Source organism: Roseovarius salincola, assembly GCF_026891095.1.
GTDB lineage: Bacteria > Pseudomonadota > Alphaproteobacteria > Rhodobacterales > Rhodobacteraceae > Roseovarius > Roseovarius salincola.
In genome coordinates this window covers 1-54,732 of record NZ_JAPTNL010000007.1, presented here as the reverse complement: position 1 = coordinate 54,732, position 54,732 = coordinate 1, and the positions used below count along the sequence as shown (strand labels likewise).

Sequence of the window (54,732 nt, the reverse complement as noted above, 5' to 3'; positions counted from 1 at the left end):
GATACCGGTCATGACAGGCCGAACAGGTCTGCGTGACCATCATGAAGGCCCCGTCGGCGGGCATCTCGCCGATATGCTCGGCACTCATTCTTTCTGGAAAGGTGCCATCGCCCATCATCATGCCGCCACCCATCATGCCGGATTGTCCGCCCATCATGGACCCGCCCATCATATCCGACTGACCGCCCGTCATATGGTCCGCGCCATGCAGGCCGTTTCCCGCCGCCAGCGCAAGCCCCTCTGCCGCCGTCTCAAGCCGGGCAGCCAGCGAGGCGAACCGATCCCATTCTTCCCAGGTCCGCGGCAGGGTCTCCGAGGGGTGGTCGGTCGTGCCCTCCGGGAATTTTCTTGTCATCGCATCGCCGGATTCGGCGGCAATGGCCCGCGCCGCCTCGCGCACCGCCGCCGGGTCATACGCGACCTCGCCCGACATCATCGGCTTGATCCGCTTGATGGCTTCACCCATCTGTTTCATCGCATCCATGCGTTCCTTGACCACGCCGGTGGCGCCTGAATGCGCGAATGCCGCGGCGCCAAGCCCTGCGATGGCGGCCCCGCCAAGTACCAGTTGTCTCAGTATCATTTTCCGATCTCCCATGATCCGACAGAATTTGCCCCGGGGGGCAGGTTCGAATCGGTCATGGGCGTGGTGGGGGTGGGTCCGTCGCCGACGAGACAGAGGCATGCCATTCCGCCGCGAACCTGTGCGCCAGCGCGGTGGGCGCAGCGTCGAGCGATGTCACGGTCGGGCTGGCGGGCAGTAACTGCACGACACAGGTCCCGGTCATGTGACAGCAGGTGTCGGCGTTCTGGGCCTCTCCATGATCGCCGTTCGTCTCGGCGGACAGCCCGGTGTCATGCATCCCGCCCGCATGAGCCGACGCAGGCGGGGCCGTTGCCGCGAGAACCACGACACAGGCAACCGTCAAGCATGCGGCCAAAAGCGCCGTCCTGAACGCTGCGATTATCATGGCGGCAAGGATGAGTTGTGACGGGCCGGGTTGTCAACACGATCCGGGGTCCGATAGCGACTGCCCGCTGCTTGCGGCCCGATAACCGCTGAAGCTGGATCCGAAAGACCGGGTTTTGGGGCACATTCGCCTGAAATCGAAGCCTGGCCTGGTTCTGACATGGCACTCGCCGGCCAAGTCCAAGATCGGTCATTCGCCAGCCAGCGCCGGAACCGCCGCAAAGGGGTGCTGGTGAATGCATCCGAGATCGCGTTTCCAGATCTCACATGGTGGCGGTCGCGATGTCGGCAAACCCCGCGCCGGGGGGCGCCGCGGCTATGGCGTCGCCATCTCGCGGGGCAGGGCGATATCGGCCAGCGTGTGGCGGTTCAGTTCCTCCAGAAAGGCCGCTTCGGCGGCGCGCAGATGTCCCTTGAGCCGACAGCTCCCGTCGATGGTGCAGGCGCCGCCATCTGCCCCCATACATTCCACCAGCGGCTGCCCGATCTCCAGATTGCGTACGATATCCCCCAGCCGGATCTCCTGCGCGGGCTTTGCCAGAATCGCGCCGCCCCCACCGCCCCGGCGGGTTTCGACCAGCCCGGCGCGCGCCATTTGCTGCATGATCTTCGAAAGGTGGTGGCGCGACAGCCCGAATTCCCTGGCCAGATCGGCGGTCGAGAACGCCTGTTCGGGCGCGCTGGCCATCCGCATCAGCATCCGCAGGCCGAAATCGGTGAACGAGGTGAGACGCATGGTCGCTGCTATCCATCTTCAATCCATATTTACAATACTTATTAACAGCACTAGACCGATTCGCATAGGCGGGGGCTGAAGATCCCGCCGTTCCGGCGCGCCCCGGCGCGCTGACGAAAGGACCGATCCATGCCGGAAAGCGCCCCGATGCACGCCGCCGCGACACGCCAGTGCCGCGCCGGTCGCGTGGGGGCCGTTCCCCGGTCCTGCAACCAGATCGCAGACAGACCGGAGACCCCGACATGACCGATACCTCGGCGCATCGCACCCCGCGTGCGGCGCTTCCCGCCATGCTTCCCAGTGCGCCGCTGCGCGCGCTTTTGCAGCCCGTTCTTGCGCGCGTGGTGCGGCGCGTCGCGGCGCGCCATCCCGGCATGTTCGCGCGCATCGCGCCCTATCAGCAGGCCGATTTCCTGATCGTCGCCACTGAACTCCCTTTCGCGCTGCATCTTCGCCCTGATCCGCAGGCGCCGCTGTTTCGCGCCGTCCCCCGTGATCCGCTCCCGGCGCATGACGCCCGGATCGAAGCGCCGTTCATGCTGCTTCTCAACCTTGTGGATGGCGAGACCGATGGCGACGCGGCGTTCTTTTCGCGCGATCTCGTGATCTCGGGCAATACCGAGGCGGTGGTCAGCCTGCGCAACGCGCTTGACGATGTGGAGGGCTCGATCGCTCAGGATACGGCCGATCTCTTCGGCCCGCCGGGGCGCTTGGTGCTCGATGCGCTGCGCCGGAGGGCCGCGCCATGAACGCCGCAGCCGATTTCTCGCAGGCGGGCGAGCTGGTCTGCCCGGCAGGCACGCCAGCGGCGCTGCGCACGGCGGTCGATGCCGGGGCCGATACGGTCTATTGCGGCTTTCAGGACGCCACCAACGCGCGCAACTTTCCAGGGCTGAACTTCACGCTGCCCGAGCTCGAGGCGTCGGTCGCCTATGCTCATGCGCGCGGCGCCAGGGTGCTGTTGGCGCTCAATACCTATCCGCCGGCGGGCAAGTTCGATCTCTGGCGCGCGGCGGCGGCCAATGCGGCGCGGCTCAAGGTGGATGCCTGCATCGTCGCCGACATGGGCGTCGCCCGCCATATCGCTACCGAATACCCTGGCCTGCGGCTGCATCTCTCGGTGCAGGCGGCGGCCTCCAGCCCCGAGGCGATCCGCTATTACTGTCAGCATTTCGGCGTCAGGCGGGTGGTGCTGCCGCGCATCCTGACGATCCCGGAAATCCACGCCATCAAGCAGGAAACCCCCTGCGAGATCGAAACCTTCATCTTCGGCAATCACGGGCTGATGGTCGAAGGGCGCTGTTCGCTGACCAATTGGCTGACCGGCGAGTCGACCAATATGGACGGGGTCTGTTCGCCCGCCGGCAAGGTCACCTACGAAGAGGATGCCGATGGCGGGCTGCGCTCCTGTCTTGGCGGTTTCACCATCGACCGTTTTGCCCCCGACGAGACCGCCGGTTATCCCACCATCTGCAAGGGGCGCTACGCCGCGCCGCACCGCCCCGAAGGCTATTATGCCTTTGAAGAGCCGGTGAGCCTCAACCTCGCGCGGCTCTTGCCCGATCTGATGGGCGCGGGCGTCCATGCCTTCAAGATCGAGGGGCGCCAGCGCTCCAAGAGCTATGTGCGCAAGGTCGTCGGCGCGTTCCGTGCGGCGGTCGATGCGATCCGCGCCGGTGCCACGCCCGACCTTGCCGACCTGGTGGCCCTCACCGAGGGGCAAAAGGAAACTCAGGGCGCCTTCCAGACCAAGAAATGGAGATAGAGCGATGGAACTGACGCTGGGGCCGCTGGCCTATCACTGGACGCCGGAACGCCGGGCCGATTTCTACGCGCGCATCGCCGACGAGGCGCCCGTTTCCACGGTCTGTCTGGGCGAGGTGATCTGCTCCAAACGCGCGCCCTTCTTCGAGCGCGAGATCCCCCGGATGATCGAGCGCCTCACGCGCGCGGGCAAGCGGGTGGTGCTCTCGTCGCTGGCCGAGGTCATGCTCAAGCGCGAGCGTCAGGCCACCGCCGGGCTGATGGAGATCGACGACCCCGAGGTCGAGATCAACAACGCCGCCGGTCTTCTGGCGCGGGGCGGGCGGGCGCATCGGGTGGGGCCGTTCCTCAATGCCTATAACGAGGCCACGATAGACTGGTTGGCGGGGCAGGGGGCGACTCATGTCTGCCTGCCCGGCGAAATGCCCCGCAACGCGGTCGCCGCCGCCGCGCAGGCCGCCGCCGCGCTGGGCGTCGGGGTCGAGGTGCAGGTGTTCGGCCGCGCACCGCTGGCGGTTTCGGCGCGCTGCTATCATGCGCGCGCGCATGGCCGCACCAAGGACAATTGCAGGTTCATCTGCGAGGACGACCCCGACGGCATGCCCCTGACCACCGGCGACGGTCAGCCGATCTTGCGCGTGAACGGTATCCAGACCCAGTCGGAAAGCTATATCGAGCTGTCGGAGGAACTGCCCGCGATGGCCGCGCTTGGCGTCACCCATGCCCGCCTCATGCCGCAGGATGTGGACATGGTCGCCGTGGCGCATGTGTTTGATGACGTGCTGTGCGCCCGTACCGACCCCGAAGAGGGGCGCGCGCGGCTTTCGGCGATCTGCGCGAGCACGTCTTTCAGCAACGGGTTCTGGCACGGCGAGGCGGGCTATCGCCATATCAGCCGCCGCGCCAATGCGGTCTGAATCCCTGACGCGGTTCTAGTCCCGCCCGCCGACATCCTGCGGTGCGATCGCGACGCTCTTGATGATCGCGTGGCAGGGCATCCCCTCGGCCAGTCCAAGCGCCCTGGCCGAGCGCTGCGTGATGCGCGACAGGATGCGCCCGGCTGGCGTGGCCAGCGACACGATTGCCCCCGGCCCGTCGCCGGGGCGAATACGCTCGATGGTGCCCGGCACGATGTTGAGCGCCGACAGCCCCTCGGGCCGCGCGCGCGACAAGACAACCTCCTGCGCGGCAATACGCAGGCGTAGGGTTTGCCCTGTCGCTTGCGCAAGGCGCGGTACGAAAAGCGGCACGCCGCCGGCATCGAGCTCGCTCAGCCCGTCATCGTGATGCGCCACCACCCGCGCCGACAACACCGCGCCCACGGCCCGCGCCCCAAGCGGCGTCAGCATCGGGTCGCCCAGGACCTCGGCGGCAGGGCCTTGCCCGGCGATGCGGCCATTCTCCAGCGCGACCACGGTGGTCGCCAGCCGCGCCACCTCGGCCGCGGAATGGCTGACATAAAGGATCGGCACCGCCGCCTCGTCGCGCAGGCGCTCGAAATAGGGCAGGATCTCGGCCTTGCGCGCCTCGTCCAGCGCGGCCAGCGGCTCATCGGCCAGCAGGATCCCCGGATCGCCCAGCAGGGCGCGCCCGATGGCGACGCGCTGGCGCTCGCCCCCCGAAAGCGCACCGGGGCGGCGATCCAGCAGATCGCCGATCCCCAGCATCTCGACCACCTGCCCGAAATCGGCGCGCCTGCCCTTGCGGAACCAGCGGCTGAACCTGAGGTTCTGGCGCACGCTCATATGCGGAAACAGCCGCGCCTCCTGAAACACATAACCCAGACCCCGGCGATGGGGCGGCAGGTCCACGCAGCCCTTGCTGTCCAGCAGCGTCTGCCCATCCACCGCGATACGCCCCTCATCGGGTCTCAGCAGACCCGCCACCGCGTTGATGACCGTCGTCTTGCCCGACCCCGAACGCCCGAACAGCACCGTCAATCCCGGCGGTGCCTCGAAATCCACATCCAGCGTGAAATCTCCGAATGAATGCCTGATGCGCACCGCAAGCGTCATGTTCCCGAAACCCTTTTCGCCGCCCGCCGCGCCAGCCATTCCGACATGATCAGCGCCCCCATCGCCACCACGACCGAGACCACCACCAGCCGCATCGCCGAGGATTCGCCCCCAGGCACCTGCAAAAAGGCATAGATCGCCGTCGGCACCGTGCGGGTCTCGCCGGGGATGTTGGAAACGAAGGTGATCGTCGCGCCGAACTCGCCCATCGCCTTGGCGAAACCGAGGATGCTGCCCGCAATGATCCCCGGCAGGATCAATGGCAGCGTCACGGTCAGGAAAACCCATGTTCTTGACGCCCCTAAGACCGACGCCGCCTGCTCCAGCTTGGGATCGACCGCCTCGATCGAAAGGCGGATCGCGCGCACCATCAGGGGAAAGCCCATGACCGCCGCCGCCAATGCCGCGCCGGTCCAGCGAAACGCCAGCACGATTCCGAAATCCTGCAACAGGCTGCCGACCGGCCCCTTGGTGCCAAAGGTCAGCAGCAGCAGGTAGCCCGTCACCACCGGCGGCAGGATCAGCGGCAGATGCACCAGCCCGTTCAACAGCTGCTTGCCCGGAAAATGCCAGCGTGCCAGCGCATGGGCGATGAACACGCCAAGGGGCAACGCCACCAGCGTCGCCCAGAACGAGACCCTCAGCGACAGCGCCACGGCCTCCCATTCCTGCGGTTCAAGCCATCCCATGCGGTCGCGTTACTCCGTCACCACGATGAAACCCTGTCGCTCGAAGGCCGCGCGCGCCTCGGGGCCGCGCAGGAATTCAAGAAACGCCGCCTCGGCTTCGGTATCGCGCCCGACGACATCCGCCACGGGATAGATGATCGGCGGGTGGCTGTCGGCGGGAAAGGTGCCCACCACCGTCACCTTGTCGCTGGCCGCCGCGTCGGTGGCATAGACGATGCCGTAAGGCGCTTCTCCGGCCGCCACCAGCGCCAGCGCGGCGCGCACATTGTCGGCCTGCGCCACATCGGTTGCGACGTCATCCCACAACCCGAGTGACACCAGCGACGCCTTGCCATAAGTCCCGGCAGGCACAGCATCGGCCATCGCCATGGCCAAGCGGCCACCATCCAGCAATCCGGCCAAGTCCATGCCGGGGCCGATCCCGACCGGCGCCGCATCGCGCCCGTGGGCGATCAGCACGATGGCGTTGCTGAGCAGGTCAAAACGCGTGCCCTCCTCGATCAGCCCTTCGGATTCCAGCGCATCCATCCAGCCCGGATTGGCCGAGATGAACACATCCGCCGGGGCGCCCTGCTGGATCTGACGCGCCAGCGCCGAAGACCCGGCCAGCGACACCACAAGGTCGTGGCCGCTTGCGGCCTCGAAGCGGTCCTCGATCTCCTGCATGGCGTTGCTCATGCTGGCGGCGGCAAAGACGGTGACGCTCTCGGCCCGCGCCACGGTTGCTGGCAGCAGCGCAGCGGCCAGCATGGCGGCAATCGCGTGGCGCGCGGATGAGAGGCGCATGTGATTCTCCCCCTGAGAAGCGATATGTTTCATCGGGAATATTGAGAATGCAGCCCGCAAGGCAAGCGTTATTTTCCTTCGGGAATATCGCGCAGCATCCCGGTCAGCCGCGCGATATGCGCGGCGCCGGCGCGCTGGGCGGCCGCCTCAAGGCCCCGGAACTCGGCCAGAACGGCCTGCCCGGTCTCGGTCACCACCGCCCCGCCGCCGCGCGCCCCGCCGCGGGTGCTTTCGACCACGGGTGCGCGGAACATCGCGTTCATCGTCTCGACCAGTTGCCAGGCCCGCTTGTAGCTCATGCCCATCTCGCGGCCTGCCGCCGCGATCGAACCGGTCTCGGCGATCCGCTCCAGCAGCTCGGCCTTGCCCGGCCCCAGCATCTCGTTGGGGGCAAAGACAAGGCGCAGGCGAAAGCGGGGGGCACTTCTGGGTTCTGTCATGGCGCAATCCTGCGCCGAAACCGGAGGCGGGACAAGGCGGCTCAGGCACTCGCGCGCAGTTGCGATGGCGTCGCCCCGTAAAGGTGGCGCACCGCCCGCGTCATCGCGGCAGGGCTGTCATACCCCGAGCGCAGCGCGATTTCGGCGATGCCGAGGCTGGTGGTTTCCAGCATCCGCCGCGCCGCCGCAAGGCGCAGATGGCGATAGACCGCACCGGGCGGCGCGCCCAATGTCGCGCGAAACCGCCGGTCCAGCGTGCGCGGCTGGCATGACAGCCTGCGCGCCAGCACCGACAGCGGCAGCGGCCGTTCGGTGTTCTGGCGCATCAGGCTCAGCGCACGGTGCACCAGCGGATCGCTCACCGCCTGGCGCTCGCGCGGCATCGCCACCGGTGGATCGCCATGGATGAACAGCGATTCCACGTCCAGCCGCGCCGCCAGCCCCAGGTGATCCGCAATCAGCCCCAGCGTCAGATCAAGCGCCGACATCGCGCCCGCGCAGGTCCACCATGGCCCGTCGCGCAAGACCCTTGCGCGCTCGGCCTCGACATCCAGGAACCGCTCGGTAAAGGCGTCCAGCAAGTCCCAATGTACCGTCGCCCGCCGCCCCGCCAGCAGCCCCGCCGCCGCCAGCAGCCACGGCCCCGCATCCAGCGCCACCACCGTGCCCGCCTTGCGCGCCGCCACCCGCAGCGCCCGCCGTGTCGCGCCCGAATCATGCGCCTCGTGGTAATAGCTGGCCAGCACGAACAGGTAATCCGCGCCGCTCTGCATGTCGGGCAGGGCGGCGTGGGGCATCACCTGCATCCCGCTCGATGACAGCACCGGCGCGCCCGATGGCGTGACGATCTGCCAGTCGGATGCGCGCGCCCGCGTGATCGTGTTGGCCGCGCGCAACGGCTCCAGGCAATTGGCCAGACACAGGTTCGAGAACTCGTCAAAGAGCAGAAAGGTGATGCGCACCGGCGCGTCGGTGGTTTTTGTCCATTCAGGCATGATAATTGTCTGATACCGCATATGCGATCCGGTCACCAGCGCGTTACCCTTCGCGCAACTCATGCCATTGCATGACCCGCAGCAGATCAGGAGGATCCCATGCCGCTTGCCATGAACCGCGAGGTTTTCATCACCTGTGCCGTGACCGGCTCGGGCGCGACCCAGGACCGCAGCCCGCATGTGCCCCGCTCGCCCCGGCAGATCGCCGACAGCGCCATCGCCGCCGCCAAGGCCGGGGCCGCGGTGGTGCATTGCCATGTGCGCGACCCCGAAACCGGCGCGCCCTCGCGCGATCGCGGGCTGTTTCGCGAAGTCACCGACCGGATCCGCGACTCCGATACCGATGTGGTGCTGAATCTCACCGCCGGGATGGGCGGCGATATCACCTTCGGCGGCATCGACGCCCCGCTGCCTGTGGACGAGGCGGGCACCGACATGGCCGGCGCCACCGAGCGCGTCGCTCATGTCGCCGACTGCCTGCCGGAAATCTGCACCCTCGATTGCGGCACCATGAACTTCGCCGAGGCCGATTACGTCATGACCAACACCCCCGGCATGTTGCAGGCCATGGGCCGCATGATGACCGAACTCGGCGTCAAGCCCGAGATCGAGGCCTTCGACACCGGCCATCTCTGGTATGCCAAGCAACTGGTCAAGGACGGCATCCTCGAACCCGACGCGCTGGTGCAGCTCTGCATGGGTGTGCCCTGGGGCGCGCCGGATGATCTCAATACCTTCATGGCGATGGTCAACAACATCCCTTCCGAGTGGACCTTCTCGGCCTTCGCGCTTGGGCGCAACCAGATGCCCTATGTGGCGGCCAGCGTGCTGGCGGGCGGCAATGTGCGCGTCGGGCTCGAGGATAACCTGATGCTCGACAAGGGCGTGCTGGCCGAGAACTGGCAACTGGTCGAACGCGCCGCCGGGATCGTCGAAAACCTTGGCGCGCGGGTGATCGGCCCCGACGCGGTCCGCCAGAAGCTGAACCTGCGCAAACAAGCGCCCAGGGGCTGAGCGGCGATGGGCCAGCGTGTCGTCATCACCGGCGGGGCCTCGGGAATCGGCCTGACCCTCGCGCGCCGCTTTCACGCGCGCGGCGACCGTGTGGCGCTGTGCGATGCGGATGCATCCGCCGTCGCCGCGGCCGAGGCCGAACTGCCGGATGCCATAACCGCCCTGGCCGATGTCACGGATCCCGCGCAGATGGACGCCTTTCTTGACCGGGTCGAACGGGACTGGGGCGGCGCCGACGTCGTCTGCGCCAACGCGGGCACAGGCGGCCCGGCGGGGCGGATCGAGGCTCTCGATTTTGAGGCATGGCGCGCCTGCCTCGATGTCAACCTCAACGGCGCTTTCCTGACCTGCCGCTGGGCGGCGCGGGTAATGCGGGGGCAGGGCGCGGGGCTGATCCTCCTGACCAGCTCCACATCCGGCCTCCATGGCGTGCCCCACCGCAGCCCCTATGTCACCGCCAAATGGGGGCTGATTGGCCTCATGAAGACGCTGGCGATGGAGCTTGGCCCCGCGGGTGTGCGCGTCAACGCCATCGCCCCCGGCGCAGTCGAGGGCGCGCGCATGGATCGCGTCATAGCGATGGAAGCCGCCGCCAGCGGCCTTTCGCCCGACGAAGTGCGCCAGATCTACGTCAAGGGCTCCAGCCTGCGCACATGGGTCAGTGCCGACGACCTTGCCGACATGGCGCTGTTTCTGGCCTCTCCCGCCGCTGGCCGCGTCAGCGGGCAGGTGCTTGCGGTGGATGGGCATACCGAAAGCATGGTCCCATGATGCGCCGCCTCGGCCTCCTTTCGCTCCTGTTTCTCGCCGCCTGTGCCAGCGCGCCCACCGGGCCGGGGTATCGCGACACGGGTCAGCCGCTTTCGGTCACGACGCGCAGCGATCATGCGCGGCTTTCGGGCGACTGGGTGCTGCGCGCGACCACGCCGCCAACGCCCGAGATGGCGGGTCTGATCGCGGTTGGCTACAATCCGGGCGAGACCGATAGATTCACCTTCACGCGCAGGGTCTGCGATGCGGACGGCGCTTGTGAAACCCGGCGCGTCACACGGACCGCTACCGTTCTGGGGCCGAACCGCTGGCGGCTTTCCGGCCCCTCGGGCGCGCTGGAACTCTGGGTGGTCTGGGTCGATGAGGGCTATCGCACCGCCGCCATCGGCACGCCCGATGGCAGCTTCGGCTGGGTGCTCGACCGCGCGCCCTCGGGCGGTGCGGACCGTATCACCGCCGCACGCGAGATACTGGAATTCAACGGATATGCAGAGCGCGCGCTTGGGCCGCGGCAAGAAGGAGACGACACATGACACGAACCGCAGCGATCATCGGGGGCGGTGTCATCGGCGGCGGCTGGGCCGCGCGCTTCCTGCTCAATGGCTGGGACGTGCGCGTCTTCGACCCCGACCCGCAGGCAGAACGCAAGGTCGGCGAAGTGCTCGACAATGCCCGCCGCGCCCTGCCGATGCTTTACGATTGCGCAATGCCCGACGAGGGGGCGCTGACCTTCTGCGCCTCGATCGCCGAGGCGGTCAGCGGTGTCGATTGGGTTCAGGAAAGCGTGACCGAGCGGCTGGATCTCAAGCACCGGGTGTTTGCCGAAATCCAGGCCGCCGATCCGGGCGCGCTGATCGGCTCCTCGACCTCGGGCTTCAAACCCTCCGAGTTGCAGCAGGGCGCCGCCGACCCCTCGCGCATCATGGTGACGCACCCGTTCAACCCGGTCTATCTTCTGCCGCTGATCGAAGTGGTGCCTTCGCCCGCCACCGATCCGCACGCCGTGGAAACCTGCAAGGCGCTGCTCACCTCGGTCGGGCTTTACCCGCTGCATGTGCGCAAGGAAATCGACGCCCATATCGCCGATCGCCTGATGGAAGCGGTCTGGCGCGAGGGGCTGTGGCTCGTGAATGACGACATCGCCACGACCGAGGAAATCGACAACGCGATCCGCTATGCCTTTGGTCTCAGATGGGGGCAGATGGGGCTGTTCGAAACCTTCCGCATCGCCGGGGGCGAGGCGGGGATGCGCCATTTCATCGCCCAGTTCGGCCCGGCGCTGGCCTGGTCCTGGACCAAGCTCATGGACGTGCCCGAGATGAGCGACGAACTGGTGGAAAAGATCGCCAGCCAGTCCGACGCGCAATCGGGGCATCTTTCGATCCGCGATCTGGAACGCAAGCGCGATGGCAACCTCATCGCCATGATGCGCGCGCTCAGGCAGCAGGGCAATGCCGCCGGGCGGCTGATCAATGCCCATCAGTACAGCCTGCGCCAGCCGCTCGCCGAAGGTGATCCGCTGGTCTCGCAATCGCGGGTGATCCCGGTGGACTGGACCGATGCCAACGGCCACATGAACGAAGGCCGCTACGGGCAGATATTCTCGGACGCAGCGGATGTGGTCATGGCGCATGTGGGGGCGGATGCCGATTACATCGCCTCGGGGCTCAGCTATTTCACCGTCGAATCCACCATCCGTTTCCTCGCTGAAACCCATGCCGGCGAGCGGGTCGAGGTCCATAGCCGCGTCACCGAGGGGGCGGGCAAGAAACTGCGCTGCGCCCACCGGATGATCCGCGCGGGCGATGGCACGGTGCTGGCCAGCTCCGATCAGCTGATGATCCATGTCAGCCTCGAAACCCGTCGTTCCTGTGAACCCGCGCCTCAGGTCGCCCGCCGTGTCGCGGACCTGGCGGCGCTTCATGCCGATAAGGACTGAACCCATGCATTTCGGATTGAGTGACGAACAGGAGATGATCGTCTCGACCGTGCGCAGCTTCGTCGAGAACGAGATCTACCCCCACGAGGCCGCGGTCGAACGCAGCGGCCAGGTGCCCCCCGATCTCGCGCAAGAGATCAGGCGCAAGACGCTGGATCTGGGTTTCTATGCCTGCAACTTTCCCGAAGAGGTCGGCGGCGCGGGGCTGGGACATCTGGACTTCGCCCTGGTTGAGCGCGAGCTCGGGCGCGGCTCGATGGCGCTCACGCATTTCTTCGGACGCCCCCAGAATATCCTGATGGCCTGCACCGGCGAGCAGCGCGAACGCTACCTCCTGCCCGCCGTGCGCGGCGAGCGGATGGACGCGCTGGCGATGACCGAACCCGACGCCGGTTCCGATGTGCGCGGCATGAAATGCACCGCCCGGCGCGACGGCGGCGACTGGGTTCTCAATGGCACCAAGCATTTCATCTCGGGCGCGGATCACGCTGATTTCGTTATCGTCTTCGTGGCCACCGGCGAGGACATGACCGACCGTGGCCCCAAGAAGCGGATCACCACATTTCTCGTGGATCGCGGCACGCCCGGCTTCACCATCCGCGACGGCTACAACTCGGTCAGCCATCGCGGCTACAAGAACATGGTGCTCGAATTCGACGATTGCCGCCTGCCTGACGCGCAGGTGCTGGGCGAAGTCGATGGCGGTTTCGCGGTGATGAACGAATGGCTCTACGCCACCCGCATCACTGTCGCCACCATGAGCGTCGGGCGCGCCCGGCGCTGCTTTGAACATGCGCTCTCGCACGCCGCCGAACGGCGCCAGTTCGGCCAGCCCATCGGCAAGTTCCAGGGCGTGGGCTTCCAGATCGCGGACATGATCACCGAGATCGACGCCGCCGATTTCCTGACCCTGGCCGCCGCCTGGCGGCTTGATCAGGGCCTGCCCGCCAACCGCGAAATCGCCAGTGCCAAGCTTTACGCAAGCGAAATGCTGGCCCGCGTGACCGATGCGACCCTTCAGGTGCATGGCGGCATGGGGCTGATGGACGATCTGCCGATCGAGCGGTTCTGGCGCGATGCGCGGGTCGAGCGGATCTGGGACGGCACCAGCGAAATCCAGCGCCACATCATCAGCCGCGAATTGCTGCGACCGCTCGGCGCATGAACGACAGCGGTGCGCAGGAAATCGGGGCCATCGCATTGGGGGCGCTGCCCCCAAACCCCCGAGGTATTTCCCGCCAGATGAAAACAGGGGCCGGACACATGAAGGACCCCCCGTCCACAAGGAACGAGGGGCTTCACCTGGCGCGGCCATCGGCTCCTCAGCCTGTGCCGCGCGGCCAGTATGGCGGGGCGGGGTTAACAGCGGGTTACTTCATCTGGCTGCAAATACCTCGGGGTGAATTGGCCGAAGGCCAAGAGGGGCAGCGCCCCTCTGCTTCGCGAGGGGGTCATCCATGACACGCGATCTTTCCCGCCTTTTGCGCCCGCGCTCGATCGCCGTGATCGGCGGCGGGGCGTGGTGCGCCAATGTGGTCGAGCAATGCCGCAAGATGGGCTTTGCCGGCGATATCTGGCCCGTGCATCCGCGCCGCAGCGAACTGGGCGGCGTCGCGGCCCATGCCAGCCTTGCCGATCTGCCCGGCGCGCCCGATGCGGCATTCATCGGCGTCAACCGCCACGCCACCATCGAGGTGACGGGCGCGCTCGCCCTGATGGGGGCGGGCGGAGCGGTCTGTTTCGCCAGCGGCTTCAGCGAGGCGCAGGCCGAGACCGGCGACGGCGCCGATCTTCAGGCGCGATTGCTGCAGGCGGCGGGTGGGATGCCGGTGATCGGGCCGAATTGCTATGGTTTCGTCAATTATCTCGACGGGGCGCTTTTGTGGCCCGACCAGCATGGCGGGCAGCGTTGCGACTCGGGCGTTGCGATCCTGACCCAAAGCTCCAACATCGCGCTCAACCTCACCATGCAGGCGCGCGGCCTGCCGCTGGCCTATGTGCTGACCGCCGGCAACCAGGCGCAGACCGGCCTTGCCGATATGGGCCGCGCGCTTCTGGCGGATGATCGCGTGACCGCGCTGGGCCTGCATATCGAAGGGGTGGGCGATCTGCGCGCCTTCGAGGCGCTCGCCGCCGAGGCACATGCGCGCAACAAGCCGGTGATCGCCCTGAAGGCCGGGCGTTCGGCCCATGCGCAGGCGGCGGCGGTCTCGCATACCGCCTCGCTGGCGGGCAGCGATGCGGGAGGCCGGGCGCTCTTGCGGCGCCTGGGGTTTGCGCAGGTCTTCAGCCTGACCGCCTTTCTGGAAAGCCTGAAGCTTGTGCATCTGGCGGGTGCGCTGCCATCGAACCGGATCGCCTCGATGTCCTGCTCGGGGGGCGAGGCCAGTCTTGTGGCCGACAGCGCCGAGGGGCGCGATATAGTGTTTCCTCCGCTCGGTGAGGAGCAGAAAAGGGCGCTGCGCGACGCGCTCGGGCCGATGGTCTCGCTGGCCAACCCATTGGATTATCACACCTATATCTGGGATGATGTCCCGGCAATGGCGCGCACATTCACGGCGATGCTGTCGGGCGATCTGGCGCTTGGTTGCCTGGTTGCCGATTTCCCGCGCACGGATCGTTGCAGCATGGACGCCTGGGAATGCATCATCACGGCCAGCGTGATCGCGTCGCGCGAGAGCGGCAAGCCGCTTGCGCTGATCGCCACCTTGCCCGAGGCGCTGCCCGAGCCGCTCGCGCTGCGCTGCATCGAGGCGGGGCTCGTGCCGCTGCTCGGGCTGGATGACGCGCTGAGCGCGATCGAGGTTGCCGGTTTTCTCGGCCGGCCCCGCCCCGATCGCGCGCCGCTTCTGCTGCCCGGCGCGCCCGGGGCGCCCGGCACCCTCAGCGAAGCCGAGGCCAAGGCGGCGCTCGCGCGGCATGGTCTGAACGTGCCGCGTGCGCTGCGCGCCGAGAGCCACGCCGCGCTGGAAGATGCCGCGCAGCGGATCGGCGCGCCGCTGGTCATCAAGGCCGAAGGCCTTGCCCACAAGACCGAAGCGGGCGGCGTCGCGCTCGCCCCGCATGACCCCGCCGCCGCCATCGCCATCGCCCGCGCCATGCCATGCGAAAGCTGGCTGGTCGAGGAAATGATCACCGACGGGGTGGCGGAACTGCTGATCGGTGTCATCCGCGATCCGGCGCATGGCTTCGTGCTGACGCTTGGCGCGGGCGGCACCCTGACCGAGATCGTCGCGGACAGCGCGCAGCTTCTCCTGCCCGTGACCCGCGCCGATATCGACGCCGCCCTTGACGGCTTGCGCATCGCGCCGCTGCTGACGGGGTATCGGGGCGCGCCGCCGGTCGCGCGCGCCGCCATTGCCGATGCGGTGCTGGCGGTGCAGGATTACGTGACGCGCCACGCCGAACACCTTGAAGAGGTGGAAATCAACCCGCTCATCTGCACGCCCGGCCGCGCCGTGGCGGTGGATGCGCTTATCACCATCGCAACCATCGGAGAGATGCCATGACAGAGAGCCCCGTCAAGACAACCCGCTCGGGCCATGTGCTCGAGGTGACGCTGGACCGGCCCAAGGCCAACGCCATCGACATCGCCACCAGCCGCATCCTCGGTGAGGTGTTCCGCGATTTTCGCGACGATCCCGACATGCGCGTCGCCCTGATCACCGGCGCGGGCGAGAAATTCTTCTGCCCCGGCTGGGATCTCAAGGCCGCCGCCGATGGTGACGCGGTGGATGGCGATTACGGGCCGGGCGGATTTGGCGGCATTCAGGAAATGCGCGCGATGAACAAGCCGATCATCGCCGCCGTCAACGGCATCTGCTGTGGTGGCGGGCTGGAATGGGCGCTTTCGGCCGATATCATCCTGGCCGCCGATCACGCGCAATTCGCCCTGCCGGAAATCCGCTCGGGCACGGTGGCCGATGCCGCCAGTGTGAAACTGCCCAAGCGCATCCCCTATCATATCGCGATGGAAATGCTGCTGACCGGGCGCTGGATCGACGCCGAAGAGGCCGCCCGCTGGGGCCTCGTCAATCATATCCATCCCGCGGGCGACCTGATGGCGAAGGCGCGCGAAATGGCCGGGCATCTCGCATCCGGGCCGCCCCTCGTCTACGCCGCCCTCAAGGAGATCGTGCGCGAGGCCGAGGCGATGACCTTTCAGGACGCCATGAACCGGATCACCCGGCGCCAGTTCGAAACCGTCGATCTGCTCTATGCTTCCGAGGATCAGGCCGAAGGCGCCCGCGCCTTCGCCGAAAAACGCGATCCGGTCTGGAAGGGGAAATAGGCTTTGCCGTGATGCGCGCGTCTTTGGGATGCGCCGCCAGCCCAAACCCCGAACGAAAACGCGCCGCCCAACGGGGGGCGGCGCGCATCACTCGTTACCGCAAAGTCTAGTTGGTGATGATCTCCGGTCCCATGAAGGTGTTGGGCAGCACCGTCGATATCCACGGGATGTAGGTGATCAGGATCAGGAACACGAACAGCACCGCCAGGAAGGGCAGGGCGGCGCGCACGACGCTCATCATCGGCATTCCCGCCACGCCCGAGGTCACGAACAGGTTCAGACCCACAGGCGGCGTGATCATCCCGATTTCCATGTTGACCACCATGATGATGCCGAGGTGAATGGGGTCGATCCCCAGCTCCATCGCAATCGGAAAGACCAGCGGCGCCACGATCACCAGAAGCCCCGAGGGCTCCATGAACTGTCCGCCGATCAACAGGATCACGTTGACCACGATCAGGAACATCACCGGCCCGAAACCCGCATCCAGCATCGCTCCCGCGATCTGCTGCGGGATCTGCTCGTCGGTCAGCACATGCTTGAGGATCAGCGCGTTGGCGATCACGAACAGAAGCGTCACCGTCAGCTTGCCCGCCTCAAATAGCGTGTGGCGCGTATCGGCATGAAAGAACGCCGTGATCAGCGCCTGTGGCTTGCGCAACAGGCTGATGTTGCGTCCCTCGCCCTTGGTCGCGAGCGGTCCCATGTCCTTGTAGACGAAGCTGGCGATGAAGAACGAATAGACAGCGGCCACGGCGGCGGCTTCGGTCGGCGTGAAGATGCCGCCATAGATGCCGCCGAGGATGATCACGATCAGAAACAGCCCCCAGGCCGCATCGCGCCCCGAGGACAGGATCTCGCCCCAGCCCAGCCATTCGCCCTTGGGCATGTTGCGCAGCCGGGCCATGACATAGATCGCCGTCATCAGCATCCCGCCCGCCATCAGGCCGGGGATCACACCGGCCAGGAACATGCGCCCGACCGAGACCTCGACCGCGGCGGCATAGACCACCATCACGATCGAGGGCGGAATGAGAATGCCCAGCGTGCCCGCATTGGCGATCACGCCGGCGGCGAAATCGCGGGTATAGCCCACCTGCCGCATGCCCGCGATCACGATCGTGCCGATGGCGACCACCGTCGCCGGGCTCGACCCCGACAGCGCGGCAAAGAGCATGCAGGCGAAAACCCCGGCAATGGCCAGCCCGCCATGCAGATGCCCCACGCAGGCGATCGAAAAGCGGATGATCCGCTGCGCCACGCCGCCCGTCGTCATGAAGGACGAGGCCAGGATGAAGAACGGGATCGCCAGCAGGGTGAAATGTCCCTCGAAGGCCTCGAACAGGGTCTGCGCGATGGACGCCATCGAGCTTTCCGAGAACCACAACAGGAACAGGGTCGAACTCAAGCCCAATGAGACGGCAATCGGCACGCCCACCAGCATCAGGCCGATCACCATCACGAAAAGAAGAACAACTTCCATCACTCATGCTCCCCTTGCTGGGCGCGAATACTCTCAAGCTCTTCCTCGACCTCGTGGCTGGCGACCAGCCGGTCGCTCTCGCCCCGCCAGATCGCCACCGCGGCCTGGGCGAAACGCACCGTCAGCAGCAGCATCGAGACCGGCAGAACCAGATACGGGATCGCCTTGGGGATCTTCTCATAGCTCTCACCCTCGTTGATCAGCGTCTCGAGGAACTTCAGCGGCGCGATCATCGGGATGTCCTGCACCTCGTACCAGCCCTGGCCGCGCGTCGCGAAATTCAGCCCCGTGGGAAACCAGCGTCCCGTGGTCGGCGGCAGTTCCGCATAGGGCGCCCAGTAATCCCAGGCGCCCTTCAGCAGCATCAGCGCGAACACGAGGCAGCAGGCCACCGAAAACAGCGCCATTCCGCGGCGCAGCCCCGTTGGCATCATGTTGAGCAGCGCATCCACCCCCAGATGGGCGCGTTTCTTGACCGCATAGGAAGCGCCCAGCAAAACCAGCCAGCCGAACATGAACACGGTCAGTTCGAGCGCCCAAAGGATATTGGAATTGAACAGGTATCGCGCGAGGACGTTGGCGAAGGTCACCATCGTCATCAAACCGAGAAGCGCGGCGATCACGGTTTCCTCGATCCTGTCCGCCATGCCGTGACGGGTCTGCATCTTTCCCCCTCCCTCTCACCGGGTAAGAAAAAGGCGGGCCATGCGAAACGGCCCGCCCTGCCGGCTGCACCAATGGCGCAGCGCGGTATCACATGCTGGCGTTGATCGCCTGGGCCGCGTCGATGTTCTCCTGGCCGACATCGCCCTTGAACTGCTCCCAGACGGGCTTCATCGCCTCGACCCATTTCTCGCGCTGCTCGGGCGTCAGCTCGCGGACCTCGCCACCGGCGTCGATGATCGCCTGCTTGGCCTCCTGGTTGACCTGCGCGGACTCGCTGTTGCGCGTCTGCGTCACCTCACCCAGGATGGTGAGGAACTGCTCGCGCACGTTCTCGTCAAGCCCGTTGAGCCAATCGATATTGGTCACCACCAGATAGTCGATCACACCATGGTTGGTTTCGGTGACGCCATCCTGCACCTCGAAGAACTTCTTGCCGTAGATGTTGGACCAAGTGTTCTCCTGACCGTCCACGACACCCTGCTGCAACGCGCCGTAAACCTCGGAAAAGGCCATTTTCTGCGGGCTGCCGCCGATCGCTTCCATCTGCGCAACCAGCACATCCGAGGATTGCACGCGGAATTTCAGGCCCTCGGCGTCGCTCGGCTCGATCAAGGGAACATTGGCCGACATCTGCTTCATGCCGTTATGCCAGTAGGCCAGCCCCTGAAGGCCGCGGCGCTGCATCGAATCCAGCATGTCCTGCCCGGTCTCCGAGGCCTGGAACGCGTCCACGGCATCGATGTCCGTGAACATGAACGGCAGGTCGAACAGACGGAACTGCTTGGTGAACTTCTCGAATTTCGACAGCGACGGCGCGGCCAGCTGCACATCGCCCTGCAACATGGCTTCCAGAACCTTGTTGTCGTTGTAAAGCGTCGAGTTGGGATAGACTTCCATGCACATCGTGCCGTCCATCTCCTCGTTCACGCGCTTTTCAAGCAGCGAGGCGGCGATGCCCTTGGGGTGCTTGTCGGTATTGGTGACGTGGCTGAACTTGACCACGATCTCGCCATCGTCACAGGCCGCGGATGCGGCGCCGGCGGTGACGCTCAGGGCCATCGCGGTCGCGGTGGCTGTCAGGAATTTCATGTCAGTCTCCTCCCATTCATTGAGACATTGCAATCAGCGCCCTCAGGCGCGACGCAGGCATGTTTTCGCATGGCGGCCATGCACTCAAGACAAGACGCCGAAAAAATAACCTGTCTTGAAAGATACATTATAATCAGCATTTTGGACGGTAATTCCGGGGTGCGCCGCGATGCTGCACGACAGCATTGTGCGGCATCCCGCACAGGGTCTGACCATGTTGTGCGGATTTCCGCACAGGACTCTGCGCAGACCGGTCCCACGCCCGTCCCTTCATCTGGCCGCAAATACCTCGGGGGGTCCGGGGGGCTGGCCCCCCGGCGCCGGCCCCGAAAGCACAGGCGTGAAAAGCGCGCGGCCATCGGCAGGCAGGGCCGCTACTCGCGCCGGAACTCCTCGGGGCGTATGCCATAGCGCGCCAGCTTGTCGTAAAGCGTCTTGCGCGGCAGTTTCAGCATCTTCGCCGCTTGCGCGGCGCGCCCGTTCTGCCGGCTCAGCGCCGCGATCAGCAATGATCGCTCCACCCTCGCCATCTGCTCGGCCAGCCCCAGTTCGGCGGCCTCTTGGGTTTCTCCGGGCATGCCCAGCACGAAACGCATCGCCGCGCTCATCAGCGAGCGCGTATTGCCCGGCCATTCCTGCGCCATCAGCGCCGCCATGTGATCGGGCGAGACTTCCGGCACCGGCAGCCCCGCCTGCTCGGCCGCCAGCGCGACATAATGGCGAAACAGCACCGGGATGTCCTCGGGCCGCTCGGCCAGCGACGGGATGCGCACCGGCATCACGTCGAGGCGGTAATAAAGCTCGGCATGCATCCGCCCGGCCTCGACCTCGGCTCTCATGTCGACGCTTGCGCCCGCGATCACCCGCGCGCCCGTGCCCTGTTCGATCCGCTCCAACAGCGCGTATTGCGCCGGGTTCGGCATTGCCGCCACCTCATCGAGAAACAGGCTGCCCCCGGCGGCGGCGCTCAGCGCCTCCTCCAGCGCCCCGAGATCCAGCGAGGCCGCGGCGCGCTTGACGAACGGCCCGGTCGCGTCGGGCGACATCAGGTGGATCACCTCGGCCACCTTGGAAATACCCGCCCCCGGCGGGCCGGTGACCAGCACCTCGGCCCGCGTGGGCGCCACAGCGCGCACCCTTGCGCGCAGATCCTCGGCGATGCGCGAGGTGCCATGCAACATCCGCGCCGCCGGATCGCCGGTCTCAAGCTGCACCTTCAGGCGCCGGTTCTCCAGCACCAGCGCGCGTGTCTGCAATGCCCGGTTCAGCACCGCCAGAAGATCATCCTGCGCACAGGGCTTTTCCAGGAAGTCGAACGCGCCTTGCCCCATCGCCTCCACCGCCATGGGGATATCGCCCTCGCCGGTCAGCAGGATCACCGGCAGCTCCGCGTCGATCTGCTGGGCATGGGTCAGCAAATGGAATCCGTCGCGCCCCGGCATGCGGATATCCGACAGGATCACCCCGGTGAATCCCGGCACGATATGATCCTTCGCCTCGATGAAGGAGCCGGCCGCCAGCGCCCGCAGATCGGCCAGCTCCAGCGTCTGCGTCAACGCCTCGCGCACGGCGGCGTCGTCATCCACCACCAGGACCGTCTGCGGCTTCGGGCTCATGCGGCTTCCTCCCCGGTTTCGGGCCAGCGCTCCAGTTCCACCCGGAATACCGCGCCGCCCTGTGCGGCGTTGCGGCCGCGGATATCGCCGCCGAAACTCTGCACCAGCCCGTATGAGATCGACAGGCCCAGCCCCATCCCCTCCGATCCCCCGACCTCCTTGGTCGAATAGAACGGATCGAAGATCTTTTCGGGCTCGTCGATGCCGGGGCCGGTGTCGCTGACTTCGACCGCCACCACCGGATCGCCCGGCTCGACGGTGATCAGGATGCGCTTCTCGGCGCTCTCGGCCATGGCGTCGGCGGCATTGGTGATCAGGTTCAGAAGGACCTGACCCAGCCGCACCTCTCCGGCCTGCACCATGACGGCGCCGGCGGGGGGCGTCCATTCCACGCCGATGCCGTCGCGCTCAAGCCGGGTCTCGGCCAGTTCCAGCGCCTGGTTGATCACCGTCACCAGATCGACCCGCGCGACGGGTTCGCTTTCATGCCTGGCAAAGGCGCGCAGGTTGCTGATGATCCGCGCCATCCGTGCCGCCAGGTCCGAGATGCGCGACAGGTTCCGGCCCGCCATATCGGCCTTGCCCTTGCCCAGGAAGGTCGCGCCATTCTCGGCGAATTGCCGGATCGCCATCAATGGCTGGTTCAGCTCGTGGCTGATCCCCGCCGAGATCTGCCCCAGGGCGCTCAGCTTTCCGGCCTGCACCAGATCGCTCTGCGCCTGCCTCAGCGCGGCTTCGGCCTCCAGCCGCTCGCTCACCTCGCGGCGCAGCGCCTGGTTGGCACCCGAAAGCTCGGCGGTGCGCTCGGCGACCCGCTGTTCCAGCCGCTCATTGGCGCGCGCCAGGATGCGCCGCCGCTCCGCCGCCTGAAACAGCAGCCCGCCAAAGGCCAGGCAGATCACCGCAAAGACGCTGGCCTGAAGCCCCGCCACCCATTGCGCCTGCGCCACGTCCAGCAGCGCATGGCCGGTCATGCCGATCACCGGCAGATCCTGCGCCAGGTGCAGCGCCTGCGAGGGCAGGTAAACGCCCCAATCCATCCGCCACAGCTCATGCCCCGCGATGCGTTCGGCCTCGAAGGCGGGCGCGCGCACCTGACCGCCCGGCAACAGCCCGGCACCGCCCGCGCCGGTGCGCCAGAACATCAGCTCCGAGCGGTTCGAGACGAACACCCGCCCTAACACATCGGTAAAGAAGACCGCGGGCTGCCCGCCGATCCAGTCCCACTCCAGCTCCGCGATGTCGACCAGCACCACCAGCACCCCGCGCACCTCTCCCTCGGCGGGGCCAAAGGCGGGGGCGGCATAGATATAGGCGCGCTGCCCCGAATTCCCGTAATGCCCATAGCTCTGCCCAAGCGCTCCCTGTAGCGCGCGCTCGAAATAGCGCGCACCGGTCAGGCGGTCCGGGCTGTCCCCGGACCGCGCCAGAACCTGCCCCGCCGGGTCGGCATAAAGAAGGCCCATGGCCCCGGTCTTGTCGGCGGCCTGCTGCAACAGCGCGCGTGCCGCGCGGTTGTCCGCGCCCGGGCGCAGCGCCGCCAGCGCGGGATGCTCGGCCATCAGCACCGCGAGCTCCTGATAGCGGCGCAATTGCCCTGTGAACCGGTCGGCGGCCAGCGCCAGGTCGGATCTGGCCTGTTTCTCAAGCTGGTCCAGCGCCTGAACGTAGCCATAACGCCATATTCCGCCAGCCAGCACTCCGACCACCAGAACGAACAGCGCGACGACCGCAAGACGTTTTCCCGGCGCATGTGTCATGATCGCCTTTTTAGGGGGTGGCGCGCCCGCTGTCACGCCATCGCGACGGGGCGCCCCAGCGTGATCCCCTGCACATCTATACGCGTGTCATAGACCAGAAGCTCGACCCCGGCGCCGCGCGCCTTTTCGAATGCGGCGCTGTAGGCCGGATTGATATCGCCCGCCAGCGCGAAGGCCCGCGCATCGCCGCGCTGGATAAGATAGAACATCACCGCCCTGTGGCCGTCGCGCGCCATCTGCGCCAATTCGCCCAGATGCCTGGTGCCGCGCGCCGTCACGCTGTCGGGAAACTCGGCCAGCCCCGGCTGGCGCATCAACGTCACCGATTTCACCTCGACATATGCGGCGCGCCGCCCCGCGCCCTCGAGCAGGAAATCGACCCGGCTGCCCTGCCCGTATTTCACCTCGGCGCGCAGCCGCTCGTATCCGGCCAGTTCCGCCACCTCGCCCGCCTCCAGCGCCGCGCGCAGCGCGCGGTTGGGCAGCATCGTGTCGACCCCGGTGAATTGCCCCTCGCCATGTTCGACCAGCCGCCAGCCATATCTCAGCTTCTTGCGCGGATCGTCGTTGCGCTCCACCCAGATCCGCATCCCCGGCTCCGCCAGCCCGGTCATCGCGCCGGGATTGGCGCAATGGGCCACCACTTCGCGCCCGTCCTGCAACCTTATATCGGCCAGGAAACGCTTGTAGCGGCGGATCAGCACGGCAGGCTCAAGAGGGGTTTGAAAGCGCATGACGACGGGCCTATACCGATCCCCAAACCCCTGCAAGGAGCGTGTCATGCCCAACCCAACCGCCGCCATGCTGGTCATCGGAGACGAGATCCTCTCGGGCCGCACCCGCGATTCAAACATGTATCACCTCGCCGGGGAACTGACCCACATCGGCATCGACCTCTCTGAGGTCCGCGTCGTCAGCGATGATGCCGACGCCATCACGGGCGCGGTGCGTGCGCTCAGCGATGGTTTCGACATGGTCTTCACCTCGGGCGGCATCGGCCCAACCCATGATGACATCACCGCCGAGAACGTCGCGCGCGCCTTCGGCGTGCCCATTTCCGTGCGTGACGACGCCCGCGCCCTTCTCGAGGCGCATTACGCGCGCACGGGTTCCGAGCTGAACGAGTCCCGCCTGCGCATGGCCCGCATCCCCGAAGGCGCGACCCTGATCGACAACCCGATCAGCGCGGCGCCCGGCTTCACGCTCAGGAATGTGCATGTGATGGCCGGTGTCCCCGCGATCTTCGAGGCGATGCTCGCCTCGATCCTGCCGACGCTGGTGGGCGGCGCGCCGGTGCTGTCGCAATCGCTTCAGATCTTTCGCGGCGAGGGTGATATCGCCGGACCGCTCGGCGATCTGGCCGACCGCTACCCCGATCTTGGCATCGGCTGCTACCCGTTCCAGCGCGACGGCGTGTTTGGCGCGCAGGTCGTGATCCGTGGCCAGGACGGCGCGCGCGTCGATGCCGCCATCGCCGAGTTGAACGCGATGTTCCCCGCATGACGCCAGCGCAGCTTTACGCGGTGGTCGCGGCCACATGGCCCGCCGCCGAAACCCGCAGCTGCGGGGCCTGGACCATCCGCGACGGGCAAGGCGGCGGCAAACGGGTGTCGGCGGCCACCGCGCGCGCAGACATCATCAGCGCCGATGACCTGCCCGCAGCCGAATCCGCGATGCGTGCCCTCGGGCAAACTCCGCTCTTCATGATCCGCGCGGGCGACGAGGCGCTCGATGCCCTGCTGGCGGGCGCGGGCTACTCGGTGATCGACCCGGTCAATATCCATCTTGCGCCAGTGACCGACCTGAACGCGCCGCAACCCCATTCCACCAGCTTCGCCATATGGGAACCCCTGGCGATCCAGATCGACATGTGGGCGCAAGGCGGCATCGGGCCGGGCCGCCTCGCGGTGATGCGGCGCGCGCAATGCCCCAGGACCTCGATCCTGGCGCGCGACGGTCAGCGCCCCGCCGCCACGGCCTATGTCGGGCTGCATGACGGGATCGCCATGGTCCATGCTCTCGAAGTCGCGCCCCATTGCCGCCGCCGGGGCATGGGGCGGCGGGTCATGCTCCGGGCCGCCGCCTGGGCGCGCGAGAATGGCGCGACCCATATCGCCGCTGTCTGCACGCAAGAGAACGCCGCCGCGAATGCGCTCTACGCTTCCCTCGGGATGGCGCTTGTGGGACAGTATCACTACCGCATCAAGGAGGAGGCCGGACCCAAATGAGCAACACAGACAGCCCGACCGCGCTCGACCTGCCGATGGTCGACCCGCTGCCCGAGGCCACGCAGAAATATTTCGACATCTGCCAGGACAAGCTGGGCATGGTGCCCAATGTGCTCAGGGCGCATGCCTTCGACATCGACAAGCTCAACGCCTTTTCGGCGATCTATAACGACCTGATGCTGGCCGATAGCGGCCTCAGCAAGCTGGAACGCGAGATGATCGCGGTGGTGGTCAGCTCGATCAATCGCTGCTGGTATTGCCAGGTCGCCCACGGCGCGGCGGTGCGCGAACTTTCGGGCACGCCCGAACTGGGCGAGGCAATGGTGATGAACTGGCGTGTCGCCGATCTCGACGCGCGTCAGTGGGCCATGCTCGCCTTTACCGAAAAGGTCACGCGCGCCAGCGCGGAAATCACCGAAGACGACCGTCAGGCCCTGCGCGATGCCGGTTTCAGTGACCGCGACATCTGGGACATCGCCAATGTGGCCGGATTCTTCAACATGACCAACCGCGTCGCCAGCGCCACCGGGATGCAGCCCAACGCCGATTACCACGCGCAAGCCCGCTGAATGCGATGACGACACGACTCGTCCTTCTCATCCTTGCGATGGTCCTTGCGCCGCCGATGGCGCGGGCCGTCGATCTGACGATTCCGGGCAACGCTGCCATGACCCGCGAGATCACCGAGGAGGCGGGCAGCTACCGCCTGCCGGTCGGACCTTATTCCGACGGCTCGGTGTATGGTTTCCGGGTCGAGGGCGCGATCGCGCAACAGGCCTGGCGGATCGACGCGCAGGGCATGACCACGCTGCAAATCCTTGCGCCGATGCGCCAGCAGCTTGTTGATGCCGGGTTCGACATCCTTTTTGAATGCGCGGCCCAGACATGCGGTGGCTTCGATTTCCGGTTCAACACGCGGGTCATGGCCGCGCCCGACATGTTCGTCGACCTGCTCGATTTCCGTTTCCTGTCGGCGCGCCGCAACGGCCAGGACGATGGTGCCGATTACGTCACGCTGCTGGTCAGCCGCGCCAATGAATCCGGCTATGTCCAGATCATCCAGGCCGGTGGCGAACAGATCGAAGTCGTCGACAGGCCCGTTGCGCCCGATGTCGTGCCCGATGCGCCGCCGCTGGCGGATCAGTCCCTGACGCAGAGGCTTCTCGGGCAGGGGCATGTGATCCTGTCGGGCCTCGATTTCGAAACCGGCTCCGCCGCGCTCGGTGCGGGACCATATGCATCGCTGCGGGCGCTCGCGGATTTTCTCAATGCCGATACCAACCGCCGCGTGGCGCTGGTGGGGCATACCGATACGGTCGGCGGGCTTGATTCCAATATCACGCTTTCGCGCGAACGTGCCGCCTCGGTTCTTTCGCGCCTTGCGGAAGACTACCAGGTGTCCCGCGCGCAGATGGATGCCGAAGGCGCGGGCTACCTCGCGCCGATCGCCTCGAACCGCACCGCCCGCGGGCGCGAATCCAATCGCCGGGTCGAGGTGGTTTTGCTGCGCGGCGACTGACCCGAGCGAGGGCCGTTTTGCGGCCTGTTCGGGTTTTGTACGAAATATTCCGGCGCATGACCGATTTTGGTACAAAATCGCCGTACAAAACGGACGTTTTGTACGGTGTTCAGCCTTGCGGGCGTTGCGGAATCAGCTGCTGTGCGATGCCTGCGAAGAGCAGGTAGAGACTGGTCAGAACCAGCCCCCAATGCGCCCAGCTTTGCGGGTGGAAATCCACCCAGGCGGCCCATCCCGCAAAGAATACCCACGCAAACGCCACCGGCAACGACACCGCGCGCCAGCGCCGCGTGCGAACCGGATGAATGAATTTCAACGGCAGGAACATTGCCACCGAAAGCGCCGTGACCAGTATCAGGATCAACCAGACCGGCGGTTGCACGGCAAACATCACAAGCACCGTCATCTGCCAGCAGCCGGGAAAGCCGGAAAATGAATTATCCTTTGTTTTCATATCTGTGTCGGCGAAATAGAGCGCGCTGGCATAGGTAATGAGGATGATCACGACCCACCCCGTCCAGCCTGCCAGCAGGTCGGATTTGAACAGCGCGAAGGCCGGGATGAAGACATAGGTCAGGTAGTCGATGATCAGATCCAGCAGCACCCCGTCAAAGCGCGGCGCGTTCTGCCAGACCAGGTAGCGGCGCGCCAAGGGGCCGTCCAGACCGTCCACCGCGAAGGCCACGACCAGCCACAGGAACATGAGGTCCCATTTCCCGTCCGCCGCCGCCAACAGCGCCAGCATCGCGAAAACCGCCCCGGACGCCGTCAGGAAATGAACAAGTAATGCCTTTGAATTCAATAACATACATCTTTTCTCGCTCAATCAGGTCGTCAACGCAAGCGGCCTTTTGGGTGCGCCATGTTGTAAACTTCCATCAACCGGCTGCTATCGACCGCCGTGTATGCCTGCGTCGTCGAAAGCGACGCATGCCCCAGCAATTCCTGTATCGCGCGCAGGTCACCTCCGGCATTCAGAAGATGCGTCGCAAAACTGTGGCGCATCGCATGTGGCGTTGCGCTGGCGGGCAGGCCAAGCTGATTGCGCGTCGCCTCGGTCACCTTCTGCACAATGCGCGGGTTGAGCGCGCGCCCCCGCACCCCACGAAACAAGGGCTGTCCCGGCCCCATGTCGAAGGGGCAGAGCGCAACGTACCGCGTCACCGCATCGCGCGCCGGGGCGATCACCGGAACCACACGCTCCTTGCCGCCCTTGCCGATAATGCGCAGCGCGTCACCGATCGGAAGGATGTCGCAGGTCAGGCCAAGCGCCTCTGATATCCGCAACCCGCAGCCGTAAAGCAGCGTTACGACGGCCTGATCACGGGCCGCGACCCAAGGATTTTCCGATTGCATTTCAAGGGTTTCGATCATGTCCCGCGCGGCGTCTGGCGCGAGCGGCCGTGGTAATTTGCGCTGAAATTTCGGGGCACGCGCCGAAAGAACTGCGGTGGGGTCGAACCCTTCGCGCTCGGACAGCCAGCGGTAGAAGCTCTTGACTGCAGACAGTTTGCGCGCCAGCGAACGCGGCCCCACATCGCGCCCGCGCGTGAAGGCCATCCAACTGCGCATGTCACCGATCCCGATGGTGCTGAGAGCGCCAAGCCCCTGGGACTCGCCCTTGTGTTCGGTCACGAAAGACAGGAACGCGGCGACATCGCGCCCATAGGCGTCCAGCGTGTTCTCGGATGCGCCTTTCAGCGCCTTCTGGGCCTTCAGCCAACCCTCGAGCGCGTCGCGGGCGGCCGCGCTGATCATGACAACCAGCGGCGCATCGTGCGTTCGAATACGCCCGCGAAAAAGGTCAGCAGGTCAGTGCCCTGTTGCGGGCTGAACTGATGCGGATCCTCGGCGCCCATGGCCAGCATGCCGGGAAGGCGGCCATTGCCGAAGTCAAGAAGCAGGCATGCCTCAGAGCGCACATAGCCCGCGTCCTGCGCGTAAACCCGTGCATCGCCCTCGCTGATCTGGCGCAGCGTCACCGGACGCGGCAGGCTGCTGCGCCCGTCGCTCAGATACGAGGCGATGAAGCCCGGTTCGGCCACCGATAACACGCCCCCAAGCCGCCGCACGGTCGGGTCGGTCTCGTCCTGCACGGATTCAAGCACAAGCTTCATGCTGTCCACCCGCAGGATCTCGGCGACCTCGCCACCCAGATCGCGCAGGAAAACCTCGAACTCGACAGGGTCCAGCATCCGCAAGATCGCGCGATGAACCTGGTTGGTGCCGGCCAGATTGTCATAGGCGGCGGCGATAACCGATCGGTGCGTATCCTCGAGCCGGTCAAGACGCGCCTCGAGGCGTTCCATCGCGATGCCCCGAAGGTCGACGATATTGCCACCCATGGCGCGCTCGTTCGCGGCAATGAGTGCCCGCATAAGATATTGATCTTCAAGGATAACATCGGGCTGCGCGATAATACGCTCGCGAAGGTTGTCGTCCATCAGGGGCTTGCCGCTCATACTGGCCTCGGTCTTGTTTTGACGTTTTATAGCATGGTTTACAGAATTTTCTGCCCGGTTTTTTCCCAATCCTTCAGGAAGGTCTCAAGCCCCTTGTCGGTCAGCGGGTGCGCCGCCATCTTCTTGATCACATCGGGCGGCGCTGTCATCACGTCGGCCCCTATCTGCGCCGACTGGAACGCGTGGTTCACGGTACGGATCGACGCGGCCAGAATCTGCGTGTCAAACCCGTAATTGTCATAGATCTGCCGGATATCCGCGATCACTTCCATCCCGTCGAGGTTGATATCGTCCAGCCGGCCGATGAACGGGCTGATGAAGGTCGCACCCGCCTTGGCCGCCAGAAGCGCCTGATTGGCCGAAAAGCAAAGCGTGACATTGACCATCTGGCCCTCGTCCGAAAGCACCTTGCAGGCCTTGAGACCATCCCAGGTCAGCGGTACCTTGACGGCGATATTGTCGGCGATCTTGGCCAGCTTGCGCCCTTCGGCGATCATCGCGTCGGCCTCCAGTGCGACGACCTCGGCACTGACCGGACCGTCGACCATTTCGGCGATTTCCTTGGTTACCTCAAGGATGTCGCGTCCCGATTTCAGAATCAGTGACGGGTTGGTGGTGACGCCGTCGACCATGCCCAGTTCGTTCAGTTCGGCAATGGCGTCGACTTCGGCGGTATCTACGAAAAATTTCATGTGGGGAATCCCTTGGCGCGGGTTGGGGTTTTTCATCCCAGCGTTTACCCCATAGAGTGCGCTGCCGAAACCCCTGACATGGAGCCATGGGACGTGTCCTCATCCTGCAAGGATTTTTTCGTCGAGAATGAACTGGTGGCGGTGCTGACCACGCAGCCGCTGGACCGGCTGCTGGATTACCGCGCGCCCGAGGGTGGATGCCATGCCGGGGCCTTTGTCGAGGTACCGTTGGGGCCGCGCAAGGTGCTGGGGGTCGTCTGGGGCGCGGGGCGAGGGGATTTCGACATCGCCAAGATCCGTCAGGTGATCCGTGTGCTCGACGTGGCGCCGATGCGCGCCGAAATGCAGGACTTTCTTCGCCGCGCCGCCGATTACACCCTGACGCCGATGCCCGCCATGCTGCGCCTGGCCACCCGCGCGCCGGGCCTGTCCAACCCGCCCTCCATGCAGAAGGTCTATCGCCAAGGGCATGTTGCGCCTGCCCGGATGACGGATGCGCGCAAACGGGTGTTGGCGGTGCTTGAGGACTATGGCGGGCTGGCCTTCACGCTTGGGGAGCTGGCGGAGCAGGCGGGTGTCACGCCGTCGGTGATCAAGGGGCTGGTCGGGCAGGGCGCCTTGCTGGAAGAGGAATGCCCACGCGATCTTCCCTTTCCCTGGCTTGATCCGGACCGGGGCGGAAAAGCGCTGACCGATGAACAGGCCAATGCCGTGGAGGTGCTGCGCGATGCCATTCGCGGTGGCGATTATGGCACTACGCTGCTGCGCGGCGTGACCGGCTCGGGCAAGACCGAGGTTTATCTGGAGGCAGTGGCCGAATCCCTGAAGCGGCGACGTCAGGCGCTGGTTTTGTTGCCCGAGATCGCGCTCACATCGGAATTCATCACCCGTGTCGAGGCGCGGTTCGGCGCCAAGCCGGCGGAGTGGCATTCGGGTGTCACCATGACCGAACGGCGCCGCACCTGGAAGATGGTGGGCGAGGGCGGCGGCGCGCAAGTGGTCGTGGGCGCGCGCTCGGCATTGTTTCTGCCGTTCCAGAATCTTGGGCTGATCGTTGTTGATGAAGAACACGACAATTCCTACAAGCAGGAAGACGGGGTGCTTTACAACGCCCGCGACATGGCGGTGCTGCGGGCCTTGATTTGCGGGGCGCAGGTGGTGCTGGCTTCGGCGACGCCGTCGCTGGAAAGCTGGGCCAATGCCGAGGCGGGAAAGTATCGCCGCCTCGATCTGACAGCGCGGTTCGGGGCTGCCGTCATGCCCGAGATGCGCGCCATCGACATGCGCTGCGAGACGCTGCCCTCAAGCCGCTGGATTTCGCCCAGCCTTCAGGGCGCCGTGAATGCCCGGATCGCGCGCGGTCAACAGGCGCTCTTGTTCATCAACCGGCGCGGTTATGCGCCGGTGACGCTGTGCCGGGCCTGCGGACATCAGATCGGATGCGACCATTGCGATGCGCGCATGGTCGAGCACCGATTTCAAAAGCGCCTTGTGTGCCACCAATGCGGCGAGACCAAACCGGTGACGCAGACCTGCCCCTCCTGTGGGGCCGAGGACCGGCTGGCCGCCGTCGGTCCCGGTGTCGAGCGCCTGACTGAAGAGGCGCAGGCGCTGTTCCCCGACGCGCGGATTGCGACGCTCAGTTCGGATATGTTCGGTTCGGCCCGTGCGCTCAAGGAACAGATCAGGGAGATCGCCCAAGGTGACACGGATATCGTGATCGGCACGCAGCTTGTGGCCAAGGGGCATAATTTCCCGCGCCTGACGCTGGTAGGGGTGATCGACGCGGATCTGGGGCTTCAGGGATCGGATCTGCGGGCAGCCGAGCGCACCTTTCAACTGATGCGGCAGGTGGCCGGGCGCGCAGGGCGGGCCGAGGCGCGCGGCACGGCGTTGTTGCAAACATTCCAGCCGGAACATCCGGTCATCCGCGCGATCCTGTCGGGCAACGAGGAAGGGTTCTGGCGCGCGGAGGCGAACGAGCGCCGCCATGCGGGCGTGCCGCCCTTCGGGCGCATGGCTGGGATCATCCTGTCCTCGCCCGATGCGCAACAGGTCTTCGATTTCGCCACCGAGCTTGCGCGGCTCGATGCGCCGGTGCGCGCGATCGGGGCGCAGGTCTTTGGCCCCGCGCCGGCCCCGATCGCGCGCATCCGGGGCCGTCACCGGGTGCGTCTGCTGGTCAAGGCGCCCAAGGGCGTTGCGCTGCAGGGGGCGGTGGCGAAGTGGGTCGCTCAGTTGAGGATACCTGCGCAATTGCGTCTGAGCATCGATATTGACCCGCAGAGTTTCTATTGACCTGCGTCGGTCAGTAACCGGCCTGCCGGTCCACCAGATGCAGGAAGGGTTCACCGGCCTCTCCGCGCCGGATGTTCTCGGCGATGACGCGCGAGGCGGATGCGGGCCGCGTCTCGGACGCGATATGCGGCGTGACGGTCACCTTGTCATGCGCCCAGAAGGGGTGATCCGCGGGCAGCGGCTCCTCGCGGAACACATCCAGCGTGGCATGGCCGATCCGCCCCGTCTCAAGCGCCTTGAGCAATGCCGCGTCGTCGATGAGGGGGCCACGGCCGGGGTTGATGATGACCGCGCCTTGGGGAAGTCGAGCCAGTGCAGCGGCGTCGATCAGGTTCTCGGTCTCGGGCGTCAGGGGCAGCAGCAGAATAAGAATCTGCGCTGTTTCCAGTGCGGTTTGTAACCCGTCATCCCCCGAGAGACAGGTGATCGAGGCGATGGATTTGGATGTGCGGCTCCAGCCGGAAACAGGAAAGCCCAACCCTGCCAGAGCCTCGCCGCAGGCCTGGCCCAATGCACCAAGACCCAGGATCGTGACGGGGCGGTCGCAGGCCAGCGGCGGCACCTCCTTGCGCCATTTGCCGTCCTGATGGAGCACATGCAGATCGGTGTTGAGGTGATGGCGCAATGTGTGGCCCGCGACCCATTCCACCATGCCGCGCGTCAGCCCCTCATCGACCATCCGCGCCAGCGGCTGCGTCAATGTGGCGTTATCCACCACGTCTTCGACGCCGGCCCATAGGTTCAGCACCGCCTTGGTGCGGGTATAGGGCGTGAAGTCCTGCACATCGCCATTCGGGGCGTAGATGATGTAATCGACCTCTTCGGGCTGCATCTCGGTGGCCAGGGTCACATCGTTCAATCCGGCCTCGGCAAGGGCGGTTCTCAAGGGCTCTTCATATGTGGCCCACCGCTCGGGGCGGGCGGCGAAAAGGATATTTAGGGACATTCAGATCACCTTGGTTTGTGAATATGAGCGCTTTGAACGAGGCCGAAACCGATCATCAGGACCAGCATGGCCGAGCCGCCGTAACTGACCAGCGGAAGCGGCACGCCGACGACGGGAGCAAGCCCCATGACCATCGACATGTTGACGGCGAAAAACAGGAAGAAGGTCGAGGCGACGCCCAGTGTCAGCAACGACGAGAACCGGTCCCGGTTCTTGAGCGCGGATGCGATGCAAAAGACAAGAACAAGCGTGTAGAGCCCGAGCAACGATATTCCGCCGATGAATCCCAGCTCCTCGGCCAGGGTCGTGAAAATGAAATCGGTATGCTTTTCGGGCAGGAAGTTCAGGCGCGATTGCGTGCCCTGCATGTAGCCTCGCCCGGTCCAGCCGCCCGAGCCGAGCGCGATCTTGGACTGGGTGATATGATAGCCCGCGCCAAGCGGATCGGTCGAGGGATCCAGAAACGTGTCGATCCGGCGAAACTGATAGTCGGCCAGCAACTGCCAGTCGGTGCCCCGGCTTTGGAGAACCGCGGTGACCAGTCCGATCGACAGCGCGATCACGGCGACGAAATACGCCCAATGGACACCGGCCAGGAACATCATCAGGCCACCGGCGGCAATCAGCAGGATCGAGGTGCCAAGGTCGGGTTGTCGCAGCACCAGCCAGACGGGCATCAGGACCAACGTGACCGGCGCCAGCACCCATAGCGGACGCGAGACCCGGTTCATGGGCAGCCAATCGTAATAGGCGGCAAGCACGATCACCAGCGTGATCTTCATCAGCTCAGAGGGTTGAAGGCGCATGAAGCCAAGGTCGATCCAGCGCTGCGCACCCATGCCGACGGTGCCGAAGAACTCGACCAGCACCAGCATTGCCAGTGATACCGCATAGATCAGCATCGACATATTGCGCCAGAACCAGATCGGAATCATGGCAACGATCAACATCATGACAAAACCGAGCGCGTAACGTTTCATCTGGGGTTCGGCCCACGGTGAAAACGACCCGCCGGCGACCGAGTATAACATCAGGAACCCGACCCCCGCGACGGCCGTCAGCAAGATGGCCAAGGGCCAGTTCAGATAAAGCACCTTGCGAAGCCCCGTCGGCGTCGCCTTGACGCTGTACTCAAGATAACTCATGCGCGGTCGCTCCCGTCTGGAGCGCTTTGCGGGCGGGTGCGGCGAAGTTCTTCCTGCTGTGTGCCGATGCGCCCGCGATCCTTGGCCGGGTAGGCGCTCAGCGGTGGGTCGCCGTTATATAGCGCCTGAAGTGTGATGTCGCGGGCGATCGGGGCTGCCGCGGTCGATCCGCCGCCACCATGCTCGACCACGACGGCGACCGCATATTTCGGATTGTCGAAAGGCGCGAAATTGACGAACAATGCATGATCGCGCCGCTCCCAGGGCAGGTCGGCGTTGCTGGTGACACCCCGGGCGCGCTCGGCGGCGGTGATGTTGCGCACCTGGCTGGTGCCGGTCTTGCCTGCGAGGCGGAAAGAATCCTCGATGATACGGCTGGAATAGGCGGTGCCGCGCCGATGGTTCGATACCGCGAACATCGCCTTGCGCACTTCGCGCAGGGCGTTCTCATTCAGGCCCAGATCCTCGCCGCTTTCGGAGGGTTGTTCGACTCCCTCGATCGACTTGATCAGGCGGGGCGAGATGTTTCGGTTGGTGGCAAGCCGCGCGGTCATCACTGCCAGTTGCAGTGGTGACGACAGCACGAAGCCTTGGCCGATGGCCGCGTTGGCGCTGTCGCCGATCATCCAGTCCTCGCCCCGGTTGGCCCGTTTCCAGTCCTTCGTCGGTGTCAGCCCCGCCGCCACCGAGGTCAGCGGCAGGTCATGTTGCACGCCAAGACCCAGACGGCGGGCCATCTCGCTGATCTTCTCGATCCCGGTGCGCAGGGCCAGCTCGTAGAAATAAACATCGCAACTTTCACGCAGTGCAAGATGCAGGTCAACATTGCCGTGACCAGCGCGCTTCCAGCAATGGAAACGGCGCCCGCTGACTTCCAGATGACCGGGGCAATAGACGGTTTCGCCGAGATCCGCCTTCTCGTCTTCAAGCGCGGCGAGGGCGGTGACCATCTTGAACACCGAGCCGGGCGGATATAGCCCCTGCACGGCCTTGTTGGGAAGCGGGCGATATTTGTTATCAAGCAGCGCCTGATAATCGGCAACCGAAATGCCCCGCACGAAAAGATTGGGGTCGAAACTGGGCGTTGAGGCGCAGGCCAAAAGGTCGCCGGTTTCGCAGTCCATCACCACCGCAGCGGCGCTTTCTTCGGCCAGGCGGGCATGGACATAGGATTGCAGGGCGTTGTCGATCGTGATCTGGAGGTCGGCCCCGGCCTCGCCCTCGCGCCGGTCAAGCTCGCGCATGACGCGCCCGGCGGCGTTCACCTCGACACGCTTGCTGCCCGCCTTGCCCCTCAACAGGTCTTCGCGGCGCCCTTCCAGGCCGATCTTGCCGATTTGGAATCTGGGGATCAGAAGCAGCTGGTTGGGCCCGTCGATGCGTTCAAGGTCGCGGTCGCTGACCGGCCCGACATAGCCAACAAGATGCGCATAATCCGGTCCCTGCGGATAACGGCGCGACAGGCCGACTTCGGGCGTCACGCCCGGCAGTGCCGGCGTGTTCGCCGCGACGCGGCTGATATCGTCCCAGGTCACGCGGTCTGCAACGGTGACCGGGGTGTCGCCGCGCAGTTCGCGCAGATCGCGGCGTGCGCGCTCCAACTCGCCGGGATCAAGTTCGACGAGACGGGCAAGCCGCGCGATGATCTCGTCCACATCGCCCGCCTCTTCGCGCACCATGGTGATGCGATAGCTGGGCACGTTCTCGGCCACCACCTCTCCGTTGCGATCGAAGATGCGCCCGCGTGCAGGCGGGATCAGGCGGATGTTGATCCGGTTCTCGTCAGCGAGCAGGCGGAACTGATCGGCCTGTTCAACCTGCATGAAACGCATCCTCAAGGCCAGCAGTCCGACAAACGTCGCTTGCGCGCCACCGATGATCAATCCGCGCCGGGTGATACGCCGCTGGCTTTCGGCATTGTCGCGGGTTGGGCGTCTCATGTCCGGCTCCCCAATGCGTCGATGTCGCCCGGCGCGATCTTGCGCACACCGAAGACCGACTTCGAGACGAGTGCGACCAGCGGATAGACCAGTAGCGTCGCTATGACCTGCATCAGGCTGAGGCCAAGCGGCGCCTGATCGATCATCATCAAGGTCAGAATGATGCGGTAGCCAAGCATCATGGCCACCAGAGTGGTGACGACGCTCAGCCATTCAACCGCGAAGGTCAGGTCGCGCAGGCCGGGTTCTCGGGCGCGCAGTGCCTCGCTGCCCAGAAGCACCATCGCCGCCCAGAGGCCGGGCGGGCGCTGAAACAGCAGATCGGCCAACACAAAGATTGCCGCGATCAGCAACGGGGGAACGTAATCGGGCCGCCGCAACACCCAGGCGAAGGTCAGCGCCAGCATCACGTCCGGCCCCGCCCATCCCCGCGGCAGAGTCTCGAGGGGCAAGAGGTGCAGGAATATCAGCGCAAGGCACAGCACGACATAGAGAAGGCGCATGAGCCATCGGTTATGGCGCTTGCGTTCAGCCATTCCCAGCCTCCGGCATGTCGCTCGCTGCGGGAAGGTCGGGGGCGGATTCCGGGTCAGGCCCGCCTGACGTTTCGGGCAGCGTCGCAGGCGCGATCAGGTTGCCGGGATCATTGATGTCCTCGTGCTCGTAACTGCGCAGCACGCGAAGGAATTCGAGGCGCTCGTAATCGGCGGCAAGGCGCACGCGCATCCGCCCGCCGGGGTCCTGGGCCAGCTGGCCCACCAGCAGCCCGGCGGGAAAGACCCCGCCATCGCCAGAGGTCATGACCCTGTCGCCCGGGCGCACGCGGTCTGGCGCCTCGATGAAGTCGACATAAGGCACCGCGGAATTGTCGCCCATCAGCAGCGCGCGTTGACCCGAGGGCTGAATGGTCACCGGTATCCGGCTGGACGTGTCGGTCAACAGGACCACGCGCGACGTGGCCCGTCCGACGCCCGCGATCCGTCCCACCAGCCCGAGGCCGTCCATCGCGGCCCAGCCATCGACGATCCCGTCGCGGCTGCCGACATTGATCAGCACCGACTGGCGGAAGGGTGATCCGCTATCGGCCAGCACGACGCCCGTCACATAGGTCAGGCGCGGATCGAGCTGCACATTGTTGAGATCGAGCAGCCGGGCATTCTCCTGCTCAAGTTGCAGGGCGGCTTCCTTCCAGGCCTTCATCTGCTGCAACTCGCGGCGCAGTTCCTGGTTCTGCTGGTAGATGCGCTGATAGCTCTGGAAATCGCGCAGGATGTTCACGGTGGCGGTAACCGGCGCCATCGCCCAGTCGAAATTGGGCACCACCCGGTCCACGACCTGCGCGCGAAAGCGCTCGACCCGCGGGCTGTCGACCCGCCACAGCAGGAACAGCCCGAGCAGGCATAACAACAGAATGCCCAGCATCAAGCGCTTGAGCGGGCCGGTATAGTCCTCGGACTGTGGACGATCCTTTGCCAACGTTCTCCCCTTCAGGGCAAAGGGTGATCGGTTCAGCTGTCGTAGTCAATCGCGTGGCGGAGCTGTTTCTCGAACTCCAGCGCCTTGCCGGTGCCAAGTGCAACGCAGTTCAGGCTGTCATCGGCGATCGATACGGCCAGGCCCGTCTGTTCGCGCAGCGCCAGGTCGAGGTCACCCAGAAGAGCGCCGCCCCCGGTCAGCATCACGCCGCGATCCACGATATCGGCAGCCAGATCCGGCGGCGTCGCTTCGAGCGCGGTCATCACCGCCTCACAGATGGCCTGCACGGGTTCGGCCAGCGCCTCGGCCACCTGGGCCTGGCTGATCTCGGTTTCCTTGGGTACGCCGTTAAGTAGGTCGCGTCCACGGATCTGCATCGATGCGCCGCGCCCGTCATCGGGCATGCGGGCGGTACCGATCGAGGTCTTGATACGCTCGGCCGTGGATTCACCCACCAGCAGGTTCTGCTGGCGCCGCAGGTAGCTGATGATCGCCTCGTCCATGCGGTCGCCGCCGACCCGCACCGAGCGGGCATAGACGATATCGCCCAGCGACAGGACGGCCACCTCGGTCGTCCCGCCGCCGATATCGACCACCATCGAGCCGGTGGGATCGGTGATCGGCATGCCCGCGCCGATGGCGGCGGCAATGGGTTCGGCGACAAGGCCCGCGCGCCGCGCGCCCGCCGAAAGAACCGACTGGCGAATTGCCCGCTTCTCCACCGGGGTTGCACCGTGCGGAACGCAGACGATGATCTTCGGCTTGGAAAAGGTGGTGCGTTTGTGAACCTTGCGAATGAAGTGCTTGATCATCGCCTCGGCGGTGTCGAAATCGGCGATGACGCCTTCGCGCATCGGGCGGATCGCCTCGATGCTGCCGGGGGTGCGCCCGAGCATCAGTTTGGCGTCTTCGCCCACGGCAAGAACCTTTTTGACCCCGTCCTTGACGTGATAGGCCACCACGGAAGGCTCGGACAGGATGATGCCACGGCCCTTGACGTAAACCAGCGTATTCGCTGTGCCCAAATCGATTGCCATATCCGAAGAAAACAGGCCGGGGATGTTTTGAAAGATGGGCATTTGCGTCGGTTTCCAGTCATCCAATGAGTCACAGGGCCCTCGACTCGGATGGCCGGGGCCGGATGCCCTTATAGTTCGCCACCGCAAGCGGTGAAAGGGGGACTTTCACACGCATGAGCGCCATGTCGCCGTCGGTCGGGGTAATGGTGCTGCTGGGGAGGATTGAACTCCCGACCTCACCCTTACCAAGGGTGCGCTCTACCACTGAGCTACAGCAGCACATTGTGGCGCGCTGCTTAGACGCTAATTCTGATCGGCGCAAGCCGAATCTGGACGCTTTTCAAGCCCTGCTGTAGACAAGGATCATGAAGAGCAAAGACACCGAAAAGAAGGCCGGCAAAGCGGCGCAAACCCGCGAGGAGCGGCTCAAATCGGCCTTGAAGGCCAACATTGCGCGGCGTAAGGCGCAGATGCGCGCTTGGTCGCGCGATGAGACGGCAGGCAAGCCCGAGGACAAGGACTAGAGCAGATGGATTCCATTATCGTCACGGGCAACGGCCCCCTGAAAGGCCAGATCCCGATCGCCGGGGCCAAGAACGCCTGTCTTACGTTGATGCCAGCGACGCTTCTGAGCGACGAGCCGCTGACCCTGACGAACGCGCCGCGGCTGAGCGATATCAAGACAATGTCGGCACTGCTAGAATCGCTTGGCGCCGAGGTTTCGCAATTGCAGGACGGGCAGGTTCTCGTCATGTCCAGCCATGCGTTGTCGAGCCACGTGGCCGACTATGACATCGTGCGCAAGATGCGCGCATCGATCCTTGTGTTGGGGCCGATGCTGGCGCGTGATGGGCATGCCGTGGTGTCGCTGCCCGGCGGATGCGCCATCGGGGCGCGGCCGGTCGATCTACACCTGCGCGCCCTTGAAGCGATGGGGGCGGAACTTGAGCTGAAGGAAGGTTATGTCCACGCCAAGGCGCGGAACGGCCTCAAGGGCGGCACGGTCGAATTCCCGCTGGTGTCGGTTGGAGCGACCGAGAACGCGCTGATGGCCGCCACCCTGGCCAAGGGCACGACGGTCTTGAAGAATGCCGCGCGCGAACCCGAGATCGTCGACCTGGCCGATTGCCTGCGCCGCATGGGCGCACAGATCGAGGGCGACGGCACCGGCACGATCACAATCCAGGGCGTCGACCGTCTGGGCGGGGCCACCCACCCGGTCGTGCCCGACCGGATCGAGCTTGGCACCTATATGCTGGCCCCGGCCATTTGCGGCGGCGAAGTCGAATGCCTGGGCGGGCGGATCGACCTTGTCGGCGCATTCTGCGAGAAGCTGGACGCCGCAGGGATCGACGTTAGCGAGACCGAGAAAGGTATCAAGGTCAGTCGCAAGAACGGGCGCGTGAAATCCGTTGATGTCACGACCGAGCCTTTCCCCGGCTTCCCGACCGACCTTCAGGCACAGATGATGGCGCTGATGTGTACCGCCGAGGGGACCAGCGTTCTCGAGGAAAAGATTTTCGAGAACCGCTTCATGCATGCACCCGAACTGATGCGCATGGGCGCGAATATCGACGTGCATGGCGGCACCGCCACGGTCACCGGGGTGGAGAGGCTGAAAGGGGCGCCGGTGATGGCGACCGACCTGCGCGCCAGTGTCTCGCTGATCCTGGCGGGTCTGGCCGCCGAGGGCGAGACTATCGTGAACCGGGTCTATCACCTTGATCGAGGATATGAGAGTGTCGAGGAGAAACTGGGCAATGTGGGCGCAAGAATAGAACGGGTGTCGGGACAGTGAGCGAGGATGCAAGATTTGAGGATGGCGCGGAAAGCCCGCTGAATCTGGGTGCGCTGGATCCCGATGATCTTCAGGTGGTCGCGTCCCTCGTGCAGGACGCGGTATTTCCGATCACCGAGATGACATGGCGGCCCGGCGAACGGCGCTTTGCGCTGCTGCTCAACCGTTTCCGGTGGGAAGATCGCGGTGTCGACCGGCATGACCCCGAGCGGGTGCAATCGCTGCTGGTGGTCGACAACGTGCTGCGCGTGTCCAGCCTGGGGATCGACCGAAGCGACCGCGACACCGTCCTGTCCTTGCTGACGATCGGCTTCGAGCCGGGTGAAGAGGGCGCGGGTCAGGTGATCGTAACTCTTGCGGGCGATGGCGCGATCCGCCTTGAGGTCGAGGCGCTTGAACTCACACTGAAAGATGTCACGCGGCCCTATCGTGCGCCATCGCGCAGTATTCCGCGCCACGAACCCTAGTTCCCGCAGGGGCGACACGGCCTCGCGTCTTGTGGCGCGGCGCGGTTCGCTCTAAGCATCTGCCCTGCAAGGAGATGTGAGATGCCGGTTTATCTCGATGCCGCAAGCGCGGATTTCGAAACTCAGTTCAACGCGCTTCTGGGGGCCAAGCGTGAAGATTCGCCCGATGTCGACGCGACGGTGGCGGGGATCATCGCCGATGTGCGCGAGCGTGGCGATGCGGCCGTACTGGAGCTGACGGCACGGTTCGACCGGCTGGATCTGACGCCCGAAACGATGCGCTTTTCGGCGGCGGAGGTGGATGCGCTGATAGGCGAGGTGCCCGAGCATGAACGCGAGGCGCTTCAGATCGCAGCAGACCGCATTCGCGCCTATCACGCGCGCCAGATCCCCGAGAATGCCAGCTGGACGGACGAGGCGGGCGCAACGCTTGGCTGGCGTTGGACCCCGGTGGGTGCGGCGGGGCTTTATGTGCCCGGCGGGCTGGCCTCTTATCCGTCATCGGTTCTGATGAACGCCATTCCCGCCAAGGTCGCCGGTGTCGAGCGCCTTGCGATCACGGTGCCCACACCTGACGGGCAGGTCAATCCGCTGGTTCTGCTGGCGGCGCGGCTGGCGGGGGTCGACGAGATTTACCGCATTGGCGGCGCGCAGGCGATTGCCGCGCTGGCCTATGGCACGCAGAGCATCGCCCCGGTCGACAAGATCACCGGACCCGGCAACGCCTATGTCGCCGCTGCCAAGCGCCGAGTCTTCGGGCGCGTCGGAATCGACATGATTGCCGGCCCCTCCGAAATCCTCGTGATCGCGGATCGCGACAACAATCCTGACTGGATCGCGCTTGATATGCTGAGCCAAGCCGAACATGACGAAAGTGCGCAATCAATCCTGATCACCGATGACGCCGCGATGGCCAAGGCCGTCGAGGCGGCGATAGACCGCTACCTGCACACGCTGGAACGCCGCGAGATCGCTGGCGTAAGCTGGCGCGATTTCGGCGCGATCATCACCGTACCAGACATGGACCGCGCCGCGGAACTGGCCAATCGCATCGCCCCCGAGCATCTGGAACTCTGCGTCACGGATGCTGAGGCGCTGTCCGAGAAGATCAAGCATGCAGGCGCGATCTTCCTTGGGGCGTGGACGCCCGAGGCGATCGGCGATTACGTGGGGGGGCCGAACCACGTGCTGCCCACGGCGCGTTCGGCACGGTTCTCTTCGGGTCTGAGCGTGCTGGATTTTCTCAAGCGAACCACGCTTGCCCGAATGACGCCCGCGGCCCTGCGTGCCATCGGCCCCGCTGCTGAAACGCTGGCCAATTCCGAAAGCCTTGAGGCGCATGGCCTGTCGGTCACCGCGCGCCTCAATCACCTGAACGAGCATTAGAACGATGTCGCGTATCTGTCATATCGAGTTGGACGACGCCAACCTGCCGCCCCCCACGCCGGAAATCGAACAGGAGCGCAAGGTCGCCATGTTCGACCTGATCGAGGAAAACGCCTTTGCTCTGCCGGGACGGGGTGATCGTGCCGCGCCCGAGGGGCCTTACCGGGTGGGGTTGTCGATCCGCGACAAGCGGCTGGTGTTCGATATCCGCACCGAAGCCGAGCAGCCGGCGGCGGAATTCCATCTTTCGCTCAGCCCGTTCCGTCAGGTAGTCAAGGATTACTGGCAAATCTGCGAAAGCTATTTCGATGCCGTCAAGAACCTGCCGCCCGCCCAGATCGAGACCATCGACATGGCCCGCCGGGGCATCCACAACGAAGGGGCACGCATTCTCGAAGAGCGGCTCGAGGGCAAGGCGGATGTCGACAGCGATACAGCCCGCCGCTTGTTCACGCTGATCTGCGTGCTGCATTTCGGGGGCTGAGAGCGGATGGCTGAAGAGCTTCCACAATCGGTGCTCTTTTGCTGCGATCATAACGCGGTGCGTTCGCCGATGGCCGAAGGCATCATGAAAAAGCTCTATGGCTCAAGAGTTTACGTGCAATCCGCCGGTGTCAAAAGCGACATGGAGATCGACGGCTTCTCGATCGCCGTCTGCGACGAGATCGGCGTCGAGCTTGCACGCCACCGGACCCGCAGTTTTGACGAGATGGAACAATGGGGGGATGACCTGTCGTCATTCGATCTCATTGTCGCGCTGAGCCCCGCCAGTCAGCGCAGGGCGCTGGAACTGACGCGGGTCTTTCATCTCGACGTGATCTATTGGCCGATCATGGACCCGACAGGTCTGGGCGAGACGCGCCTGGCCAAGCTTGATGCTTACAGGCAAACGCGCGATCAGATCGCTTCGCATCTCAAGGAACGCTGGGGATGTCCGGGAGAAACCAAATGAATTCAACAGTCAAAGCATATTTTGATGCGTTCGGCGTGGGGGATGTGGACGGTATGCTCGCATGCCTCAGCGATGACGTGGCGCATCATGTCAACGAGGGGCAGGTGCGTGTCGGGAAGGCGGCGTTCCGGGGCTTTTGCGAGCATATGAACCGCTGCTACCGTGAGAATCTGACGGATATGGTGATCTTTGACGCGCAGGATGGGACGCGGGCGGCGGCGGAATTCGTGGTGAACGGCACCTACCTTCAGACCGACGAAGGGCTTCCCGAGGCTGCCGGACAAACCTACCGCTTGCCTGCGGGGTCATTTTTCTCGTTGAAAAACGGGCAGATAACCCGGGTTGTGACCTACTACAACCTGGCCGACTGGATCCGGCAGGTCAAAGGATGATCCGCGTCGAGCGGCTGACCGGCGAGGCGCTGGCGGTGGCGCTGGAGGATGTGGCGCAACTGCGGATCGAGGTGTTTCGCGCCTGGCCCTATCTATATGATGGGGACCAAACCTATGAGAGACACTATTTGCAGACCTACCGCGACAGCGAGGATGCGATCCTGGTCGGGGCGTTCGACGGGGCGCGGTTGATCGGGGCGGCGACGGGGACGCCGCTGGAGGATCATGCCGATGATTTCAGGGCGGCGTTTGACGGTCAAGATATTGATATGAAAGACGTTTTTTATTGCGCCGAAAGCGTGCTCCTGCCTGCTTACCGCGGTCGCGGAATCGGCCATGCGTTTTTCGACGCGAGGGAGGCGCATGCGCGGGCCATGAGGCGGCGCTACTGCGCTTTCTGCGCGGTGACGCGCCCCAAGGATCACCCCCTGAAACCCGAGCAATATCAGCCACTTGATACGTTCTGGCGCAAGCGTGGATACGCTCCGCTGGCCGGGGCGGTCGCGTCGTTCCAATGGAAGGACGTCGACCAGCCGGCAGAAACGGCGAAGGACTTGCAGTTCTGGTGGCGGGCGCTCTGAAGCAGGATTTCGAACAAGTCTTTGAAAAGCAGCGAAAAACGGCTTCGGTATCGTGTCGCTATCACGTCAGTATCACGTCGGTATCGTTTCGGTAATCCGGGGGCGCCAAGAAGTGGCAAAGGCGAAAGGGCGCGCGTGATGCGCGCCCCTGAAGATCCCTGAGTCGAAGGGTTGGCGAACCAGCCCGGAGGGACCGCTCAGTCGTGATCCTCCTCGGTGCCACCGGCCCCACGGTGGTCCCGGCGTTGGCGGCAGAAGATGAATGCGAGGTCATGTCGCCATCCGAGTCGCTGTCGCCTGACACAATGTCCGGGACCGGACCGCGACAGGCTTTGACTGCTGCGCCCAGATAGGTCCGCAATCGTGGCGAAATCTGGCCGTTTTCACAGCAAAGATCGGGCGACGGTGTAGGGCGGCGAAGACCTGCTTACCCGCGACGCGCCCCTTTGCGAAAATCAGCCGGGACCCGACATCATGTGGGATCGGGGCGACGCCTCTTGCAGATTTTCAAGGAAACCTTTTGACAGGACTTCCCAGGATGATTCGCGTCTGCTAACCTGCCGCTAATAAAAAATAAAAGAGGCAGGCATACAGGCAATGAGAACGGGCTTTCGTGGCGCGTTTGTCATCTCTTGGTCGCAGACGGAAGTGGACGGTTTGGACGCCGCCCCCCTGCATGCGCTTTCGGTCGGGGCCGCATGGTCCTGGCGGGGAGATATGGTGCGGGTGGACGGACCCAACGAGTCGCTGCGCCTTGAAGGGGCAAACGGGGCAATCAACTGTCGCAAGCGAGCGGCACGGCTGGTGCGGCGTCTGGTGGGCGCGGCGCAAGCCAATACCATGGACATCAACAAGGTCGAAGTCGAGGAACCGCTGATGGATTGCGGGTTCGTCGTGACCGATGGGGCGCAAAGCTACACGGTGACGGTGATCGAGGTGGGCACGGGTACGCCGCCGCTACTGCTGTTCCTGGATCAGGTCCCGCCCGCGAACAAGGAAATGTGGGTGGTGCATCACACGATGGAAGGGATTTACCGGACGCCGGGGGAAAATCCCGATGAAGCTGGTGTGATCTGTTTCACGCCTGGCACGCGCATCGCGACACCCGAAGGACCGCGCCTTGTGGAAGAATTGCGCGAGGGCGACCGCGTCCAGACCAAGGATAACGCTGCGCAGGAGATTCAGTGGATCGGCAGCCGCCGGATGAGCGGCGCAAGGCTGTTCGCGATGCCTTATCTGCGACCGGTGCGCATTCGCGCCGGAGCGCTTGGGGTGGAGCGGCCGGACGAGGAATTGCTGGTCTCGCCCGAGCACCGGATGCTGATCAAGGGCGACGTGGCGCGGGCGCTGTTCAATACGCCCGAGGTTCTGGTCACAGCCAGGGATCTGGTGAACAGCGGCAATATTGCCGTTGATATGAACGTGCGAGAGGTGACCTATATTCACCTGCTTCTGCCCAGCCATCAGATCCTGTGGGCGAACGGGATCGAGACCGAGAGTTTCCATCCCGCCAGCGCCGCGCTTTCGACGCTGGATGTCGAGGACCGGCGCCGCCTGCTGTGCATCGAGCCCCGGCTGGAGCATGAGCCTGAGCGCTATGGCCGGTTCGCAAGGCGCAAGCTGAGCGGATCCGAAGCGGCGCTTCTGACGCATGAGGCCGCGTGACGGGTGCCTTCACGGGTAAGCCCGGATGAGCGGTTGACACGGTCGCGCGCGCAGGTATAAGAGCGCTTTCATTGGTGTTGGTGGCCCTCGCAAGGGGATGCCTGTCACTTCGGCCAAATCCGAAGAGAGGACAACGCCCTTCGAAACCTGAAACGAAGGAGATCAGCAGATGACAAAAAGAACTGCTGCCAAGTACAAAATCGACCGCCGGATGGGCGAGAACATCTGGGGCCGTCCGAAATCCCCTGTCAATCGCCGTGAATACGGCCCCGGCCAGCATGGTCAGCGCCGCAAGGGCAAGATGTCCGACTTCGGTCTGCAGCTGCGCGCCAAGCAGAAGCTGAAGGGCTATTACGGCGACCTGACGGAAAAACAGTTCCGCCGCATCTTCCGCGAAGCCGAGCGACTGCGCGGCGATACCGGCGAGCTGCTTGTCGGTCTGCTGGAGCGCCGTCTGGATGCCGTCGTCTATCGCGCCAAGTTCGTGCCGACCATGTTCGCCGCACGCCAGTTCGTGAATCACGGCCATGTCCGCGTGAACGGCAAGAAGGTCAACATCCCCTCTTACCGCGTCAAGGAAGGCGACGTTGTCGAGGTGCGTGACCGGTCCAAGCAGATGGCCGCCCTGCTGGAGGCCTCGCAGCTTCCCGAGCGCGACGTGCCCGACTACATCGATGCCGACCATTCCAAGATGACCGCCACTTTCGTGCGCACCCCGGGGCTGAGCGACGTGCCCTATCCGGTGATCATGGAACCCAATCTCGTCATCGAATTCTACGCGCAGAACTAAGCGTTCTGAAATATCCGCTGGAAGGCCGCGACGGGACGCCCGCCGCGGCCTTTCTTGTTGCGCGGGGTGCGGCAGTGCTGCCACGCTTGCCCATACTGGCAGGCAACCGCCTTTTGGCGCTGGTCAAGGCAAATAGGCAAAGCTAGAACACCGGGCAAGGAGACCCGAGCATGACCAAGATCACACCACAGCCCGGCATTATGGAGATCGAGCTATACGAGGGTGGCGCCAGCCATGTGGACGGCATTTCGAATGTCGTGAAGCTCAGCTCGAACGAGAACCCGTTCGGCGCAAGCGAGGCCGCCAAGGAGGCGTTCCGCAAGGTATCCTTCGATCTGCATCGCTACCCGTCGAGCGACCATCGCGCCCTGCGCGAGGCGATCGGCGAGATGCATGGCCTTGATCCCGCGCGGGTGATCTGCGGCGCGGGCAGCGACGAGATCATCGCCTTTCTGTGCCAGGCCTATGCCGGCCCCGGCGACGAGGTGATCCATACCGAGCACGGTTTCGCGCTTTACAAGATCGGCGCGCTGGCCAATGGCGCGACCCCCGTCGAAGTGCGCGAGCGCGACCGGGTGACGGATGTGGACGCCATCCTTGCCGCCTGCAGCGAACGCACCAAGCTGGTCTTCATCGCCAATCCCAACAACCCGACCGGCACGATGATCGGCGAGGGCGAGATGACGCGGCTTGCCGCCGGGCTGCCTGAACAGGCGCTGCTGGTGATCGACGGAGCCTATGCGGAATATGTCGAGGGTTACGATGGCGGTGCGGGATTGGTCGAGGCGCGCGACAATGTCTTCATGACGCGCACCTTTTCAAAGCTCTACGGTCTGGGCGCGCTGCGCGTGGGCTGGGGCTATGGGCCGGACCATGTGATCGGTGTGCTCAACCGCGTGCGCGGGCCGTTCAACGTGAACCAGGGTGCGCTGGCGGCCGCCGAGGCGGCGATCCGCGATACCGCATGGGCGCAGAAATGCCGCAACGACAATACCCGCCTGCGCGCCTGGCTGGCCGAGGCGCTGGCGGGGCATGGGGTGGTGTCGGATACCTCGATGGCGAATTTCATCCTGGCGCGGTTCTCGAGCCGGGCCGAGGCCGAGGCCTGCGACGACTTCCTGCGCTCCGAGGGGCTGATCGTGCGGCGGGTGGCGGGCTATAAACTGCCCAACTGTCTGCGCATCACGGTGGGCGACGAGCCCAGTTGCCGCCGCGTGGCGCATGCGGTGGGGCAGTTCATGGGGGATGAGTGATGGCGCAGCTCTATGATCGCGTGGCGCTGATCGGGCTGGGGCTGATCGCCTCGTCGATGTTCTGGGCGATGAAGCGCGGCGGGCTGGCCGGTGAGGTGACGGGTTATGCCCGCTCGCCCGAAACCCGCGCCACCGCGCGCGAGATCGGGCTTTGCGACCGTGTGTGCGAGAGCGCCGCCGAGGCGGTTGAGGATGCGGATCTCGTGGTGCTTTGCGTGCCGGTCGGCGCGATGAGCGAGGTGGCGGCGCAGATCGCCCCGGCGCTCAAGCCCGGCGCGACGGTCAGCGATGTGGGCTCGGTCAAGAAGGCGGTGATCGAGGCGGTCGCCCCGCATCTGCCGGATCATGCGCATTTCGTCCCCGCCCATCCGCTTGCGGGCACCGAGCATTCCGGCCCGCGCGCGGGCTTTGCGGGCCTGTTCGACAACCGTTGGTGCCTGATCGTGCCGGTCGAAGGCAGCGATCGCGAGGCCGTGGCACGTGTCGGGCGGCTCTGGCAGGAGATGGGGGCGCAGACCGACGAGATGGACGCCGAGCATCACGACCTGGTGCTGGCGGTGACCAGCCATGCGCCGCATCTGATCGCCTACACGATGGTGGGCGTGGCCGATGACCTGCGCCGGGTGACCGACAGCGAAGTCATCAAGTATTCCGCCGCCGGATTTCGCGATTTCACACGGATCGCGGCCAGCGACCCGACCATGTGGCGCGACGTGTTCCTCAACAACAAGGAGGCCACGCTCGAGATCCTCGGCCGCTTCACCGAGGAGCTTTTCGCGCTGCAGCGCGCGATCCGCACCGGTGACGGCGATCACCTGCTGGAGTATTTTACCCGCACGCGCGCCATCCGGCGCGGTATCATCGAGGCGGGCCAGGATACCGACGCCCCCGATTTCGGACGTGTCAAGAAAGGTTGAGTTCATGCGCAAGGTTCTGCTTCTTCCTTTGGTCCTCATGGGCTGTTCCCTCTTGCCCGGCGGCGGCAAGGAGCCGGTCGTCTCGAGCCGCGGGTCGGTTTGCGGCGACCCGGCGATCAAGGGTGAAGTGGTCGGTGAACTCCCCGGACCGGGCGGCTGCGGCGTGGTCGGCGCGGTCAGCGTGCGCTCGGTTGGCGGCGTCCCGCTCAGCCAGCCCTCGTTGATGGAATGCAATACCGCGCGCACGCTCAGGCACTGGATTTCCCGCGACATGACCCCTGCCGTCGGCAATTTGGGCGGCGGCGTGAGCGGCCTCCGGGTGGCGGCGCATTACAGCTGCCGCACACGCAACCACCAGCCCGGCGCGCGTCTTTCGGAACATTCCAAGGGCAAGGCCATCGACATCGCCGCGATCCAGCTCAGGGATGGGTCCGAGCTTTCGGTTCTCGATGACTGGAACAACGGCAAGAAGGGCCGCGTGCTGCGCAAGCTTCATGCTTCGGCCTGTGGCCCCTTCGGCACGGTCCTCGGCCCGGAATCGGATGTCCATCACCGCGACCATTTCCATTTCGACACTGCCGAACACGGCTACGGGCCATATTGCCGCTAAGCCCCCGTCTTCTTCTGTTCTCAAATATCCCGGGGGTGAGGCCGCAGGCCGAGGGGGCAAGGCCCCCTGCTTGCGCCTGCCTCAACGCAGGCGCAGCACCGGGGCAGGGCCGATGGGCACCGGCCCCAGCATGACCCGTCCGCCCCTGAGCCTGAGTGGAATATCAAGCGTTTTGGGATTGCCCTCCATCCCGGAAATCAGCGACAGCCCGTCCCTGAGCGTCCCGGCCAGCCCCGAGGGGATCGCGCCCGCATGCACCGCCAACTCCAGGATTTCGCGCCAGTTGCGCGCCTTGATCGTGATTTCGCCGCTGGGCTGCCCGGCGCCGTCCACTGTCACTTCGCCTGCCGCCTGAAGTTCCAGCCGGCCCCAGCGGGCCTCGGCGAGGCGCAGCTGGATCCTTTGCGGCTGCGGGCGGGCGATTTCGATCGCACTGCGATCCCAGGGTTTGTCGAATTCGACGATCAGATCGGCACTCAGCGCGTCGAACTGGTCGGGCAGCGTGCCGTCCGGATCCACAAGGTCGCGCCAGCCAAGCGAGGGCGAGAACCCGTCGGCGGCCAACCCCAGCCGATAGGTCGCGGCATCGGCCATCGGCACATGTTCGCCCGCCAGTCGCAGCGACCCGAGCGCGGTAATGCCTTCGCCAGAGGCGGGGCGGATTTCCAGGCTGTCGGCGGTCAGCGCCGTGCGTTCGACCTGAAGTGTCGTATCGGGGGCGATGACGAGGCTGGCGCGCATGTCGGCGCTGGAGAGATGATATTTCTCGAGCGGGGTTGCCAGAAGCTGTTGGCCGGGCCAGACGGCGATCACATGGTTGGGCCGGTAGCTGAGCGCGTTGATCTGGAATTGCGGCGCCTCCCATGCCAGGCCGGTGCCGGGATCGGCCAGGGTGAGCCCGGTCACGACGGTGTCGAGACGGTTGGGATAGCCCTGCACATTGAGGCTGGTGTAATCGGCGACCCAGCCTTCGGCGCGGCGTTCCTCGAACCATTTGGTGAAGGCCGTGTCGAGACTGGTTGCACCGACATACCAGTATCCCGACCATGCAGCGGCGGCGATCACGATGACAGTCAGCAGCAGCCTGAGCATTCCGGCCCCTTTCATGCGGTTTCCCGATGGTGTTTAAGGCGTCAAAAGCGAGAGGAACAGTAATAATGACGATGTGGGTGTTCGGTTATGGATCGCTGCTTTGGAACCCCGGCTTCGAGGCGCAGGAACGGGTGATCGCGACGCTGCCCGGTTATCACCGCAGTTTCTGCATGCGTTCGATCCATCATCGCGGCACGCAGGATGATCCCGGCCTCGTGCTGGCGCTTGATGCGCTGACGGGGGCGCAATGCAACGGCGTCGCGCTTTCGGTGGCCAGTCACGAACAGGATGACGTCCTGGCCTATTTGCGCGAGCGCGAATTGATTTCATCGGCCTACCTCGAAAAGATGTTGCATGTTGACCTGACCGATGGCCGCCGGGTCGAGGCCGTGACCTATGTGATCGACCCGGATCACGTGCAATATTGCGGTGGTCTGGACCCCGAGGAGCAGGCCCGGATCATCGCGCGGGCGGTCGGCGGGCGCGGGCCGAATACCGAGTATCTTTTCAATACTGCCGCACATCTGGGTGAATTGGGCATCACCGACGACGAGCTTGACTGGCTGGCGCGGCGCGTGCGCGCGCTGACCGCATAAGTCCTTGGCTTGCCCGCGCCGGGCGCGTAGGGTTGGCGCAACGAGAACCAGAGCCGGGAGCCGTCCAGATGGACCAGCCGGACCGCGAGGTCGAGCCGCATTTTTCCCGCCCCGTGCGTCAGATCGTTCTGATGCTGATCGTGCTCGGCCTGACCGGCGCGGGCGCGTTTCTGGCGCTGCCCAGAGTCATGCCGGTTTTCGAGGCGAACCCGTGGCTGAACGGCTTCATCCTGTTTGTCTTTTTCATCGGCGTGGTCGCCTGTTTCTGGCAGGTGTTCCAGCTGATCGGCTCGGTGCGCTGGATCGAGGGTTTTGCAGCCCAGCATCCGGGGCACGAGATGGTCAAGGCACCGCAGTTGCTGGCCCCGCTGGCGACCTTGCTGCGCCAGAGGGGCAAGCGGATGCAGATCGCCTCGACCTCGGCGCGGTCGATCCTGGATTCCGTCGCGCAGCGGATCGACGAGGCCCGCGAGATCACGCGCTACATCGTCAACATGCTGATTTTCCTTGGCCTTCTGGGTACGTTCTACGGGCTGGCCACCACGGTCCCCGCGGTGGTGGACACCATCCGCAGTCTTGCCCCCCAGGAGGGCGAAGGCGGCGTCGATGTGTTCAACCGTCTTATGACGGGGCTTGAGGCGCAGCTTGGCGGCATGGGCGTGGCCTTTGCATCGTCGCTGTTGGGCTTGGCGGGATCGCTGGTGGTGGGCCTCCTTGAGCTGTTCGCGAGCCATGGTCAGAACCGGTTTTATCGTGAGCTTGAGGAGTGGATGTCGACGATCACGCGGGTCGGGTTTTCGGCCGGGGATGGCGAGGGCGGCGGCGAGAGTGGCGCGATGGCCGGTGTGCTGGACCAGATGGCCGAGCAGATGGACAATCTGCAGATGGTGCTGACCCAGTCGGATGTGAGCCGCGCCATGGTCGACGAGAAGCTGGGCGTGCTGGCGGATTCGATCGAGCGCCTGACCCACCGAATGAGCGATACCAACCCGGTGACATCGGCGCTGAACCGGATGGCGGAGGGGCAGGAGCGGATGATCCACCTGATGGAGGAGAACGCCTCGCGCGGGGGCGAGGGGATGGATGCGGAAAGCCGCATGCGGCTGCGCTCGATCGACGTGCAGATGCTGCGCATCCTCGAAGAGATCAGCGCCGGCCGCCAGGAGACCATGACCGAACTGCGCACCGATCTGGCCGCGCTGACGCGGGTGTTCAACCAGCTGCGTGCTCAGCAGCGCGGACGCGGCGCAAGCCAACCTCTTGCGCTTGATCCGGACGACAGGCAGGAGAGCTAGGCGATGGCGCTTTCCCGGCGCACAGGCGCGCGATTCCAGGCTTCGATCTGGCCGGGATTCGTGGATGCGATGACCGGGTTGTTGCTGGTGCTGATGTTCGTGCTGACGATCTTCATGGTGGTGCAGTTCGTGCTGCGCGAGACGATCAGCGGGCAGGCCAGTGAATTGAGCGAATTGTCGGCCGAGGTGGCGGCGCTGTCCCAGGCCCTGGGGCTGGAGCAGGATCGCAACGCCACGCTCACCGAACGCGTGGGCGAGTTGACCAGCACCTTGGGCGATGCGCGCGAGCGCGAGCAGGAGCAGGCGGCGCTGATCGCCAGCCTGCAATCCGAGCGCGCGGCGCAGGACGAGGCATTGTCGGCGGCGCAATCAAGGCTGGCCAGTTTCGAGGATCAGGTGGCGGGGCTGCTGGCGCAGCGCGATCAAGCGCTCGGGCGGGTGGCCGATCTGGAGGCCACGAACGAAGAGCTGATGTCGCGTCAGGAACAGTTGCAACTGGCGCTGGCGGATCTGCGCAGCGAGGTCGATGCTTCGGCCGAAGCGGCGCGACTGGCTGCCGCCCGGCGCGAGGCGCTGGAGGCGCTTGTCGCCGATTTGCGCAGTGAGGCCGCGGCGCAGGAGGCCGCCGAGGCCGATCTGAGCGCGCGAGTGGAGGCATTGGAAACCGAGCTCAGCCAAGAGGAGAAGGCCCGCCTTGCAGAGGCCGCCGCCGCCGAGGCGCTACGCGAAAGGCTGAAGAATTCGCAATCCGAACTGAACGCCATGACTCTTGCGCTGGAAGAGCAGCGTAAGCGGGCCGAAGAGACCCTGACCCTGCTGGCGGCCGCCGAAACCGCGCAGGAGGATCTGAATGCGCAGCTGGCGGCGGCGATCCTGGCGCGCGACGAGACACAAGATACCCTGGCCGCCAAGGATGCGAGGCTGGCCGAACTGGAAGCGCGGGTGGACGCGGCCGAGAGCGGCCAGGAAGGCACCGCTGCCGAGCTGGCCCGCGTGCGCGACCAGCTGGAGGCCGCACGCGAGCGGCTTGCGCGGATGGTGGCCCAGAAAGAGACCGCCGAGGCCGAGGCGATGGATGTCGAGGATGTACGTGCGAAACTGGCTGCCGCCCTTGCGGCCCGCCTTGACGCCGAGCAGAAGGCGGAAGAGCGCCTGACGCAGGCCGAGGAGCGCGCGGCCCTGCTGGCGCAGGCGCGCGACAAGCTGGCCGAACAGCAGGAGATCGCCAGCGAGGCGCAAAAGCAGCAGGCATTGTTGAACCGGCAGGTCGCGGCGCTGCGCGATCAGCTGGGGCAGTTGCAGGCGCTTCTGGATGATGCAGAGGCGCGCGAGGCGTCAAAGGACGTGCAGCTTCAGTCACTGGGTAATGAGCTTAATACCGCGTTGGCGCGCGTTGCCGCCGAGGAACGCAGGCGCCGCGAGGCCGAAGAAGCCAGAGCGAAGATACTGGAAGAGCAGAACGAGGATCTTGAGCGGTATCGCTCGGAGTTCTTCGGACGGTTGCGCGATGTTCTGGGGTCGCGCGAAGGTGTGCGGATCGAGGGCGACAGGTTCGTGTTCTCGTCCGAGGTTCTGTTCGCGCCGGGGCAGGCCACATTGTCGGGTGATGGCCGTCGGGAAATCGCAAAGGTCGCCGATATCATCGTCAGCGTAACCGATGAGATCCCGGAGGGGATTGACTGGGTCTTGCAGGTGGACGGGCATACAGACGACGTCCCGATCGTGCCCGGCGCCGCGTTCGAGGATAACTGGGAGCTGAGCCAGGCGCGCGCGCTGTCGGTGGTACGCTACATGATCGAGGATCTGGGCCTGTCGCCAGAGCGGCTGTCGGCCAACGGTTTCGGGGAGTATCAGCCGATCAATCCCGCAGATACGCCCGAGGCACGGGCGCAAAACCGGCGGATCGAGTTGAAGTTCACGGGGAAATGACGCCGATATCGGCATGGCGCGCGGCGATCACCCGGCCATCGCGCTGAAGCACGACGTAACCGCGATAGGCGCCCTCGGGCCAGCCGGTTTCGGGCGCGCGGCGCCCGAAGGCGCGAAATAGTTGCGCCTGCGGGGCCTCGAGTTCGATCATGGTTGCGAAATGACCCAGCCCCCTGAACTCAGGCCATTGAGGTGTTAGTAATCCGTCCGAGAAAAGGATGGATCATGAAACGCAGATTTTCAGACGAACAGATCATCGG

General features: G+C 65.2%; 57 protein-coding genes and 1 tRNA gene (1 of these 58 only partly in view). 31 read left to right on the top strand and 27 right to left on the bottom strand.

Translation table 11 applies throughout. The features are described 5' to 3' along the window. From N5A93_RS09685 to N5A93_RS09675, 3 genes are all read right to left on the bottom strand, one after another. Window positions 1-583: the 5' portion of a c-type cytochrome gene (locus N5A93_RS09685; RefSeq protein WP_268954885.1), read on the bottom strand. The gene continues 17 nt to the left of window position 1, outside the view; only the first 583 of its 600 coding nucleotides appear in the window; its start codon is at window positions 581-583; the stop codon falls past the left edge of the window. 55 nt (window positions 584-638) lie between these two features. Further along, window positions 639-863 (bottom strand): hypothetical protein, encoded by a 225-nt coding sequence (locus tag N5A93_RS09680; RefSeq protein WP_268954884.1) that lies wholly within the window; start codon window positions 861-863, stop codon window positions 639-641. A 423-nt stretch (window positions 864-1,286) separates the two neighbouring features. Next, the gene (locus tag N5A93_RS09675; RefSeq protein ID WP_268954883.1) at window positions 1,287-1,706 is read right to left on the bottom strand and encodes an Rrf2 family transcriptional regulator; all 420 of its coding nucleotides are present in this window, start codon (window positions 1,704-1,706) and stop codon (window positions 1,287-1,289) included. 242 nt (window positions 1,707-1,948) lie between these two features. Between N5A93_RS09675 and ubiT the strand changes: the two genes are divergently transcribed. Genes ubiT through ubiV form a run of 3 tightly spaced genes read left to right on the top strand, consistent with a single transcriptional unit; the run spans window position 1,949 to window position 4,387 of the window. Beyond that, window positions 1,949-2,455 carry a ubiquinone anaerobic biosynthesis accessory factor UbiT gene (ubiT, locus tag N5A93_RS09670; protein ID WP_268954882.1) on the top strand — a complete coding sequence of 169 codons (507 nt, stop codon included), beginning with the start codon at window positions 1,949-1,951 and terminating at the stop codon, window positions 2,453-2,455. Continuing rightward, window positions 2,452-3,471: a ubiquinone anaerobic biosynthesis protein UbiU gene (gene ubiU, locus N5A93_RS09665; protein ID WP_268954881.1), complete on the top strand. Its 1,020-nt coding sequence runs from the start codon at window positions 2,452-2,454 to the stop codon at window positions 3,469-3,471. The genes ubiT and ubiU overlap by 4 nt, the downstream gene beginning before the upstream one ends. Before the next feature lie 4 nt (window positions 3,472-3,475). Next, a complete protein-coding gene (gene ubiV, locus N5A93_RS09660; protein WP_268954880.1) occupies window positions 3,476-4,387 on the top strand; it encodes a ubiquinone anaerobic biosynthesis protein UbiV in 912 nt (303 codons plus the stop codon). Between the two features lie 15 nt (window positions 4,388-4,402). Here ubiV and modC read toward each other — a convergent pair whose 3' ends face one another. The 5 genes from modC to N5A93_RS09635 form a co-directional block, all read right to left on the bottom strand. After that, window positions 4,403-5,485: a molybdenum ABC transporter ATP-binding protein gene (modC, locus tag N5A93_RS09655; protein WP_268954879.1), complete on the bottom strand. Its 1,083-nt coding sequence runs from the start codon at window positions 5,483-5,485 to the stop codon at window positions 4,403-4,405. Beyond that, window positions 5,482-6,174: a molybdate ABC transporter permease subunit gene (gene modB / locus N5A93_RS09650; RefSeq protein WP_268954878.1), complete on the bottom strand. Its 693-nt coding sequence runs from the start codon at window positions 6,172-6,174 to the stop codon at window positions 5,482-5,484. The genes modC and modB overlap by 4 nt, the downstream gene beginning before the upstream one ends. 9 nt (window positions 6,175-6,183) lie before the next feature. Then, window positions 6,184-6,960, bottom strand: coding sequence for a molybdate ABC transporter substrate-binding protein (gene modA / locus N5A93_RS09645; protein ID WP_268954877.1), 777 nt, complete (start codon window positions 6,958-6,960; stop codon window positions 6,184-6,186). A gap of 68 nt (window positions 6,961-7,028) precedes the next feature. Next, a complete protein-coding gene (locus tag N5A93_RS09640) occupies window positions 7,029-7,400 on the bottom strand; it encodes a winged helix-turn-helix domain-containing protein (RefSeq protein ID WP_268954876.1) in 372 nt (123 codons plus the stop codon). A gap of 41 nt (window positions 7,401-7,441) precedes the next feature. Then, window positions 7,442-8,395: a GlxA family transcriptional regulator gene (locus N5A93_RS09635; RefSeq protein WP_268954875.1), complete on the bottom strand. Its 954-nt coding sequence runs from the start codon at window positions 8,393-8,395 to the stop codon at window positions 7,442-7,444. A gap of 99 nt (window positions 8,396-8,494) precedes the next feature. Here N5A93_RS09635 and bcoG point away from each other — a divergent pair, with 99 nt between their 5' ends. From bcoG to N5A93_RS09600, 7 genes are all read left to right on the top strand, one after another. Further along, entirely contained in the window at window positions 8,495-9,409 is a 915-nt protein-coding gene (bcoG, locus tag N5A93_RS09630; RefSeq protein WP_268954874.1) for a 3-dehydrocarnitine:acetyl-CoA trimethylamine transferase BcoG, read from the top strand. Between the two features lie 6 nt (window positions 9,410-9,415). Next, window positions 9,416-10,180 carry an SDR family oxidoreductase gene (locus tag N5A93_RS09625; RefSeq protein WP_268954873.1) on the top strand — a complete coding sequence of 255 codons (765 nt, stop codon included), beginning with the start codon at window positions 9,416-9,418 and terminating at the stop codon, window positions 10,178-10,180. Further along, a complete protein-coding gene (locus N5A93_RS09620) occupies window positions 10,177-10,713 on the top strand; it encodes a lipocalin family protein (RefSeq protein ID WP_268954872.1) in 537 nt (178 codons plus the stop codon). Before N5A93_RS09625 ends, N5A93_RS09620 begins: the two co-directional genes overlap by 4 nt. Next, the gene (locus N5A93_RS09615; protein ID WP_268954871.1) at window positions 10,710-12,119 is read left to right on the top strand and encodes a carnitine 3-dehydrogenase; all 1,410 of its coding nucleotides are present in this window, start codon (window positions 10,710-10,712) and stop codon (window positions 12,117-12,119) included. Before N5A93_RS09620 ends, N5A93_RS09615 begins: the two co-directional genes overlap by 4 nt. A gap of 4 nt (window positions 12,120-12,123) precedes the next feature. Continuing rightward, window positions 12,124-13,284, top strand: a complete 1,161-nt coding sequence (locus N5A93_RS09610; protein ID WP_268954870.1) for an acyl-CoA dehydrogenase family protein — start codon at window positions 12,124-12,126, stop codon at window positions 13,282-13,284. Between the two features lie 292 nt (window positions 13,285-13,576). Continuing rightward, window positions 13,577-15,628 (top strand): acetate--CoA ligase family protein, encoded by a 2,052-nt coding sequence (locus N5A93_RS09605; RefSeq protein WP_268954869.1) that lies wholly within the window; start codon window positions 13,577-13,579, stop codon window positions 15,626-15,628. Next, window positions 15,625-16,410: a carnitinyl-CoA dehydratase gene (locus N5A93_RS09600; protein WP_268954868.1), complete on the top strand. Its 786-nt coding sequence runs from the start codon at window positions 15,625-15,627 to the stop codon at window positions 16,408-16,410. Before N5A93_RS09605 ends, N5A93_RS09600 begins: the two co-directional genes overlap by 4 nt. Window positions 16,411-16,516: 106 nt before the next feature. Here N5A93_RS09600 and N5A93_RS09595 read toward each other — a convergent pair whose 3' ends face one another. From N5A93_RS09595 to sfsA, 6 genes are all read right to left on the bottom strand, one after another. Then, entirely contained in the window at window positions 16,517-17,893 is a 1,377-nt protein-coding gene (locus N5A93_RS09595) for a TRAP transporter large permease (protein WP_268954867.1), read from the bottom strand. Next, window positions 17,893-18,558 (bottom strand): TRAP transporter small permease, encoded by a 666-nt coding sequence (locus tag N5A93_RS09590; protein ID WP_268954866.1) that lies wholly within the window; start codon window positions 18,556-18,558, stop codon window positions 17,893-17,895. The genes N5A93_RS09595 and N5A93_RS09590 overlap by 1 nt, the downstream gene beginning before the upstream one ends. Window positions 18,559-18,646: 88 nt before the next feature. Further along, window positions 18,647-19,648 carry a DctP family TRAP transporter solute-binding subunit gene (locus N5A93_RS09585; protein ID WP_268954865.1) on the bottom strand — a complete coding sequence of 334 codons (1,002 nt, stop codon included), beginning with the start codon at window positions 19,646-19,648 and terminating at the stop codon, window positions 18,647-18,649. Window positions 19,649-20,022: 374 nt separating this feature from the next. Beyond that, window positions 20,023-21,264: a sigma-54-dependent transcriptional regulator gene (locus N5A93_RS09580; protein WP_268954864.1), complete on the bottom strand. Its 1,242-nt coding sequence runs from the start codon at window positions 21,262-21,264 to the stop codon at window positions 20,023-20,025. Continuing rightward, a complete protein-coding gene (locus N5A93_RS09575; protein WP_268954863.1) occupies window positions 21,261-23,024 on the bottom strand; it encodes a sensor histidine kinase in 1,764 nt (587 codons plus the stop codon). Before N5A93_RS09575 ends, N5A93_RS09580 begins: the two co-directional genes overlap by 4 nt. Before the next feature lie 32 nt (window positions 23,025-23,056). Further along, entirely contained in the window at window positions 23,057-23,758 is a 702-nt protein-coding gene (gene sfsA, locus N5A93_RS09570; protein WP_268954862.1) for a DNA/RNA nuclease SfsA, read from the bottom strand. 46 nt (window positions 23,759-23,804) lie between these two features. Here sfsA and N5A93_RS09565 point away from each other — a divergent pair, with 46 nt between their 5' ends. From N5A93_RS09565 to N5A93_RS09550, 4 genes are read left to right on the top strand one after another with little or no spacing between them, the layout of a single operon-like run. Continuing rightward, the gene (locus N5A93_RS09565) at window positions 23,805-24,527 is read left to right on the top strand and encodes a competence/damage-inducible protein A (protein ID WP_268954861.1); all 723 of its coding nucleotides are present in this window, start codon (window positions 23,805-23,807) and stop codon (window positions 24,525-24,527) included. After that, entirely contained in the window at window positions 24,524-25,252 is a 729-nt protein-coding gene (locus tag N5A93_RS09560; protein ID WP_268954860.1) for a GNAT family N-acetyltransferase, read from the top strand. Before N5A93_RS09565 ends, N5A93_RS09560 begins: the two co-directional genes overlap by 4 nt. Next, window positions 25,249-25,821 (top strand): peroxidase-related enzyme, encoded by a 573-nt coding sequence (locus tag N5A93_RS09555; protein WP_268954859.1) that lies wholly within the window; start codon window positions 25,249-25,251, stop codon window positions 25,819-25,821. The genes N5A93_RS09560 and N5A93_RS09555 overlap by 4 nt, the downstream gene beginning before the upstream one ends. A 5-nt stretch (window positions 25,822-25,826) precedes the next feature. Then, on the top strand, window positions 25,827-26,771 hold the full coding sequence (locus N5A93_RS09550) for an OmpA family protein (RefSeq protein ID WP_268954858.1): 945 nt from the start codon (window positions 25,827-25,829) through the stop codon (window positions 26,769-26,771). Between the two features lie 109 nt (window positions 26,772-26,880). Here the strand turns inward: N5A93_RS09550 and N5A93_RS09545 are convergent, their stop codons facing one another. The 4 genes from N5A93_RS09545 to fsa are packed head-to-tail and all read right to left on the bottom strand — an operon-like array spanning window position 26,881 to window position 29,925. Continuing rightward, on the bottom strand, window positions 26,881-27,579 hold the full coding sequence (locus N5A93_RS09545) for a CDP-alcohol phosphatidyltransferase family protein (protein ID WP_268954857.1): 699 nt from the start codon (window positions 27,577-27,579) through the stop codon (window positions 26,881-26,883). Between the two features lie 26 nt (window positions 27,580-27,605). Further along, a complete protein-coding gene (locus tag N5A93_RS09540; RefSeq protein WP_268954856.1) occupies window positions 27,606-28,529 on the bottom strand; it encodes a tyrosine recombinase XerC in 924 nt (307 codons plus the stop codon). Further along, a complete protein-coding gene (locus tag N5A93_RS09535; RefSeq protein WP_268954855.1) occupies window positions 28,526-29,233 on the bottom strand; it encodes a DUF484 family protein in 708 nt (235 codons plus the stop codon). The genes N5A93_RS09540 and N5A93_RS09535 overlap by 4 nt, the downstream gene beginning before the upstream one ends. 38 nt (window positions 29,234-29,271) lie before the next feature. Further along, window positions 29,272-29,925, bottom strand: coding sequence for a fructose-6-phosphate aldolase (gene fsa / locus N5A93_RS09530; RefSeq protein WP_085819045.1), 654 nt, complete (start codon window positions 29,923-29,925; stop codon window positions 29,272-29,274). A gap of 93 nt (window positions 29,926-30,018) precedes the next feature. Between fsa and N5A93_RS09525 the strand changes: the two genes are divergently transcribed. Then, on the top strand, window positions 30,019-32,223 hold the full coding sequence (locus N5A93_RS09525; protein ID WP_268954854.1) for a primosomal protein N': 2,205 nt from the start codon (window positions 30,019-30,021) through the stop codon (window positions 32,221-32,223). Window positions 32,224-32,233: 10 nt separating this feature from the next. Here the strand turns inward: N5A93_RS09525 and N5A93_RS09520 are convergent, their stop codons facing one another. From N5A93_RS09520 to N5A93_RS09490, 7 genes are all read right to left on the bottom strand, one after another. Next, entirely contained in the window at window positions 32,234-33,169 is a 936-nt protein-coding gene (locus N5A93_RS09520) for a 2-hydroxyacid dehydrogenase (RefSeq protein ID WP_268954853.1), read from the bottom strand. A gap of 5 nt (window positions 33,170-33,174) precedes the next feature. After that, entirely contained in the window at window positions 33,175-34,314 is a 1,140-nt protein-coding gene (gene rodA, locus N5A93_RS09515) for a rod shape-determining protein RodA (protein WP_268954852.1), read from the bottom strand. Continuing rightward, window positions 34,311-36,254: a penicillin-binding protein 2 gene (gene mrdA, locus N5A93_RS09510; protein ID WP_268954851.1), complete on the bottom strand. Its 1,944-nt coding sequence runs from the start codon at window positions 36,252-36,254 to the stop codon at window positions 34,311-34,313. The genes rodA and mrdA overlap by 4 nt, the downstream gene beginning before the upstream one ends. Continuing rightward, window positions 36,251-36,790, bottom strand: coding sequence for a rod shape-determining protein MreD (locus N5A93_RS09505; RefSeq protein ID WP_268954850.1), 540 nt, complete (start codon window positions 36,788-36,790; stop codon window positions 36,251-36,253). Before N5A93_RS09505 ends, mrdA begins: the two co-directional genes overlap by 4 nt. Then, window positions 36,783-37,730 carry a rod shape-determining protein MreC gene (gene mreC, locus N5A93_RS09500; RefSeq protein ID WP_268954849.1) on the bottom strand — a complete coding sequence of 316 codons (948 nt, stop codon included), beginning with the start codon at window positions 37,728-37,730 and terminating at the stop codon, window positions 36,783-36,785. Before mreC ends, N5A93_RS09505 begins: the two co-directional genes overlap by 8 nt. Before the next feature lie 32 nt (window positions 37,731-37,762). After that, on the bottom strand, window positions 37,763-38,809 hold the full coding sequence (locus N5A93_RS09495; RefSeq protein ID WP_268954848.1) for a rod shape-determining protein: 1,047 nt from the start codon (window positions 38,807-38,809) through the stop codon (window positions 37,763-37,765). Between the two features lie 144 nt (window positions 38,810-38,953). Next, a tRNA-Thr gene (locus tag N5A93_RS09490) sits at window positions 38,954-39,028 on the bottom strand. An 86-nt stretch (window positions 39,029-39,114) separates the two neighbouring features. On the opposite strand from N5A93_RS09490, the gene N5A93_RS09485 reads away from it, so the two are divergent. From N5A93_RS09485 to N5A93_RS09425, 13 genes are all read left to right on the top strand, one after another. Further along, complete coding sequence (locus N5A93_RS09485) at window positions 39,115-39,273, top strand: hypothetical protein (RefSeq protein WP_268954847.1); 159 nt, start codon at window positions 39,115-39,117, stop codon at window positions 39,271-39,273. A gap of 5 nt (window positions 39,274-39,278) precedes the next feature. Then, window positions 39,279-40,547: a UDP-N-acetylglucosamine 1-carboxyvinyltransferase gene (murA, locus tag N5A93_RS09480; protein WP_268954846.1), complete on the top strand. Its 1,269-nt coding sequence runs from the start codon at window positions 39,279-39,281 to the stop codon at window positions 40,545-40,547. Next, complete coding sequence (locus tag N5A93_RS09475; RefSeq protein ID WP_268954845.1) at window positions 40,544-41,014, top strand: DUF2948 family protein; 471 nt, start codon at window positions 40,544-40,546, stop codon at window positions 41,012-41,014. Before murA ends, N5A93_RS09475 begins: the two co-directional genes overlap by 4 nt. A gap of 81 nt (window positions 41,015-41,095) precedes the next feature. Further along, window positions 41,096-42,400, top strand: a complete 1,305-nt coding sequence (hisD, locus tag N5A93_RS09470) for a histidinol dehydrogenase (protein ID WP_268954844.1) — start codon at window positions 41,096-41,098, stop codon at window positions 42,398-42,400. 4 nt (window positions 42,401-42,404) lie between these two features. Then, window positions 42,405-42,884 carry a UPF0262 family protein gene (locus N5A93_RS09465; protein WP_268954843.1) on the top strand — a complete coding sequence of 160 codons (480 nt, stop codon included), beginning with the start codon at window positions 42,405-42,407 and terminating at the stop codon, window positions 42,882-42,884. Window positions 42,885-42,890: 6 nt separating this feature from the next. After that, window positions 42,891-43,352, top strand: coding sequence for an arsenate-mycothiol transferase ArsC (locus tag N5A93_RS09460; RefSeq protein ID WP_268954842.1), 462 nt, complete (start codon window positions 42,891-42,893; stop codon window positions 43,350-43,352). Then, window positions 43,349-43,744 carry a ketosteroid isomerase-related protein gene (locus N5A93_RS09455; protein ID WP_268954981.1) on the top strand — a complete coding sequence of 132 codons (396 nt, stop codon included), beginning with the start codon at window positions 43,349-43,351 and terminating at the stop codon, window positions 43,742-43,744. The genes N5A93_RS09460 and N5A93_RS09455 overlap by 4 nt, the downstream gene beginning before the upstream one ends. Further along, window positions 43,741-44,325: a GNAT family N-acetyltransferase gene (locus N5A93_RS09450; protein ID WP_268954841.1), complete on the top strand. Its 585-nt coding sequence runs from the start codon at window positions 43,741-43,743 to the stop codon at window positions 44,323-44,325. Before N5A93_RS09455 ends, N5A93_RS09450 begins: the two co-directional genes overlap by 4 nt. 597 nt (window positions 44,326-44,922) lie before the next feature. Continuing rightward, window positions 44,923-45,990 (top strand): Hint domain-containing protein, encoded by a 1,068-nt coding sequence (locus N5A93_RS09445; RefSeq protein ID WP_268954840.1) that lies wholly within the window; start codon window positions 44,923-44,925, stop codon window positions 45,988-45,990. A 169-nt stretch (window positions 45,991-46,159) separates the two neighbouring features. Further along, complete coding sequence (rpsD, locus tag N5A93_RS09440) at window positions 46,160-46,780, top strand: 30S ribosomal protein S4 (RefSeq protein WP_268954839.1); 621 nt, start codon at window positions 46,160-46,162, stop codon at window positions 46,778-46,780. 170 nt (window positions 46,781-46,950) lie between these two features. Continuing rightward, window positions 46,951-48,033, top strand: coding sequence for a histidinol-phosphate transaminase (gene hisC, locus N5A93_RS09435; RefSeq protein ID WP_268954838.1), 1,083 nt, complete (start codon window positions 46,951-46,953; stop codon window positions 48,031-48,033). Further along, window positions 48,033-48,950, top strand: coding sequence for a prephenate/arogenate dehydrogenase family protein (locus tag N5A93_RS09430; protein WP_268954837.1), 918 nt, complete (start codon window positions 48,033-48,035; stop codon window positions 48,948-48,950). Before hisC ends, N5A93_RS09430 begins: the two co-directional genes overlap by 1 nt. 4 nt (window positions 48,951-48,954) lie before the next feature. Continuing rightward, window positions 48,955-49,560, top strand: coding sequence for an extensin-like domain-containing protein (locus N5A93_RS09425; protein ID WP_268954836.1), 606 nt, complete (start codon window positions 48,955-48,957; stop codon window positions 49,558-49,560). 81 nt (window positions 49,561-49,641) lie between these two features. On the opposite strand, the gene N5A93_RS09420 is transcribed toward N5A93_RS09425, so the two are convergent. Then, window positions 49,642-50,652, bottom strand: coding sequence for a DUF2125 domain-containing protein (locus tag N5A93_RS09420; RefSeq protein ID WP_268954835.1), 1,011 nt, complete (start codon window positions 50,650-50,652; stop codon window positions 49,642-49,644). A 65-nt stretch (window positions 50,653-50,717) separates the two neighbouring features. Here N5A93_RS09420 and N5A93_RS09415 point away from each other — a divergent pair, with 65 nt between their 5' ends. The 3 genes from N5A93_RS09415 to N5A93_RS09405 all read left to right on the top strand — a co-directional run bounded on the left by N5A93_RS09415 (window position 50,718) and on the right by N5A93_RS09405 (window position 54,472). Further along, on the top strand, window positions 50,718-51,248 hold the full coding sequence (locus N5A93_RS09415) for a gamma-glutamylcyclotransferase (protein WP_268954834.1): 531 nt from the start codon (window positions 50,718-50,720) through the stop codon (window positions 51,246-51,248). A 68-nt stretch (window positions 51,249-51,316) separates the two neighbouring features. Beyond that, entirely contained in the window at window positions 51,317-52,543 is a 1,227-nt protein-coding gene (locus N5A93_RS09410) for a biopolymer transporter ExbB (protein ID WP_268954833.1), read from the top strand. A 3-nt stretch (window positions 52,544-52,546) separates the two neighbouring features. After that, window positions 52,547-54,472: a peptidoglycan -binding protein gene (locus tag N5A93_RS09405; protein ID WP_268954832.1), complete on the top strand. Its 1,926-nt coding sequence runs from the start codon at window positions 52,547-52,549 to the stop codon at window positions 54,470-54,472. On the opposite strand, the gene N5A93_RS09400 is transcribed toward N5A93_RS09405, so the two are convergent. Further along, window positions 54,459-54,623, bottom strand: a complete 165-nt coding sequence (locus tag N5A93_RS09400) for a hypothetical protein (protein WP_268954831.1) — start codon at window positions 54,621-54,623, stop codon at window positions 54,459-54,461. The genes N5A93_RS09405 and N5A93_RS09400 overlap by 14 nt on opposite strands. Window positions 54,624-54,732 lie beyond the last annotated feature (109 nt).

What these genes read in the sequence shown, in the direction of transcription:
- N5A93_RS09680 (WP_268954884.1), bottom strand. Translation starts at nt 863, where the DNA reads ATGCATGACACCGGGCTGTCCGCCGAGACGAACGGCGATCATGGAGAG.
- N5A93_RS09675 (WP_268954883.1), bottom strand. Translation starts at nt 1,706, where the DNA reads ATGCGTCTCACCTCGTTCACCGATTTCGGCCTGCGGATGCTGATGCGG.
- ubiT (WP_268954882.1), top strand. Translation starts at nt 1,949, where the DNA reads ATGACCGATACCTCGGCGCATCGCACCCCGCGTGCGGCGCTTCCCGCC.
- ubiU (WP_268954881.1), top strand. Translation starts at nt 2,452, where the DNA reads ATGAACGCCGCAGCCGATTTCTCGCAGGCGGGCGAGCTGGTCTGCCCG.
- ubiV (WP_268954880.1), top strand. Translation starts at nt 3,476, where the DNA reads ATGGAACTGACGCTGGGGCCGCTGGCCTATCACTGGACGCCGGAACGC.
- modC (WP_268954879.1), bottom strand. Translation starts at nt 5,485, where the DNA reads ATGACGCTTGCGGTGCGCATCAGGCATTCATTCGGAGATTTCACGCTG.
- modB (WP_268954878.1), bottom strand. Translation starts at nt 6,174, where the DNA reads ATGGGATGGCTTGAACCGCAGGAATGGGAGGCCGTGGCGCTGTCGCTG.
- modA (WP_268954877.1), bottom strand. Translation starts at nt 6,960, where the DNA reads ATGCGCCTCTCATCCGCGCGCCACGCGATTGCCGCCATGCTGGCCGCT.
- N5A93_RS09640 (WP_268954876.1), bottom strand. Translation starts at nt 7,400, where the DNA reads ATGACAGAACCCAGAAGTGCCCCCCGCTTTCGCCTGCGCCTTGTCTTT.
- N5A93_RS09635 (WP_268954875.1), bottom strand. Translation starts at nt 8,395, where the DNA reads ATGCCTGAATGGACAAAAACCACCGACGCGCCGGTGCGCATCACCTTT.
- bcoG (WP_268954874.1), top strand. Translation starts at nt 8,495, where the DNA reads ATGCCGCTTGCCATGAACCGCGAGGTTTTCATCACCTGTGCCGTGACC.
- N5A93_RS09625 (WP_268954873.1), top strand. Translation starts at nt 9,416, where the DNA reads ATGGGCCAGCGTGTCGTCATCACCGGCGGGGCCTCGGGAATCGGCCTG.
- N5A93_RS09620 (WP_268954872.1), top strand. Translation starts at nt 10,177, where the DNA reads ATGATGCGCCGCCTCGGCCTCCTTTCGCTCCTGTTTCTCGCCGCCTGT.
- N5A93_RS09615 (WP_268954871.1), top strand. Translation starts at nt 10,710, where the DNA reads ATGACACGAACCGCAGCGATCATCGGGGGCGGTGTCATCGGCGGCGGC.
- N5A93_RS09610 (WP_268954870.1), top strand. Translation starts at nt 12,124, where the DNA reads ATGCATTTCGGATTGAGTGACGAACAGGAGATGATCGTCTCGACCGTG.
- N5A93_RS09605 (WP_268954869.1), top strand. Translation starts at nt 13,577, where the DNA reads ATGACACGCGATCTTTCCCGCCTTTTGCGCCCGCGCTCGATCGCCGTG.
- N5A93_RS09600 (WP_268954868.1), top strand. Translation starts at nt 15,625, where the DNA reads ATGACAGAGAGCCCCGTCAAGACAACCCGCTCGGGCCATGTGCTCGAG.
- N5A93_RS09595 (WP_268954867.1), bottom strand. Translation starts at nt 17,893, where the DNA reads ATGGAAGTTGTTCTTCTTTTCGTGATGGTGATCGGCCTGATGCTGGTG.
- N5A93_RS09590 (WP_268954866.1), bottom strand. Translation starts at nt 18,558, where the DNA reads ATGCAGACCCGTCACGGCATGGCGGACAGGATCGAGGAAACCGTGATC.
- N5A93_RS09585 (WP_268954865.1), bottom strand. Translation starts at nt 19,648, where the DNA reads ATGAAATTCCTGACAGCCACCGCGACCGCGATGGCCCTGAGCGTCACC.
- N5A93_RS09580 (WP_268954864.1), bottom strand. Translation starts at nt 21,264, where the DNA reads ATGAGCCCGAAGCCGCAGACGGTCCTGGTGGTGGATGACGACGCCGCC.
- N5A93_RS09575 (WP_268954863.1), bottom strand. Translation starts at nt 23,024, where the DNA reads ATGACACATGCGCCGGGAAAACGTCTTGCGGTCGTCGCGCTGTTCGTT.
- sfsA (WP_268954862.1), bottom strand. Translation starts at nt 23,758, where the DNA reads ATGCGCTTTCAAACCCCTCTTGAGCCTGCCGTGCTGATCCGCCGCTAC.
- N5A93_RS09565 (WP_268954861.1), top strand. Translation starts at nt 23,805, where the DNA reads ATGCCCAACCCAACCGCCGCCATGCTGGTCATCGGAGACGAGATCCTC.
- N5A93_RS09560 (WP_268954860.1), top strand. Translation starts at nt 24,524, where the DNA reads ATGACGCCAGCGCAGCTTTACGCGGTGGTCGCGGCCACATGGCCCGCC.
- N5A93_RS09555 (WP_268954859.1), top strand. Translation starts at nt 25,249, where the DNA reads ATGAGCAACACAGACAGCCCGACCGCGCTCGACCTGCCGATGGTCGAC.
- N5A93_RS09550 (WP_268954858.1), top strand. Translation starts at nt 25,827, where the DNA reads ATGACGACACGACTCGTCCTTCTCATCCTTGCGATGGTCCTTGCGCCG.
- N5A93_RS09545 (WP_268954857.1), bottom strand. Translation starts at nt 27,579, where the DNA reads ATGTTATTGAATTCAAAGGCATTACTTGTTCATTTCCTGACGGCGTCC.
- N5A93_RS09540 (WP_268954856.1), bottom strand. Translation starts at nt 28,529, where the DNA reads ATGATCAGCGCGGCCGCCCGCGACGCGCTCGAGGGTTGGCTGAAGGCC.
- N5A93_RS09535 (WP_268954855.1), bottom strand. Translation starts at nt 29,233, where the DNA reads ATGAGCGGCAAGCCCCTGATGGACGACAACCTTCGCGAGCGTATTATC.
- fsa (WP_085819045.1), bottom strand. Translation starts at nt 29,925, where the DNA reads ATGAAATTTTTCGTAGATACCGCCGAAGTCGACGCCATTGCCGAACTG.
- N5A93_RS09520 (WP_268954853.1), bottom strand. Translation starts at nt 33,169, where the DNA reads ATGTCCCTAAATATCCTTTTCGCCGCCCGCCCCGAGCGGTGGGCCACA.
- rodA (WP_268954852.1), bottom strand. Translation starts at nt 34,314, where the DNA reads ATGAGTTATCTTGAGTACAGCGTCAAGGCGACGCCGACGGGGCTTCGC.
- mrdA (WP_268954851.1), bottom strand. Translation starts at nt 36,254, where the DNA reads ATGAGACGCCCAACCCGCGACAATGCCGAAAGCCAGCGGCGTATCACC.
- N5A93_RS09505 (WP_268954850.1), bottom strand. Translation starts at nt 36,790, where the DNA reads ATGGCTGAACGCAAGCGCCATAACCGATGGCTCATGCGCCTTCTCTAT.
- N5A93_RS09495 (WP_268954848.1), bottom strand. Translation starts at nt 38,809, where the DNA reads ATGCCCATCTTTCAAAACATCCCCGGCCTGTTTTCTTCGGATATGGCA.
- N5A93_RS09485 (WP_268954847.1), top strand. Translation starts at nt 39,115, where the DNA reads ATGAAGAGCAAAGACACCGAAAAGAAGGCCGGCAAAGCGGCGCAAACC.
- murA (WP_268954846.1), top strand. Translation starts at nt 39,279, where the DNA reads ATGGATTCCATTATCGTCACGGGCAACGGCCCCCTGAAAGGCCAGATC.
- hisD (WP_268954844.1), top strand. Translation starts at nt 41,096, where the DNA reads ATGCCGGTTTATCTCGATGCCGCAAGCGCGGATTTCGAAACTCAGTTC.
- N5A93_RS09465 (WP_268954843.1), top strand. Translation starts at nt 42,405, where the DNA reads ATGTCGCGTATCTGTCATATCGAGTTGGACGACGCCAACCTGCCGCCC.
- N5A93_RS09460 (WP_268954842.1), top strand. Translation starts at nt 42,891, where the DNA reads ATGGCTGAAGAGCTTCCACAATCGGTGCTCTTTTGCTGCGATCATAAC.
- N5A93_RS09455 (WP_268954981.1), top strand. Translation starts at nt 43,349, where the DNA reads ATGAATTCAACAGTCAAAGCATATTTTGATGCGTTCGGCGTGGGGGAT.
- N5A93_RS09450 (WP_268954841.1), top strand. Translation starts at nt 43,741, where the DNA reads ATGATCCGCGTCGAGCGGCTGACCGGCGAGGCGCTGGCGGTGGCGCTG.
- N5A93_RS09445 (WP_268954840.1), top strand. Translation starts at nt 44,923, where the DNA reads ATGAGAACGGGCTTTCGTGGCGCGTTTGTCATCTCTTGGTCGCAGACG.
- rpsD (WP_268954839.1), top strand. Translation starts at nt 46,160, where the DNA reads ATGACAAAAAGAACTGCTGCCAAGTACAAAATCGACCGCCGGATGGGC.
- hisC (WP_268954838.1), top strand. Translation starts at nt 46,951, where the DNA reads ATGACCAAGATCACACCACAGCCCGGCATTATGGAGATCGAGCTATAC.
- N5A93_RS09430 (WP_268954837.1), top strand. Translation starts at nt 48,033, where the DNA reads ATGGCGCAGCTCTATGATCGCGTGGCGCTGATCGGGCTGGGGCTGATC.
- N5A93_RS09425 (WP_268954836.1), top strand. Translation starts at nt 48,955, where the DNA reads ATGCGCAAGGTTCTGCTTCTTCCTTTGGTCCTCATGGGCTGTTCCCTC.
- N5A93_RS09420 (WP_268954835.1), bottom strand. Translation starts at nt 50,652, where the DNA reads ATGCTCAGGCTGCTGCTGACTGTCATCGTGATCGCCGCCGCTGCATGG.
- N5A93_RS09415 (WP_268954834.1), top strand. Translation starts at nt 50,718, where the DNA reads ATGACGATGTGGGTGTTCGGTTATGGATCGCTGCTTTGGAACCCCGGC.
- N5A93_RS09410 (WP_268954833.1), top strand. Translation starts at nt 51,317, where the DNA reads ATGGACCAGCCGGACCGCGAGGTCGAGCCGCATTTTTCCCGCCCCGTG.
- N5A93_RS09405 (WP_268954832.1), top strand. Translation starts at nt 52,547, where the DNA reads ATGGCGCTTTCCCGGCGCACAGGCGCGCGATTCCAGGCTTCGATCTGG.
- N5A93_RS09400 (WP_268954831.1), bottom strand. Translation starts at nt 54,623, where the DNA reads ATGATCGAACTCGAGGCCCCGCAGGCGCAACTATTTCGCGCCTTCGGG.